Below are 55,741 nucleotides of genomic sequence, written 5' to 3' on the forward strand. Positions count from 1 at the left end.
GCCGCTCCGGCACCACGCCCATCGCGGGCGCGCCCACCAGTACCAGTTGGCGCGCGAGCCGGGGCTCGGCCGCGAGCAGCAGCCCCGCCGTCAGTCCGCCGAACGAAAAGCCGACCAGATCGCACGGCGCATCGCCCCACAGGGCGCGCATGCCCTCGGCGAGCGGTTCCACCAGCGCGTCGGCATCGGCGCCGCCCGGCGGCACGGCGGAATCGCCGAAGCCCGGCAGGTCCGGCACCCAGACCGTGCGGCCCCAGGACCGCAGAGTGCCGATGTTGCGCACCCAGTGCGTCCAGCTGCCGCTGCCGCCGTGCAGGAGCACGAGCGGCGGCTCTGCACCGCCCGCGCCCGTGGGCTGCCACACGTGCCATACCAGCGAGCCAGCGCCGCAGGGCGTCATGCGTACCTGCGCCTGTGCCTCCAGCGCCAGGACCTCGGGCGGATGGGCGGGTGCCGGCACGCCTGCGGCGCCCTGGTCGAATGATGCCGCCGTCACCAGCCGGCCACCGCGTCGATCGCCAGCGCGTAGCCGGGCACGCCGAAGCCGCACATCACGGCCCGGGCCGCACTGGCGATGTAGGAATGGTGCCGGAAGCTCTCGCGCGCATGCACGTTGCTGATGTGCAGTTCCACCAGCGGCACGCCCGTGCCCTTCACGGCGTCGAGCAGCGCCACGCTGGTATGGGTATAGGCGGCGGCGTTGAGCACCACGCCGGCGAGTTCGCCCGCCGCATGCAGCCGGCCCGCCTCGTGGATCCAGTCCACCAGGTCGCCCTCGTGGTTGCTCTGGCGGAACTGCAGCGCCAGGCCATGGCGCGCGCAGGCCTCGGCGCAAAGGCGCTCGACGTCGGCCAGCGTCTGCGGGCCGTAGACGGCCGGCTCGCGCGTGCCGAGCAAATTCAGGTTCGGGCCGTTGAGAACGAAAACGGAACGGGGCGTGGTCACGGGGGCGGTACTCCAGGAACTCCAGCAGCGGCACGGGCCACCCTGCCGCAACCCGGCACGGCCCACCGCGCGAAAAATCACCACGGGATTATGCGGCCACCCAAAAAAGAAGGGCCCCGCGGACGGGGCCCAAGAGGGCGGCGGCAGGCGGTTCGCACGCCGCCCCGGGGAGGATCGGTCAGAAATGAACAGCCTTGCCGGCTATATGCCCCGCGAAGCGGACTCTGCAGGCCTCAGCGCCAGTGGCCGCCGCCGCGGTGCCAGTGGGGCGGGCGGTTGTAGTAGCCGTACCCGTAGCCGCCATACACGGCGGGCGGCGGCGCGTAATACACCGGCCGGGGCGGCACGTACGCCACGGGCGGCGGGCCGTAATAGACGGGTGCGGGCGGGGTGTAGTACACGGGCGGGGGCGGCGGCACCACGAAGGTCGGCGGCGGCGCGTAGACCACGCCCGGGCCGGCACCCACGCCGACCGACACGCCGGGTGAATTCACGCCGACGGACCAGTACACGTCGCGCGCCTGCGCGGTGCCCGAGGCGGCCAGCAGCGCCAAACCCATGCCGGTGGCAGCGGCGAGGGCTGCGAAAGAACGGCTCTTGGTCATGAGAATCTCCTTGGAAAGTGGGCCGGCAACGCCGGAAGGTCGGATTCCGGGCCCCGTGCGCCATACAACGCACCACATGCCCTGCAGGATGGCACAAACCGGCAACAATCTTGTTTCCGGACGTAGCGACCCTTGTTGCAGAGCGTTACCGCCAGGGGCGGCGCCCTAGAATGTGCCCATGAGTTCGCAAGCCCCCTCCCCGACGGCGCCCGAGGCCGCCAAGCCCAGCAATTTCCTGCGCCAGATCATCGAATCCGACCTCGACCAGGGCACCTATGCCCAGGCCCGCTGGGCCGGCACGCCGGGCGACGCAGCCCACCATGCCGCCGGCGAGCCCGACCCGGCGAAGATCCGCACGCGCTTCCCGCCCGAGCCCAACGGCTACCTGCACATCGGCCACGCCAAGAGCATCTGCCTGAACTTCGGCCTCGCGCGCGACTACGGCGGCGTGTGCCACCTGCGCTTCGACGACACCAACCCCGAGAAGGAAGACCAGGAATACGTCGATGGCATCATCGACGCCGTGCGCTGGCTCGGTTTCGACTGGACGCAGATCGGCCAGGCGCCCGGCAGCGCCGCGCCCTACCAGGCGAGCGACTATTTCGACTTCATGTACCGCGCGGCCGAGTACCTGATCGAAACCGGCCATGCCTACGTCGACGAACAGACGCCCGAAGAAATGCGCGCCAACCGCGGCGACTTCGGCAAGCCCGGCGTGGACAGCCCGTTCCGCACCCGCACGCCCGCCGAGAACCTGGCGCGCTTCCGCGAGATGCGTGACGGCCGGCTGCCCGACGGCGCCGCCGTGCTGCGCGCGAAGATCGACATGGCCTCGCCCAACATCAACCTGCGCGACCCGGCCATCTACCGCATCAAGCACGCCGAGCACCACCACACCGGCGACCGTTGGTGCATCTACCCGATGTACACCTTCGCGCACCCGATCGAGGACGCGCTGGAGCGCATCACCCACAGCATCTGCACGCTGGAGTTCGAAGACCAGCGTCCGTTCTACGACTGGCTGCTCGACCGCCTCGCCGAAGGCGGCCTGATCGCCACGCCGCAGCCGCGCCAGTACGAATTCGCGCGACTGAACCTCACCTACGTGGTCACCAGCAAGCGCAAGCTCAAGCACCTGGTGGACAACGGCATCGTGAGCGGCTGGGACGACCCGCGCATGCCCACCCTCGTCGGCCTGCGCCGCCGCGGCTACACGCCCGAGGCCCTGCAGCTGTTCTGCGAGCGCATCGGCGTGACCAAGGACTACTCCTGGATCGACTACGCCACGCTGGAAGGCTGCCTGCGCGAAGACCTGGAGAACCAGGCCCACCGCGGCATGGCCGTGCTCGACCCGGTGAAGCTCGAGCTCACCAACTGGGACGAACTGTTCGGCGCCGGCCACCTCGAGCCCTGCCAGCTTCCCGCCCTGCCCCACCCACCCGAAGGCCAGGAGGCGCCCGTGCGCCACTTCACGCTCGGCAAGGACGTCTGGATCGAGCGCGAAGACTTCGAGGAAACCCCGCCCAAGGGCTACAAGCGCCTCTTTCCCGGCAACAAGGTGCGCCTGAAGGGCGGCTACGTCATCGAATGCACCGGCTGCGAGAAGGATGCCGATGGCCGCGTGACCAAGGTGCTCGCCGCCGTCGTGCCCGACACCAAGAGCGGCACCCCGGGCGCGGACAGCGTGAAGGTGAAGGCCGCCATCACCTGGGTCGGCGCCGCCGACGGCGTGCCCGCCGAAGTGCGCCTCTATGACCGCCTGTTCACCGATGCCCAGCCCGACGCGGGCGGCAAGGATTTCCTGGCGCTGCTCAACCCGGACAGCCTGAAGGTGGTGACGGGCTACGTGGAGCCCTCGCTGGCGCAGGCGCAGCCGGACGACAAGTTCCAGTTCGAACGGTTCGGCTATTTCGTGGCGGACCGCAAGGACCATGCGCCGGGCAAGCCGGTGTTCAACCGGGTGACCGGTTTGAAGGACAGCTGGGGCAAGTAGCCCCGGCACTGCCCGGCGGCCGCAGGGTTCTCCGCCCTGCCGGCCGATGGCGCGTGCCTCCTGGCGGCGTGCGGCCGAGCGGACCGTGCGCCGGCCGCATATCGATCCTCGGAAACCTTTGTTGCCGCGGCCCGTACGGAACCAGAAGATCGAGACCTGTCCGCTCCCCTGTGGGCGCTCTCTCGATCCTTCTCCGTCAGCCACCGATGCTCCATCCCGTTTCCGCCGCCCCCCGTTTCCACGTCCCGCTCCTGGCCGGCATCGCTGCCGTCCTGGCCTTGACGGCCGCCACCGCCCACGCCGACGCCACGCTCGACAAGGTCCGTCAGCGCGGAAAAGTCTCTATCGGCGTGCTGGTCAACGGAGGCCCCTTCGGCTCCATCGACCCGGCCAGCCAGCAGCTCGTGGGCTGGAATCCCGAGCTGGCCCGTGCACTGGCCAAGGGCCTGGGCGTGGAGGCCGAGCTGGTGCAGGTGCAGACGGCCACGCGCGTGCAGTTCCTGCAGGCCGGCAAGGTCGATCTGCTGATCGCATCGATGGAACTGAACCCCGACCGCGCCGCCATACTGGGCTACGCGCCTACGCCGTTCTACCGGGTGGGCGGTACGGCCGCCGTGCGCAAGGACAGCGGCATCCAGACATGGGAAGACCTGCGCGGCAAGCCGGTCTGCCTGTCGCAGGGCAGCAGCTACGCCAAGCCGCTCACCGCCGACTACGGCGCGCAGGTGCAGGGCTTCAAGACCGCGTCCGATTCGCTGCTGGCGCTCCGCGGCGGCAACTGCGTCGCGGCCGTGCACGACAGCACGCTCATCCATCCGCTGCTGCGCACCAATGCCGAGTGGAGCCAGTACGCCGCCCCGATCACCACCGAACTGCTGCCCGCGCCGTCGGTGGTCTGGACCCGCAAGGGAGAGGCCGACACCATCGCCGCGGTGGACAAGGTGGTGCAGGACTGGCACCGCACCGGCTGGCTGATCGCCACCGAGAAGCGCCTGGGCATCGAGCCGGCCAATCCGCTGCTTCCCGAGCTGCAGACGAAGTTCCAGGCCGCGGCCCACTGAGCCCGGCATGCACGACAACGGCCTGCTCGTCCAGGGCGTGGACGCGCTCCGGGACATCGGATTGAACTACGCCTTCGTACTGGACGCCGCCGAACGCCAGGCCTTCGTGCGCGGCATGGGGGTCACGGTGCAGCTGGCCCTGCTCACCATCCCGTGCAGCCTGGCGGCGGGCGTGGTGCTGGCGGCCTGCATGGCCTCCGGGCGTGCCTGGCTGGCCGGCCCGGCGCGCGCCTTCGTCGAGGTGACCCGCAACACGCCGACGCTAGTGCAGCTGTACTGCGCGTTCCTGGTGCTCAACATGCTCATCACGCAGCAGCTGCGCGACTGGGGTGCGGGCCAGAACCCGCTCACGCCGTTCGTGTGGGTGGTGACCGTCGTCTCGCTGCACAAGGGCGCGTTCCATGCCGAGGCGCTGCGCGCCGGCATCGAGGCCGTGCCCGCCACCACGCTGGAGGCCGCGCGCTCGCTGGGCTTTTCGCAGCGCCAGCTGCTGGCGCGCGTGCAACTCCCGTTGGCCGCGCGTTTCGCTCTGCCCTCGCTCGTGAACAACCTCGTCGACCTCGTGAAGATGACCGCCGTGGCCTCGGCGATCGCCGTGGGCGACGTGACCTACGAGTCCATCATGATCTGGTCGCAGCGCGACAACGTGCTCGAATTGCTGCTGCTCATCCTGCTCTGGTTCGGGCTGCTCACCTGGCTGGTGAGCCGCGCCGGCCGCTGGCTGGAACACCACTGGAGGATGCCCGGCTATGGCCAATGACGCCGTCCTCGGCCGCGCGCCGGCCCGCCGCGCCGCGCCGGGCGCCGCCCCCGGCCTGCCGGCCGCCTGGCGCCTGGCGCGCAACCCCTGGCTGATCGCGCTCGCGGCGGCGCTGGCTGTGGTCGCCGCATGGCAGGCCACCGGTACCACGCCGCGTGCCGTCGCCTATCTGTGGCAATGGCTGCCCGCGCTCTTGCGGGGCCTGTGGGTGAACATCGAGATCAGCGTGCTGGCGGTGGCCCTGGGCACGGCCGTGGGCCTGGTGTTCGGTGCGCTGTCGCTCTCGCCGGTGCATGCCGTGCGCGTGGCGGTGCGCTGCTACGTGCAGGCGTTCCGCAATGCGCCCATCCTGGTGCTCATCTACTTCACCACCTACGTGTTCCCCTTCGAGATGCATCTGGTGCAGTGGACCTTTCCCTTCCCCGACTGGGTGAAGGTGGTGCTGGGCCTGGCCCTGCCCACCAGCGCCAACGTGGCGGAGATCTTCCGCGGCGCGATCCAGTCGATTCCCGCCGCGCAGTGGGAGGCCGCGCAGTCGCTCGCCTTCCGGCGCGGCCAGATCTTCCGGTGGGTGGTGCTGCCGCAGTGCGTCCGCCGCATGCTGCCGCCCTGGATGAACCTGTACGCCAGCATCACCATGAGCACTTCGCTGGCCTCGCTGGTGGGCGTGCACGACGTGGTGGATACGGCGCAGATCGCCAGCAACACGGTGGCGCGCACGGATTTCACCATCCTCGTGTATTTCACGCTGCTGGCTCTGTTCTTCGCGTACTGCTACCCGATCGCCCGCGCCACGCGCGCCCTGGAACGCCGCCAGGCCACGACAGGACCGACCCCATGAAACGAGACGACATCCCCCTGGCCGGCCTGGCGCCCGCCGCCGACACCGTCACTCCCGCAGCCGCACCGCTGGTGCACCTGCAGGACGTGCACCTCTCCTTCGGCGACAACGCGGTGCTGAAAGGCATCGACGTGCAGGTGCGGCGCGGCGAGGCCGTGTCCATCATCGGGCCCTCGGGCTCTGGCAAGTCGACCGTCCTGCGGTGCATCACCGGCCTGCTGCGGCCGCAGCGCGGCGAGATCGTGGTGGGCGACACACTTGTCCATACCCTGCGCACCGAGGCCGCGCTGATCGCGCTGCGCAAGCGCGTGGGTTTCGTGTTCCAGCAGTACAACCTGTTCCCGCACCTCACCGTGCTGGAGAACCTGGTGATCGCGCCCACCCGCGTCGTGGGCCGCGACCGGGCCGAGGCCCGGAACGAGGCACGCGCCCTGCTCGACAAGGTGCGCCTGTCGCACAAGGAGAACGCCTACCCCGGCGAACTCTCGGGCGGCCAGCAGCAGCGCGTCGCCATCGCCCGCGCGCTCGCCATGCGGCCCGAGCTGATCCTGTTCGACGAGGTCACTTCCGCGCTCGACCCGGAAACCGTCGGCGAGGTGCTCACGGTGATCCGCGACCTGGTGAAGGACGGCATGACCTGCGTACTCGTCACGCACGAGATGCGGTTCGCCGAAGAAGTCAGCGACCGCGTGTACTTCACCGAAGCCGGCCGCATCGTCGAACACGGCCCTGCCGCGCAGATCTTCGGCGACCCGCGCAGCCTGCGCACCCGCGAGTTCCTGCAGCGCGCGCTGGGCGAGGGCCCGCACAAGCGCGAGACGCCCGCGAGCCCTCCGCTCGCGTTCAACCAGTTGCGCTTCGCACTCTGACCGCCCCCACATCATCCGGAAAGAAGACCATGACAACGACAACCGCCCATTCCTTCACCCCGACCGTCCTCGCCGAGCGCCGCCGCCAGGCCGTCGATGCCGTACTGGCAGACGTGCGCCGCCTCACCGCGCAAGGCACGCCCGACCGCGCCGCGCTCTCGGCCATCACCGCACGGCTGGAGCAGCTGGCAGCGCACAAGGACCTGTTCAGTCGCACGGATTTCCCGCCTCCTGACGAGACGGCCGGCGTGGGCGCCTCCACGCGTTACCGGCTCAACCCCGAGGACGGCGACGGCGGCCTGGCGCTCTATTTGAACTCGATCAACCCCGGCAAGACCACCGCGCCGCACGACCACACCACCTGGGCCGTGATCGTGGCCGTGGAAGGCCAGGAGGTGAACCGCCTCTACGAACGCACCGACGACCGCAGCGACCCCGCCCGCGCCCGCATCCACCTGGCGCAGGAATTCACCGTACGGCCCGGCGCCTCCATCGCCTTCCTGCCCGACGACATCCACAGCATCGCGGTGGTGGGCACCGAGCCCACGCTGCACTTCCACCTGTACGGCCAGCCGCTGGAAACCCTTACGGGCCGCGTCGCGATCGACCCCGACACCGGCGAAGTGAAGAACTACAACGCAGCCTACTTCCGCCCCAGCGTGGCCGTGGCATGAGCGGCGGCCACAGCCATGGCAACGGCGGCCACCACGCTCCGATCGGCGCCGCCACCCGGCTGCTGCATGCCGGGGCACCCGCGCTGCGGGGCGGCTCCGGCCCCGTGAACGTGCCCGTGGTGCGCACCAGCACCGTGCGCTTCGGCAGCACCGCGGACTATGCGGACCACCACCACCGCCGCACCGCGGGCGAGCGCGTGGCCTCGTACGGCCGCCACGGGCTGGACACGCACCGCGCGCTGGAGGACGCCGTCACCGCGCTGGAAGGCGGCCACCGCGCATTCCTGGCGCCCTCGGGCCTGGCCGCCATCACGCTGGTGTTGGTAGCCCTGCTCTCCCCCGGCGACCACGCCCTGGTGGCCGACAGCGTGTATTCGCCCGTGCGGCGCGTGGACGCGACGCTGCTGCAGCGCCTGGGCATCACGCTCGAATACTTCTCGCCCTCGCAGGACGACCTGGCCGCGAAGATCCGGCCGAACACCCGGCTGATCTACGTCGAATCGCCCAGTTCGCTGCTCTACGAGGTGCTGGATTTGCCCGCCATCGCCTCCGTGGCACGCGCCCGCGGCATTCCCCTGGCCACGGACAACACCTGGAGCGGTGGCTGGTTCTGCCAGCCCCTGCGGCTGGGCGCGAACATCTCGATCCAGGCGGCCACCAAGTACATCGCCGGCCACTCGGACGTCATGCAGGGCACCGTGGTCACCGATTCAAAAGAGCTCACCGAGAAGATCGCCACCGCCTACGAAGCGCTCGGCCTCACCGTGGGCGCCGACGACGCCTACCTGGCCCTGCGCGGCGTGCGCACCCTGCCCGTGCGCCTGGCCCAGCACCAGCGCCACGCCACGCGGGTGGCGGAGTGGCTGCAGGAGCAGCCGCAGGTCGGTCGCGTGTTCTACCCGGCCCTGCCCTCCGACCCGGGACATGCGCTGTGGAAGCGGGATTTCAGCGGGGCGAGCGGGCTGGTGTCGTTCGCGTTCGCGGACGGCAACGGCGGGAATGGCCACGGCGGCGTGGATGCGCGCGGCGCGAATGCGTTCGTGGATGCCCTGCGGTTCTTCGGCATCGGAGCATCGTGGGGCGGGTACGAGAGCCTGGCGCTGGTGGCGCAGCCGGAGCGGCTGCGGGAGCACAGTGCGTGGACGGGGACTGCGCCGGTGGTGCGGCTGCATGTGGGGTTGGAGGATCCGGAGGATTTGATCGCGGATCTGGGGCAGGCGCTGGGCAGGGTCTCGGCAAGGGAGGCGCTGCTGGCGGCGTGAGGATCGGCGGGGCCCGCAGCGCCGTCGCCGGACAGCCCCGCGCGCGCACTGCCCGTCGAGACGCTCACGGGCATGCGGGGCCCGGGTAGGGATGGGCCGGATCGCCGTCGGCCGTGGAAACCACCGGCTTCTCGGCGGCGGTGGACCATCTCGCCCGGGGCCACCAGCGCTGCGCCTCCGCAGGGGTCCGCGCTTCGGGTTCGACGGGTTGGCCGGGCCGGGGCGTGATCACGGCCACGGTGCTGCAGCCCGCCGCGGCCAGCACCCGCTCCACCGGCTCGGTCCACCCGTGCGGGGCCAGCCTGAACAGGCCCCAGTGCACCGGCAGCAGCGCCCGCGCACCGACCCGCTCGGCCGTCAGCACAGCCTGCTCCGGGCCCAGATGGGCGTCGGGCCAGGCGTCGTCGTACTGCCCCGCCTCGACGAGCGCGAGGTCGAATGGACCGTACTGCGAACCGATCGCCCGCATGTCTTCCTGCAGCCCCGTATCGCCGGAGAAATACAGCCGGTGCCGCGGGCCCACCAGAACGAAGCCGCCCCACAGCGTCCGGTCGCCGCGCGGATCGATGCGGCCCGAGGAATGCCGGGCCGGCACCAGCGAGACCTCGACGGTTCCGACGCGGGTCGCCTGCCACCAGTCCAGCTCGACGATGCGGTCCCGCGGAATGCCCCAGCGCTCCAGGTGCGCGCCCACGCCCAGCGGCACGATGAACGTGTTCGTCCACTCCCGCATCGCGAGGACAGTGGGCCGGTCCAGGTGGTCGTAGTGATCGTGCGAGATGAGCACCGCGTCCACCCGCGGCAATTGGGCCAGGGCGATCGGGGGCGGATACCAGCGGCGCGGGCCGGCCCACTCGACGGGCGAAGCGCGGTCGCTCCAGAGGGGATCGGTCAGCACCCGCAGGCCGTCGATGTCCAGCAACGTGGACGAATGGCCGAACCATGTGACCCGCAGGCCGGTGGGCGGCGGGACGGCCAGCGCGGCCGGATCGGTGGCCACGGCGGGCACCGGCGTCCCGGGTTCGTCGTCCGGGGCTCTGGAGAGCCCGTGCAGCAGGGCCCGGGGCAGGTCGGTGTACGCGCGCCGGGGGTTCCGGAAACGGTCGCCGCGCCACTGGGGAGAGCGCTGCATCGCTGCAAGGCTTTCTTCGTCGGCGGACGCTCCCAGCGCCTGGCATCCCGCCAGCGCCACCCCGGAAGCCAGGACGGCCGCCAGGAATCCCGGCGCGCGGCGCGGAATCATGCGGCCTCGGTGCGCGGGCGGCGCAGACACCATTCCACCCCCACCAGGTTGGGCACCCAGCACATCCAGGCAATGACGCGGTAGGCCAGCAGAAAGTCCACCCCGGCGACGCTCGCCAAGGGCAGATAGAGGCGCAGCGTGACGGCGGAGAAGGTCAGCGCGAAAGACCGGACCATCCAGCGCCGGTGCGAGGCCACATCGCCCGCCACGATCCTGCGGACCGCCGTGCCGGTGGCCGCCAGCCACGCCGCGCCGAGCGCGCCGAAGCCCATGCCAGCGATCGGCCCGGCCGATACCCCCGCGGCCAGCACCAGGGCCGACACGCCGCCCACCAGGCAGCCTGCCCAGTAGAGGCACCCGACGATGCGGTGCAGCGCCGGCATCCGCTTTCGCAGCGACGCGACGAACTGCACCGGCCCCAGCAGCAGGGCCGTCGCGGCGCCCGCCGCGTGCAGCACGATCCAGGGCTGAAAGTGCCGGTTGGTGGCCACCCCGTCCGGAACGGGCCCCTGGCCGAACAGGTAGCGATACGACACCAGCGCGATCGCGGCGCTGGAGAGGGCCATCACGCCCCATCCGATCCGGCGGCGCGCCGACATGCTGGAGGGGTTGGCCGAGACGGGGACAGTGACCACCCCCACCTGCGCTGCGGTGTCGCCGGCACGCGGTGGGGCATTCGGAACCGGGCCTGCGACGAGCCGGGCGCGCTTTCCGGGCAGCGAAAGGGCGGGATGTGAATCGGGTGCCATGGTGTCGGTCTCGATAGGAAGTGACCTCCACTGTAGAAAGACCGGGCTGGATCGACCATACTGCGCGGTCTCAGAATCTATCGCGATCGTCCAAAGCCATGGATCCCTTGTCCGACATCCTCACGCTGCTGCGGCCCGCCGGCTACGGCTTCCGGGGCCTGGATGCCGCGGGCGACTGGGCGCTGTCGTTCGCGCGCGCCGAGGGCGTGCTGTGCTTCGCGATCGAGAAAGGCAGTTGCTGGCTGCGCGTAGTGGACGCCGGCGAGCCCGTGCACCTGCAGCCCGGCGACGTGGTGCTGATGACGAGGGGGTACGAGGTCCGCCTCTACTCGTCGGACGGTGCCGAATCGCGGGATGCGGCCGGCTTTCTGTCGGGCGTTCCCGCGGGGCACGTGGCCACGATCAACGGCGGCGGCGAGTGCAGCGGCATCGGCGGATTCTTCGGCCTGCAGGGATGGCGTGCGATGGACCTGCTGGCCGCCGTGCCGGCTGTCGTGCATGTCCGTTCGGACGCCAGCAGGACCGCGCTGTACGTGGGGGTGCAGCGGCTGATGGGCGAGTTGCGGGAGCCCCGTGCCGGCAGCGACCTGATCGCCGGCCACCTCGCGCAGGCCCTGCTGGTGGAAGCGTTCCGCGCGCACCTGGAACATGCGCAGGCGGGCGAGGGCTGGCTCGCGGCCCTCGCCGTTCCCACGCTGCGGCGCGCGCTGACGGCGATGCACGCCGACGTCGCCCGCCGCTGGACCCTGCGCGACCTGGCGGCCGCGGCAGGCATGTCGAGGTCGGGCTTCGCCGCGCATTTCGAGCGGGTCACGGGCGAGACCCCGATCGCCTACCTCACCCGCTGGCGCATGTTCATCGCCGCCGACCGGCTGGCCGCATCCCGGCTGCCCCTGGGCACCGTGGCGGCGTCGGTCGGCTACGAGTCCGAAAGCGCCTTCGGCGCCGCGTTCAAACGCGTCATGCACGTGTCTCCCCTTCGGTACCGGACGGGAGCGTCGAGGACGCCGGGCCTCATGCCGCCCGCGTCACCCCGCCATCCACCCGCAGGCTTTGCCCCGTGATATAGCCCGCGCCTTCCGACGCGAGGAACGCCACCGTCGCCGCCACCTCGTCCACCCGGCCGTACCGCCGGAGCGGACTCGCCGCGGCGCTCCAGCCATTCGGGCAGGCTGTCGATCCAGCCCGGCAGGACGTTGTTCAAGCGGATGTTGTCGTGGTGGGCGTGCGCCGCGCGTTCGACCTGGTCGCGGAGGCCACCCGGAGCCTGCGGCACGAGCCCGGGCATCTGACGGTGAGCATGACGCCGACCTTCGCCCCCAAGTGGCCCATGCCCCGGCTGAGTGCCCATACGCAGGCCCATCCGGCAACGGAGTTGCGCGTGCTGGCGACCGAACGGATTTCGCACTTCCAGACGGAAGCGATCGATCTCGCCGTGCGGTACGGCCGACCGCCCTTCGGCCCGGGACTGCAGGCCGACTTGCTGTTCGAAGAATGCCTCGTGGCCATGGCGAGCCCGCAGCCGCGGGGGGCAGGCCCGGGCCAGGGCACGCTGCTGCACGACGGGCAGTCGTCGTGGGAGCAGTCTTTCGAGCAGTGCGGACGCGGCCCGTCGGCGGCGGCCGATGCGGGCGGCGGAAGCGCTGCGCCGCCGGCGATCCGGTTCAAGCAGCGCCACCCGGAGTCGGTGGCGCAGGCGAGGCGGTGGTTCCTGCAGCAGGCCGCGCAGTCGCAGTGGTCGCGCGATGATCCCGCGGCCACAGCGCGGTGATCGATAGCACGGCCCGGCAGGCGCAGGCTATGCAGCCGCCCCCACCAGCCGGATGCCCGTCTGCCCTTCCCGCTCCAGCTGCGCCACCAGGCCCAGCTCCCAGTCCAGGTATGCGCGGAAGCCCGCGTCCCGCAGGTGCAGGTCCCGGTGCGCATACGGGCTGTACCAATGATCGTCGTCGCCGGTGAGCACGCCGGCATCGCCTGCTTCCACCGGCAGGCCGGCCGCAGCCCAGGCGGCGGTGCCGCCGGCGATGGCGCGCACGTCGCGGCCGGTGCGGGCGGCCAGCTCTGGCGCCACGGTGCGGGGCAGCAGGCCGTCGGGCGAGGTGAGCAGCACGGCCTGGCCAGCGGGCAGGTCGGCCACGAAGGCGGCGAGGCGATCGGGCACGGCGAAGCGCGCGCCGGCGATGTGCTGGCGCTCGAAGGCGGCGCGCCGGTCCACGTCGAAGACGGCGGCGCGGCCCTGCTCCAGCAGGGCCCGGGCCTGCTGCGGCGAAACCAGCGGCACGGGCCCGGCATGCGATGCGAGCACGCGCACCGGCTCGGGGCCGGTTTCCAGCGTGGCCAGGGGCGGCGGCGCGAACACGAACACTTCGTGGCCGCCCAACTGCGCGAGCCAGGCGCCGGTGGTGAGGGCCCGAACGCCGTCCCAGTCGGCGAGCACGATGCGCGCGCCGCGCGTGGCGGCGTATTCATCGGTGGCCTGCACCAGCTGGCCGCCAGGGGCCCAGCGCCAGCCCTCCAGGTGGCCAGCCTCGTATTCCTCGCGCGTGCGCACGTCGAATCGGTAGAGCGTGCGCTCCTGCGACTGCGCTGCGGCCTCCAGCCGCGCCAGGCCGGCGGCGTCGATGCGCTGCACCCCGGCGCCCTGCGCCACCGCGGCAGCGCGCTCCCGGGCGGCGGCCAGGGTGCCAGGCGAGGGCTCGGGCAGTGGCGTGGAACGGCCGTGGGCGAGCGTGCGCCCGGTGAGCAGCCAGTCCATGGTGCCGTTGCGCAGCGAGGCCACGCGGTTGGGGATGCCGGCATCGATCAGCGTCTGCGCGCCGACGATGCTGCGCGTGCGGCCCGCGCAGTTCACCACCACGAAGGTCCCGGGGTCGGGCGCCAGCTCGCCGATGCGGTAGACCAGCTCGGCGCCCGGCACGCTGTGCGCGAACGGCAGGCTGAAGGCGGCGAATTCCTCGGGCGTGCGGCTGTCCACCACCACGATGTCGTCGCCGCGCGCGATGCGTTCGTGCAGCTCGCCCGCGTCGATCCAGGGCGTGTGCTTCTCATGCTCGATGACTTCGCCGAAGGCCTTGCCGGGCACGTTGGTGCCGCTGAAGATCTCGTAGCCCGCGGCGGCCCAGCCATCGGTGCCGCCCGCGAGCACGGAGACGTTGCGCCAGCCCAGGCGCACCAGCTTGGCGGCGGCCTCGTGGGCCAGTGTTTCGTCGCCGTCGACCAGCACGGTGCGCGTGCCGCGGCACGGCACCAGCCGGTCGATCAGCAACTCCAGCCGCCACGCCGGGGCGGAGGCCGCGAACAGGATGTGGCGGTGCGCGAACACGCCGGTCTCGCGCACGTCGAGCACGGCGATCTCCTCGCCGTCGTGCAGCGCGGCCTTGAGCGCCTGGGACGTGACGAGCGCATGGCGGATGGATTTCGGGGGACCGAAGGTGCGGTAGGTGCCGCCCTCGCGGGTCTCGAACACCACGCGGCCGGGCATGCGGTCCAGAGCGCGGCCGTAGAAGTGCAGGTGCAGGCCGGGCTCGTCGCCCACGAGTTCGATGGTGTGCACGTCGGTGGGCGAGAGCTGCACCGAAACGCCCGGGACCACGTCCACGGTTTTCTCCGCCGCGAGCGCGTCGCGCGCCGGGTCTGCCGTGGGGCTGCGCTCGTAGAACACGTTGCGCTCGTTGCCCGAGATGCCGGCGATGATCGCCCAGGTGGTGTGGTCGTGCGGCGGCTGGGCCTTGCCCGGCAGGCCGGCCGATACGTAGAGCGCGTGGCGCCCGCCCGGCTCTTCGCTCAGGCGGTAGACCTGCGCGGGGTTGTCTTCCGAGACGGGAAAGTGCTCCGCGGGGAACAGATCGCGCTGCCGGCCGAGCTGTTCGAGCGCCGCGGCCACGGCGCGCAGTTGGTCGGGCGTGGCGGCTTCGGGATCGGGGATCAGCCGGCGCGCGGTGGCGATGAAGGCCGCCACGGCGGCAGCGCGGCGGCTGGCGACGTCGCTGCCGGAGAAATCGAGGGAGAGGGAGGTCTGGGTCATGGGAGCCTTTGGCAAGAGCGACCCCTACGTTAGGCATCCAGGGCACCGTTCGCCAACGAAGGAAACCGGCTATCGATATGCGGCGTGTGGGCCTGCCGCGGCGGCGAGCGCCCGCACGCCAAGCGCGCTGGCGTCATATCCATAGTCGCAAATCTTCGTTTCCCCGCAGGAAACGCCGGCCTAGGCTGACCGAAGGCTCCCGGCATGTCCGGGCCATTTCGTTTCCCTTGCCATTGCCCAGGTCCGCACCATGCTCCCCTCCCGAAAGACCGTGTTCACGGCCGCCACCGCAGCGCTCGCGCTGGCCGCCTTCGCCGCCACCACCCTCCACGCATCCCGTTCGCACGCCGCCTCGGACGCGGCGGCCGGGTTCCCCTCGAAGCCTGTGCGCATCATCGTTCCCGTGGCCGCCGGCGGCAGCGCGGACAAGCTCACCCGCACGCTGGCCGACCGGCTCGGCGCACTCTGGGGCCAGAGCGTCATCGTGGAGAACGTGGCCGGTGCCAGCGGCACCATCGGCGCGGCCCGGGTGGCCAAGGCGGCGCCGGACGGCTACACGCTGCTGCAGCAGGGCGAGGGGCTCACGCTCAACGGGATCCTATTCCGGGCGCTGCCCTACGACACGAACAAAAGCTTCACGCCCATCATCAAGGCAGTGGTGAATCCGCAGATCCTGGTGGTGCATCCCGGCACCGGCATCACCAGCCTGGCCGACTACGTGGCGCGGGCCCGGGCCAGGCCGGAAAGCATCAGCCTGGGCCTGCCTGGCAACGGCGGCATCGCCCACGTGGCGCACGAGATCCTGTCGCAGGAAACGGGCGCCCGGGTGAACTACATCCCCTACCCCGGCGGCGGCCCGGCCACGGTGGATGTCCTGGCGGGCCACACGGACGCGACGCTGATCACGCTGGCCGCGGTGACCGACCACGTGCGCGCAGGCAAGCTGCGGCCGCTGGCGGTGACCACCAGCTACCGGTCTCCCGCCCTTCCCGCAGTGCCCACCGTGGCCGAAGCCGGAGGGCCGGCGGGGTTTTCGGTGGAGAGCTGGCAGGGCTACTTCGCGCCGGCCGGCACCCCGCCGGCCATCGTGGCGAAGATCAACCGCGACCTCGCCACCGTGCTGCAGGCGCCCGACGTGCGTGCCCAGCTGGAGTCCCAGGGCTTCCAGGTGGCCGGCGGATCGCCCGACGACCTCGCGCAGAGCCTGCGATCGGAACAGCCGCGCTACGCGCAGGCCATCAGGACGGCCGGGCTGGCGCTGCGCTGAGCCATCGCGGCGCGCTGCCCACGGGCGGCGGCGCGATCCGCGACGAATGGCCTGCCGGCAGCCTGCCGAGGATCAATCCGCCGTGATCTTCCGCTCCCGCACGATCCGCCCCCACTTGGCGTATTCGGTCCCGATGAACTTGCCCAGGTCTTCGCGCGTGCCGGGCGCGGCGGTCTGGCCGTGCTTGAGCAGGTTCTCGCGCACGTCCGGAGCGTTGAGCACCTTGACGATCTCGGTGTTCCAGCGGTCCAGCAGGGGCTTGGGCGTCTTGGCGGAGGCGACGAAGGCGTACCAGTTGGTGGCGTCGAAGCCCGGGTACGTCTCGGCCACGGTGGGCACGTTGGGCAGGTAGGCCGGGCGCGCCAGGCCGGTGGTGGCCAGGGGAATCAGCTTGCCGGCCTCGATGTGCGGCAGCGCGGACGGGGGCGCGGCGTAGAAGGCGGCGACGCGGCCGCCGAGCACGTCCTGCAGGGCCGGTGCGCCGCCCTTGTAGGGCACGTGCACGGTATCGATCTTGGCGACGTCGTTCAGCAGTTCGCCGGCCAGGTGGGCCGCGGAGCCGGGGCCGGTGGAGGCGAAGTCCAGCTTGCCGGGTTCACGCTTCGCCTTGGCGACGAATTCGCCGAGCGTCTTCACGCCGGTGCTGGCGGGCACCACGAGCACGTTCGGGAAAGTCACGCCCATGGTGATGGGGGCCAGGTCCTTCAGCGGGTCGTAGCTCACCTTCATCATGTGCGGCGCGATGCTCAGCGGGCCGATGGAGCCGAACAGCAGCACGGAGCCGTCCGCCGGGCCGTTGGCGACCTGGGCGTGGGCGAGGTTGCCGCCCGCGCCGGGCTTGTTCTCGACGATGACGCTCTGGCCGATGTTCTCGCCCAGCTTCTTGGCGATGATGCGGGCCGCGATGTCGGCCGAGCCGCCGGCGGCGAAGCCGACCACGAGGGTCACGGCCTTCTTGGGGGGAAAATCTTGGGCTTGGGCGGCGGTGCCGGCGAAGGACAGGCCGGCAGCCAGGGCGGCGGCCAGCACGAGGGGGCGTCTTTGCATGTTTGCTTGTCTCCGGAATGGGCCGCCATCCTAGGCAGCGCGCAATAATTTGTGAATTGCAATTTATAACGAGACTAGTGCATGCTGCGCATCAAATTCGATCTGGCGGAACTGCAGGCCTTCGTGGTCACCGCGGAGAAGGCGAGTTTCCGCCTTGCGGCGGAGGCGCTGTGCCTTTCGACGCCGGCCCTGAGCCGGCGCGTGGAGCGGCTCGAAGAAGCGGTGGGCGTGCGGCTGCTGGAGCGGACCACGCGGCGCGTGGAACTGACGCAGCTCGGGCAGGAGTTCCTGCGCGAGGCGCGGCAGGCGCTGGTCGGGCTGGACGAAGCCGTGCAGCGGCTGGACGACCACGTGCGCCTGCGCAGCGGCCGCGTGACGATCGCCTGCGTTCCCTCGGTGGCCAACCATCTGCTGCCGCGCGTGCTGAAGGCGTTCGCCGACGCGCAGCCCGAGGTGCAGGTGCACGTGATCGACGAGAACGCCACCGAGGTGCTGGCAGCGGTGGCGCGCGGGACGGCGGATTTCGGCCTGAGCTTCACGGGCAGCCAGGACGCGGCCCTCCGGTTCCAGGCGCTGACGCGCGAGCGCTACGTGCTGGCCATGCCGCGCGACCACGCCTGGGCGCACCGCGCCGAGGTGCCCTGGGCGGACCTGGCCGGGCAGCGGCTGGTGTCCGTCTCCAACCGCAGCAGCAACCGCCTGCTGCTGGACCAGGCGATGGCGGGGCTGCCCGGGCAGCCGGTGGCCTGGTACGAGTGCAACCACGTGACCGGGGCCCTGGCGCTGGTGGAGGCCGGCCTGGGCCTGGCGGCCCTGCCCCAGCTGGCGTTGCCGCCGGACCATCCGCGGCTGCGCGGCGCGGCGCTCATCGATCCGGACCTCTGGCGCACCCTGGGCCTGCTGCAGCGCCGCGACCGGGCGCTGAGCCCCGCGGCGGCGGCGCTGCACGAGCGGCTGGTGCGGACGTACGCCAGCGGCTGAGTGCGACGGCGCGTGGCGCCACCGCGTGCTGCCTGATTCCGCTCCGCCGGGTCTCTAGAATCCAGCCGCACCGCGCTGCCTGCCAGCGCCCGGCCTGGCGACTCCGGCGCCCGCCGGGCACGGGCATGGGCCCGCGGGCGTTTCCTGATTTTTGTCCGTCTGCCTTGCCTTTCCCGAAGACCATGAATTTTTCCGACCGCCTCAAGCAACTGCCCTCCGTCGCCCACCTGTCCGCGCTGCACGTGCTCGGGACCGGCGGCGAGCCCGTCGCCACGCTGGAGAACAAGCCCGGACAGGCCGGCTCGCTGGCCGTGTACCACGCGCTCGCACAGCTCTACGGCGGGCGCATCACGCCCGCGGCGGCCGCGCTGGGCCTGGAGTGGTATGCGGAGCACACGGCGGATGCCGAGGCCCATCCCGGCAAGCATCCCAACATCGACCGGCTGGTGGAGTGGGCCAGGGCCGGAGCGGAATACGCGGTGCGGCTGGTGCCTGCGCCGGCCGCCTGACCACGGGGCTGCGCCGCTCCCGCATCCGGGCTGCAGCAGTGCTGCCGCCGGCGATCCATACGAAGGCTGGCAGCGTCAGACGGGAACGCGAGTGGAAGTGGCTGCCCGGCATTTGACGGATCGCCGCCTGGACAATGGACGCTCGCCCGCTGCCCGACGGCGGCGATTTCCCATGCCCACCGCTGCCGGACCCGTATGGCTTCTTTCTCGCCCTCTTTTTTCCGCAGGTTCTCCCCACGCGCCGCCCGCACGGCCGCAGTGCTTGCGCTCGCCGCCAGCCTGGGCGCGTGCTCCGGCGTGGGCACGCTGAACGCCCTCACGCCGCGCAGCGCAGCAACCGTGGACACGGGCGTGGCCTACGGCCCCCTGCCCCGCCAGCGGCTGGACGTGTACCGGCCCGCGGCCCCTGCCCCGGTGGATGGATGGCCGGTGGTGGTGTTCTTCTACGGCGGCACCTGGAACAGCGGAGAGCGCGGCGACTACCTGTTCCTCGGGCAGGCGCTGGCATCACGCGGCGTGCTGGCGCTGGTGGCGGACTACCGGCTCTACCCGGAAGTACGGTATCCGGACTTTGTGCGCGACAGCGCGCTGGCCGTGGGATACGGGCTGGAGCAGGCCGCACGTTGGGGTGGCGATCCGCGGCGCGTGTTCGTGATGGGGCACAGCGCGGGCGGATACAACGCGGCGATGGTGGCGCTGGACCCGCGCTGGCTGGCGGCCACGGGCCATGCGCCGCGGGAACTGGCGGGCTGGATCGGCCTGGCGGGGCCCTATGACTTCTTCCCGACGGACAACCCGGACGCACAGCCGGTGTTCTTCCATCCGGACTATCCCGCGCACGCGCAGCCGAGCGACTTCATGCCGCCGCCGGCCGCTGGCGCACGGCCCAGCTCCAGCGCCCTGCAAATGCCGCGCGCGTTCCTCGCCGCCCCCGAACGCGACCGGCTCGTGAGCCCCGAACGCAGCACGCTGCAAATCGCGCACCGGCTGCAGGCGGCCGGTGTGCCGGTGGTGTTGAAGACGTACCCGCGCGCAAGCCACACGACGCTGGTGGGCGCGTTCGCGTGGCCGCTGCGGTGGGTGGCGCCGGTGCTGGACGACGTGTCCGGTTTCGTCGCCTCGGCGCCGCCTACAGCTGCGACTCCAGCAGGCCGGTGACCTTCTCGGCCATTTTCTCGGTCCAGGGGCGGTTCAGCCAGTCCGCATGCGTCATGCGGCGGGAGCGGCGGATGTCCTGCTCGAACACTTCGGTCTGCCGGCGCGCGAACGCCTCGTCGTAGACGTTGAGGTTGGCCTCGTCGTTGAGGCGGAAGGAGCGGTTGTCGAAATTGGTGGAGCCCACGGACACCACGCGCCGGTCCACGATCATGACCTTGCAGTGGTACATGGTGGGGCCGTACTCGTAGATCTCGGCACCGGCTTCCAGCAGCGGCCCCCAGGTGCCGCGCGAGGCGGCCTTGACGGTCTCGGTGTCGGTGTGCTCGCCGGGCGTGATGATGCGCAGGCGCACGCCGCGGCGCAGCGCGTCCATGAGCAGGGCGCGCGTGAGTTCGTCGGGCACGAAGTAGGCGGCCGAGAGGTCGATGCTTTCCTCGGCCGCGGTGACGGCCATGTGGTACATGAGCTGCATGCTCTCGCTGCCGCTCGACGGCGAGCTGGAGAACATCTGCGCGCGCTGCGTGCCGACGGGCTCCAGCTTCGGGAAGTAGGCGTCGCCATGGAGCACGCGCCCCGTCACTTTCAGCCAGTTGTCGAGGAAGGTGGCCTGCAGGTGCGCCACCGCAGGGCCCCGCACGAGATAGTGCGAATCCCGCCAGTGCTCCGGGTCCTGCCCGTCGCCGGTCCACTGCGGGGCGATGCCGACGCCGCCCGTGAAGCCGGCCACGCCATCCACGATGAGCAGCTTGCGGTGCGTGCGGTTGTTGAGCCGCGCGAGGTTGTACCAGTGCGGCTTGTGGAATTTCTCGATCTCCACGCCGGCGCCGCGCATCTCGTCGAGGTAGCTGTCTTCCATCTTCGAGCTGCCGACCCAGTCGAGCAGCACGTGCACCCTGACGCCCGCGCGGGCCCGCTCGCTGAGGGCGTCGGCGAACTGCTTGCCGATGTCGCCGGACCAGTAGATGTAGGTCTCGAAGGTGATGGAGCGCTGCGCCGCGCGGATCGCCGCGAGCATGGGCGGGAAGATGCGGTCGCCGTTCTGCAGATCCGTCACCTCGTTGCCGCCGACGATGCCCGGGCCGAGCAGGTGCGACATGGCGCGCTCGAACTGCGGGCTGGAGGTGCCGTAGAGCCGGGGCAGCTGCTGGCGCACCTGGGGTTCGCCCGCCGTGAAATTGAGGACCACCAGCGCGGCGGCGGCGGTGGCGATGAAGGTGAGCACGACGGTGAGCAGCGTGCGGCCGGGTTTCTGCATGGCGGCGATTGTCTCGGCCGGTGCGGGGCCGACCTGTAGGCCGATACCTCCAGCCGCCTACACTGGCGGACGTTCCATTTTCCGGGCCGCACGCGGCCGCGCCCTGCCCCTTCCATGCCCACCATGTTCCGCTCCCTCCGCACGTTCTCCGCCAGCCCTCCGGACGCGCCCGCCGAATCACCGGCATCCACCGCCGGCAGGCGCGTTCCGCCCCGGGCGCCGTCCCGCCGCGCGGTGCTGGCGGCGGGTGCGGCGGTCGGCGCGCTGCATGCCTGGCCGGCCGTGGCAGCCGCTTCGGCCGCGGCGAAACCCACCCCGGCCCCCACGCCCGCCGAGGCCGTCTGGCCGCGTGCGCTGCAGGTGCCGGGCGGCGTGGCGCGGCTGTCGCTGGGCCCGTCGGCGGCGCGGCCGCAGGCCCATGCGGGCGACGTGCCGCTGCTGGTACTGGGCGATCCGATCGAGTGGACGGCGCTGGTCGGCATCGCGCTGTCCGCGCCCACGGGCACGGCGACGATCCGGGTGCAGGCGGCGGACGAGGCGGCACGCGACATCGCCTACCGCGTGGAGCCGAAGCGGTACAGGGAGCAGCGGCTGACGGTGGCGCCCCGCACGGTCGATCTTTCCGCCGAGGACAACGCGCGCTACGAGCGCGAGCGCGCGCACCAGCAGCAGGTGATGGCCACGTTCTCCACGCCGCTGCCGCGCGCCGCGGACCTGGCGATGCGCCAGCCCGTGCCCGGCCGGCGTTCCAGCTCGTTCGGGCTGCGGCGCGTGTTCAACGGGCAGGCGCGCAATCCGCACAGCGGCATGGATATCGCGGCGGCCACCGGCACGCCCGTGGCGGCCCCGCTGCCGGGCAAGGTGATCGACACCGGCGACTATTTCTTCAACGGCGGCACCGTCTGGCTGGACCATGGCGGCGGCCTGCTCACGATGTACTGCCACCTGAGCGCGATCGACGTGCAGGTGGGCGACACGCTCGCCGCCGGCCAGCCGTTCTGCAAGGTGGGCGCCACCGGGCGCGTCACCGGGCCTCATCTGCACTGGGGCGTGATGCTGAACCGCACGATGGTGGACCCGGCACTGTTCCTGCCCGCATGACGCGCCGCGACCATCGCACTCCGCCACCGCTATCGCGGCCCGCAGGCGCGGGGCGCGGGCCGGGCGCGCTCTCCCTGCCACGGGCCGCGCGGGAGCCGGTATCCGCCGCGCCCGCGCGCCTGCTGCGCTTCCACAAACCCTATGGCGTGCTGAGCCAGTTCACGCCCGAGGGCCGCTGGCGCGGGCTGAAGGACTTCATCGATCTGCCCGGCGTGTACGTCGCCGGCCGGCTGGACGCGGACAGCGAGGGGCTGCTGCTGCTCACCGACGACGGCGGGCTGCAGGCGCGCATCGCCGATCCGCGCTTCAAGATGGAGAAGACCTACTGGGTGCAGGTGGAAGGCGTGCCGGACGCGGCGGCGCTGCAGACGCTGGAGCGCGGCGTGCAGTTGAACGACGGCCTGACGCTGCCGGCCCGCGTGCGGCGCCTGGACACCCCGCCGGCCATCGGAGAGCGCGAGCCGCCGATCCGCGTGCGCCAGCACATTCCGGACACCTGGATCGAGCTGGTGATCCGCGAGGGCCGCAACCGCCAGGTGCGCCGCATGACGGCGGCGGTGGGCCACCCGACGCTGCGGCTGGTGCGCGCGGCGATCGGGCCCTATACCCTGGAGGGCCTGGCCCCGGGCACTTGGGAAGCAGTGCCGATACCGGCGTCCCTCGCGGCGCCCCGCCCCTCCGGCAGCGGGCGCGGATAGCGCAGTCGCCCGCCGCCATCCCATCATGTGGGCGGCACGGTACGTGCAGGAGGCCCCCGATGCCGGCACCGGCATGCCGGTCCGCCGTTTCCGAGGCGCCGCGCCCCCGAGGGCGTAGCATGCGCGCTCCCCCTACCTTTTCCGCCCGGGCGGCCTGCGTGGCTCCGGGCTGCCCGCCGTGTCCGCTCTACCGCCCCGCTCGCCTTCCACCCCTGCTCCGGACGCTCCGGCGCCCCGTCCCGCCAGCATCTACTGCGACCCCGGTTTTCTCGCATTCGCCATCGCGCGCGTGGCGGCGATGTTCGCCACGCAGGTGCAGGCCGTCGTGGTGGCCTGGCAGGTGTACGACCTCACGCGCGAGCCCATGGCGCTGGCATTCGTGGGGCTGGCGCAGTTCCTTCCCATGCTGGCGCTGCTGCTGCCGGCCGGCGACCTGATCGACCGCGTGCCGCGCAAGCGCATCCTCTGCGCGAGCTGGGGCGTGGGTGCCGTCTGCAGCGCACTGCTGTGGTGGCTGTCGGGGCACGGGACCGCGGGCGTGGCGGGCATCTACGCGGTGCTGGTGCTGTTCGGCGCCTCGCGGGCGTTCTCGGCGCCGTCGCTGCAGAGCCTGCTGCCGCAGGTGGTGCCGCGCGAACGGCTGGCATCGGCCATCGCCGCCAACTCGATGCTCATGCGCACGGCGGCCATCGGCGGGCCGTTCATCGGCGGGCTGCTGTACGCGGCGGGCGGGGGCGAGATGACCTACGCCGTCTGCTTCGTCTCTTTCGCGGTGGGAGCGCTGCTGATGCTGCGCGTTCCGGTGGCGCACGCCGCACCGCTCGGGCCGGTGCTGGGCACGATGCGCGAGCGCTTCGGCGAGGGCATCCGCTTCATCCGCTCGCGGCCCATCATCCTGGGCACGATCTCGCTGGATCTGTTCGCGGTGCTGCTGGGTGGCGTGATCGCGCTGCTGCCCATCTACGCGCACGAGGTGCTACACGTGGGACCCGAAGGGCTGGGCGCGCTGCGCAGCGCGATGGCCATCGGCGAGGTCGGCACGGGCTTCTACCTGAGCATGCGGCCCTTCAACCGCCGCGTGGGCGCGACGATGTTCACGGCCGTGGCGGTCTTCGGCGCCGCGAACCTGGTGTTCGCGTTCTCGACCGTGTTCGCCCTGTCGTTCGCCGCGCTGATCGTGGCGGGGGCGGCCGACATGGTGAGCGTGTACATCCGCGGCTCGCTCGTGCAGTTCTCCACGCCCGATGCGATGCGCGGCCGGGTGAGCGCGGTCAACATGCTGTTCATCGGGTCGTCCAACGAACTCGGGGAGTTCCGCGCGGGCACCAGCGCGGCCTGGCTGGGGGCGGTGCCGGCGGCCGTGGCGGGCGGGCTGTGCACGCTCGGCGTGGTCGGTGCGTGGGCGTGGATGTTCAAGCCGCTGCGGCGGGTGGACCGCTTCGAGGAGGCATCGCCCCAAGCGGCCCCACTCGCAACGCATTCGCGGAAATGACGTAGTCGCAGGAAGACGGGTGAGACCGTGCCCCGCACAGCGGAATAGTGATCAATATATATTACTGTTGAGTGGCATTTTTATCGATTAAATGGGAAGATTCTCGGCAGCACTGACCCTTTGCTGTGAAATGAATGGTTCAGCCGAAAGTGGATCGTGCAATTTCATAAGAAAGAGAATTCGATGAAAAATGCGAAAGTGCGAACGCAGTTGCTGATGGCTTTCGGCACCATGGCGGGACTGATCTTTTTCATGTCCTTGTTTGGCGTGCTGGCTCTGGGTCATGCCAGGGACCGGTTCGATGGGTATGTGGAAGGCATCGACGCGCGCAACCAATTGGCCGCGCAACTTCGCAGCGCCATCAACGACCGGGCGATCGCTGCCCGCAACACGGTGCTGGCCATCTCGCCGGCCGACATACAGGCCGAGAAGGCGCGTGGCGAGCAGGCCCATGCCCGCGTGCAGAAGGCGCTGGCCGCGCTGAAAGAGCGCATCGCCGCCGCCGACGACACCTCCGAGCAGGCGCGCGCCCTGGTCGCGGAAATGGACCGGATCGAGCAGAGCTACGCGCCCGTCGCCCTGGGCATCATCGACCTGGCGGTGCGCGGCGAGCGCGCCCAGGCGATCGAAAAGCTCAACCGGGAATGCCGCCCGCTGCTCGACCGCTTCTCCGCCACCGCGACCGAGTATGCGCAGCTGTCCGAGCAGACGGCCCACCGGCTGACGCAAGAGGCCGCCGGGCGGCTCGCCAGCGAGCGCTCCGCCATCATTGCGGCGGCGGTGCTGGCGTTCGCCATTGCCACCGTCGCGGGCATCGTCATCACGCGCAGGCTCACCCAGTCCCTGGGCGGAGAGCCGGGCGAGCTGCGGCAGATCGCCGAACAGGTGGCGAGCGGCGATCTCTCGCCGATGCAGCGCCATGGCGACCCCGTGCCCGGCAGCGTGCTGGCCTCGCTCGCGAGCATGCACGCGACCCTCGCGCACCTCGTGGGCGACGTGCGCCTGGCGTCGGACTCCATCGCCACGGGCTCCAGCGAGATCGCCACGGGCAATGCCGATCTGAGCCGGCGCACCGAGATGCAGGCGAGCGCCCTGGAGGAGACCGCCTCGGCCATGGAGCAGCTGGGCGCCACGGTGCGGCACAACGCGGACAACGCCCGCGTGGCCAGCCAGCTCGCCACCGGCGCGACCGACGTGGCCGGCCGCGGCGGCAGGATCGTCGAGCAGGTGGTCAGCACCATGGAGGAGATCAGCGCCAGCTCGCGCGAGATCGCCGAGATCACCGGGGTGATCGACAGCATCGCCTTCCAGACCAACATCCTCGCGCTCAATGCCGCCGTGGAAGCGGCACGCGCGGGTGATCAGGGGCGCGGCTTCGCCGTCGTCGCGGCGGAGGTGCGCACCCTGGCGCAGCGCAGCGCGGAGGCGGCCAAGGAGATCCGCGCACTGATCATCGGCAGCGTCGAGAAGGTGGACAAGGGCGCCGGCCTCGTCACGCAGGCCGGCACCACGATGTCGGAGATCGTCGCCGAGATCCGCCGCGTGAGCGAGATCGTGGGCGAGATCAGCGTCGCGAGTGCCGAGCAGAGCGACGGCGTGCTGCAGGTCGGCCAGGCGGTGTCGCAGATGGACCAGGCCACGCAGCAGAACGCCGCGCTGGTGGAGGAAGGCGCCGCAGCCGCCGCCAGCCTGCGCGAGCAGGCGCGGCGGCTGGAGACCTCCGTGGCCGTGTTCCGCGTGCCGCTGGCCCTCGGCGGCATGGAGGGCGCGGCCCTGTCCCGTCTGCCCGCGTAAGCGGATCCGGCGCCCCGGCCTCGGGACGCCGCCAGCGGCAACCGGCGGCAGCGACCCGTCGCGGCGGCCGGCTCCCTGCGCAGCGACTAAAAAAACGGGGGTGGCTAGAATCCGCGCCACCCTTGTCCACCCCGCCCCGCGCGCCCGCCTTTTGCCCTGCCACGCCTCCACTCCCTACCGCCTGCGCCACCCTGCACTGCAGCCACGCCCATCCGTACCACGCGGCGTGAAACGGCTCGGCGGGCTGCTGCTCGCGGCCTGCGGGCTCGCCTTCTCCGGGATCGCCGCGGCCACGCCGCACGCGAAAGCCGCCAGCGCCCATGCGACCAAGGCCCCGCAGGAGGAGCAGCCGCTGCACGTCTGGCACTGCTGGGCATCGCCCGGCGAGCAGCGGCGCAGCGAGGTGCTGGCCCGGCATCTGGCGCGCCACGGCGTGCGCTGGACCATCGACGAGCCGGTCTGCGTCAACGGCAACAGCGCGCTCTCGGTCTTCACCCAGCGTTTCCAGCACCGCCTGCCGCGCCCCGCCGCCGTGATGACGGCCGGTGAAGGCGCGCCGCCCCTGGCCGCCAAGGGACTGCTGCTGCCGCTGGACGCCGTCGCGCGCGAGCAGGAATGGGAAGAGGTCGTGCCCTACGCGCTGCAGGACTGGGCCCGCTACCGCGGCCACTGGATCGCCGCGCCGCTGTTCGTGCATTCCACCAACCTGCTGTGGTTCAACAAGCCGCTGCTCGACCAGTTGGGCGGCACCGCGCCCGACACCTGGGACGAGCTGATCGCGCTGCTCGAACGCGCCCGGCAGGCCGGCATCGTGCCGGTGGGGATCGGCTCCGACGCCTGGGAATACTCGTTCTGGTTCGAATCGGTGGCGGCCGGCGCGGGCGGTGCCGAGTTCTACCGCCGCTTCTTCCTGGAGCACGACCGGCGCGCCTACGACGAAGCCGTGGTGCGCCGCATCTTCGCGCGCATGGCGCAGTTGCGCCCTTACCTGCGGGCGAACGCCGCGTCGCGGGACTGGAGCGGCGCCAGCAGCCTCGTCGAGCAGGGCAAGGCGCTGCTGCAGATGCAGGGCAGCTGGCTGAACGGCGAGCTGCGCCAGCGCGGCATGGAGGCGGGCCGCGACTACCTCTGCCCGCGCTTTCCCGACACGCAGGGGATGGTGCTCTACATCGGCGACCAGGTCGGCTTCGTGCGCGGCGCCGCGGCGGACCCGGCCACGCAGCGCGCCTTCATGCGCATGGTGATGGACGTGGATTTCCAGCGCGAGATGGGCATCGCCAGCGGCGCCGCGCCCGCGCGCGTGGATGTGCCCGACACCGGCGCCGACCTGTGCGGCCGCCAGGCCATCCGCGACCTGCGCAGCGCGAACATGCGGCGCACGGTGCTCGCGGCGTTCTCGGCGCTGTCGCCGCGCTCGGTACAGCAGCACATCAACGACATCGTCATGCAGCACCTGCAGGGCCGCATCGACGATGCGCGCGCCACCGAACGGCTCAAGGACCTGATCCTGGGCACCGGGCCGGTGGGCCCCGAGCGCTGAGCGCGGATCGTCCGGTGCGGTTCGCGGCGTGCCGGGCACCCGGCGCCCCGGCACCGCGGCCTGCTGTCGTGCTACCGCTTCGATAGCACACCGACGAGCATGGGGGCGCCTCCTGGCGCGTTTCTCCTGATGAGATGGAAGGCACGCGGCAATACATCTGTGTCCGGTGGGTAAAACCTTCCGCGCCCCCTTGCGGGGCCCCGTGCGGCGGCGCACCATGCGCTCCACAGCCACTCCTCCTCCAACACCATGCTGTCCTCCGTGAACCCCGCCGGCCTGGGCGACACGCTCCCGCCCGCCGCCTTGGGACGACGCCAATGGCTCGCCACCGCCGCCATCGGCCTGTGCGGTGCCGCGGGCCTCACCCTGGTGGCGCCCCCGGGCGCATTCGCGGCCGAGGGCCCCGACGCGCAGCCGCTGCGCGACGCACCGCGTTCGCCCGCGGAAAGCGCGCGCCTGCTGGACCGGCTCACCTGGGGCGCGGACACCGCATCGATCGTAGCGCTGCAGCGCGTCGGCCCGGCCGCCACGGTGGCGGCACTGCTGCGGCCCGCGCCCCATGCGCCGCTGCCCGCGCAGGCCCAGGCGCAGATCGACGCGATGGCGATCACGCGCACGCCGATGGAAGCGCTCGCGATCGATCTGCAGGCGCGCCAGCAGGCGATCAAGGCGGAGCCCACGGAAGACGCCCGCAAGGCCGCGCAGGAGGCCTACCAGCGCCAGATGCGCGGCCTGCAGCGCGAGGCCGAGCGGCGCTTCGTGCTGCGCGCCGTGTACTCGCCCGCGCAGCTGCAGGAGAAGATGACCTGGTTCTGGATGAACCACTTCAACGTGTTCGCCGGCAAGGCCGACATCCGCGCCATGGTGGCCGACTACGAGGACCGCGCGATCCGGCCGCATGCCCTGGGGCGCTTCCGCGATCTGCTGGGCGCCACGGTGCGGCACCCGGCGATGCTGCGCTACCTCGACAACGCCCAGAACGCGGCGAACCGCATCAACGAGAACTATGCGCGCGAGCTGATGGAGCTGCACACGCTGGGCGTGGACGGCGGCTACAGCCAGCGCGACGTGCAGGAGATGGCGCGCGTGCTGACCGGGCATGGCGTCTCCCTGCGCCCGCTGGACGAACCGCCCCCGAAGCTCAGGCCCGAATGGGCGCAGCAGTACGTGCGGCGGGGCCTCTACGAGTTCAACCCGCAGCGCCACGACTGGCAGCCCAAGGAGCTGCTCGGCCGGCCGCTGCAGGGCCAGGGCATGGCGGAACTCGACGAAGCGCTCGACCGGCTCGCCCGCGCGCCGGCCACCGCGCGCTTCGTGACGCGCAAGATGGCCGCCTACCTCGTCGGCGACGCGCCGCCGCCCGCGCTGCTGCAGGCGCTGGCCGAGCGCTTCCAGCAAAGCGATGGCCACATCGGAGCGGTGCTGCAGACGCTGGTCGCGAGCGAGGCCTTCCAGGCATCGCTCGGCACGCGGCTGCGCGATCCGGTGCAGTACGTGATGGCCGGCCTGCGCCTGGGCTATGCGGACCGCGTGCTCGCCAATCCGGACCCGGCGATCTCCTGGCTGCAGCGCCTGGCCGAGCCGCTCTACGGGCGCGTGACGCCGGACGGCTACCCGCTGGACTCGGCCGCCTGGACCAGCTCCGGCCAGCTCGCCGTGCGCTTCGAGATCGCGCGCGCCCTGGGCGGCGCCGGCACGGGCGCGCTGTTCCGGGCCGAAGGCGCGCCGCCGCCGAAGGTGCAGCCACCCGCCATCGCGCAGAGCGCCGCCTTCCGCGCGATGGAGCCGCAGCTCGCTCCCGCCACGCGCGTGGCGCTGGCGCGCGCGGGATCACCGGCGGAATGGAACACTTTCTTGCTCTCTTCCCCCGAGTTCATGTACGCCTGAGGTGCGCGCCGGTCGTTGCAACCCAGAGCGCACGCGGGCACCTGCCCCACGCGCCGCCGATGAATTCGTCACCTTCCGTGCCGTCCCCGATGTCCAGGAAAGGCCTGCCATGACGCCTACCGCCTCCCCCCGATATGCCAGTGGAGCCGCCGGCACCACTCCGACGCGCCGCCGCTGCCTGCAGGCGCTCGCCGCCCTCGCGGCGCCCGGCGTGCTGCAGGCCAGCCTGGCGGCCACGCCGCAGGGGAGCGCGGACGCGCGCTTCCTGCTGGTCTTCCTGCGCGGCGGCTACGACTGCGCCAGCCTGCTGGTGCCCACCGCCAGCGATTTCTATTACGAGAGCCGCCCGAACATCGCGATCGCGCGGCCCGGCGGCGACGGCAGCGCCCTGCCCCTCACGTCCGACTGGGGGCTGCACCCGGCGCTCGCCGGCTCGCTGCTGCCGCTCTACGCGAAAAAGCAGGTCGCCTTCGTGCCGTTCTCGGGCACCGACGATCTCACGCGCAGCCACTTCGACACGCAGGACAGCATCGAGCTGGGCCAGCCGGTGGGTGCGCGGCGCGACTACCGCTCCGGCTTCCTGAACCGCCTGGCGCTGGAGCTGGGCGCGCAGCCGCGCTGGCACGATCACCTTGCGCCCATGGCCTTCACCGACACGCTGCCGCTGGTGCTGCGCGGCGGCTACGACGTGCCCAACACGGCGCTGGCCGCGGCCGGCGCGGCCAGGCCCGGCATCGACGAACGGCAGGCCGCGCTCATCGCCTCCATGTACCAGGGCACGCCGCTGGCAGGGCCGGTGGCCGAGGGCTTCCAGACACGCGACGAAGTGGCGCGCACCATGCAGGGCGAAATGGACGCCGCCAGCCGCAACGCGCTCAGCACCAAGGGCTTCGAGGGCACGGCGCGGCGCATGGCGCGCCTCATGCAGTCGCGCTACAACCTGGGCTTCGTGGACGTGGGCGGCTGGGACACGCACGTCGGCCAGGGCAACGCCACGGGCGCGCTCGCCAACCGCTTCGAGGAACTGGGCCGCGGCCTGGCCGCCTTCGCCGACGAAATGGGGCCGGCCTGGGACCGCACCACTGTCGTGGTGGTGAGCGAATTCGGCCGCACCTTCCGCGAGAACGGCAACCGCGGCACCGACCACGGCCACGGCAGCGTGATGTGGGTGCTGGGCGGCGGCATCGCCGGCGGGCGCATCGCGGGCGAGCAGCAGGCGCTCACCGCGACAACGCTGTTCCAGAACCGCGACTACCCGGTGCTCAACGACTACCGCGGCGTGCTCGGCGGGATCTTCGCGCGGATGTATGGGCTGAAAGGGAATGCGCTGGCCCGGGTGTTTCCGGGCGCGAAGCCGGAGGATCTGCGGCTGGCGTGACGGGCCTCAGCCCTGTGCGAGCGAACCCGACTGGAACGTGCCCGTCAGCAGTTCCGGCAACCGGTCCCGCCCCATGCGGAACCCGCAGGCCTGTGCGTGGCCGCCGCCGCCCATGCGGGTGGCGAGCACCGAGCAGTCGTAGCCGCGCTGCGAGCGCAGGCCGACCTTGACCTGCCCGTCCTTGCCGACCGCCCACATCAGCGCGAAGGTGCCGGACTGCTTGGACAGCATCTCGCCGATCAGGCTGTGGAAGGCGCCGGGCGCATTGACCATCAGGCCCTGCTCTCCGTCGAACACCAGCGGCTGCGCACCGCCGGCCACGTCGGCCGCGAGGTGGCGGAACTTCTCGTCCATCGCCTCGCCGCGCGCGACGAAGGCCTGCGTTTCCTCCGGCGTGAAGCGGGCGATGGCATCCCAGCGTGCGAAGTCGAACGGCTCCATGTCGAGCGCGGCGACGTAGCCGGCGGTCTCGGGGTACCTCCAGTTCCAGAGATCGCGGTCTTCGATGAAGCGCACCAGATCGGGCAGCGGGGCATCCGCATGGAAGAAGTCCCAGGCCAGGCGCGCGCCCGACTTGTCCATGTCGAAATGCACCACCCCGCAGCGGCATGAGAAGCCGGTGAGCTGTTCGGCGGCGCTCTTGTGGTGGTCCAGCATCACGAGGCGCGCGGCGCGCTCGTCGATCGCGCGCAGCAGGTCGGGCGGGAACGAAAAATCCAGGACGTAGACGTAGCGGCCCTCGAGCGGCGGCAGGTCCTCCACCGACTGCGCCTGGCCGTGCGAGAGGCCCACGCACTCCACCTGCCCGCCGTAGTAGCGCCATGCGGCCAGCGCGGCGCCGAAACCGTCGGCGCAGCGGCCATGGTAGAGCACCAGGGGCGAGGGATCGGTGGGCGACGGCGCCATGAGCAACGTCTGGGGCAGCAGGCTGCGGGCGGGGGCGGACGGGGCCGGCGCGGCCGAAGCGGCGCCGCCGGGAGCGGAATTCAGCGTGGTCATAGGTGCCGGATTGTCGGGCACGCGGCCTCCTCGTGGCCGGCGGGGCTGGCGCGCGCGGCTGCGGCGCGGAACAATGGCGCCGTGCGCAAGGCCGCCGGGCACGGCCCTGCACGGCGGCTTTCGCCGCATTGCCGCCCCGCCGAGGAGTTCCCATGCGCCTGTTCCGAAATACCCGCCATCCCGCCACCGCGCGCCGATCCACGGCCCGATGGCCTGCACTGTCGCCAGCGGCGGCGGCGTGCCCGATCGCGCTGGCGCTGGTGCTCGGCGGCTGCGCTGCCACCGCGCCGCAGGCTCCCAACGCCGCGGTCGGTCCCGCCGATGCGGCACGCCAGGCGACCGACCTCGCGGAGTGCCAGCGCTACGCGCAGCAGATCGGCGTGGCCCAGGAGACGCTGGACGGCATGTTGACCGGCGCGCTGGTGCTGGCCTCGCTGGTCTGGTCCGCCGGCGGCGGCCATGGATCGGTGCGCGACGGAGCCCTGGTCGGCGGCGCGCTGGGCGCCACGCAGGGCCTGAAGCCGCTCGAGCGCCGCCGGCACGCCGTGGAATCCTGCATGCAGGCGCACGGGTATGCGGCAGGCCCCTACGCGGTGGCGCCCGTGCCGCCGCCTGCCGAGCCTTCCGCAGGCCCCTTCCCGGCAGGCCCCGCACGCCCCACCATCGCGGTCGGTGCCGATGGCTTCAGCGCGCAGCAACTGGCCCGCACCCAGTCCTGCAGCGCCCAGCCCATCGCCGCGCTGGCGACCAAGGGTCCGGGCTTCGAGACGTACACCGTGGCCTGCGACAGCGGCGACGCGCTGGCGATACGCTGCGAATTCGGCAACTGCCGCGTGCTGCGCTGAGGGCGGGCCCAAGCACCTTCCGGCATCGCTGCTGCCACGCGCCACGGCCGGCAGCCGGTATGCTGCGCGCCCGATGATGCCCCTCCTGCCCGATACCCACCCGCCGCGCCCGGCCCATCCGCCCCTGCAGATCCTCTGGCGCGACGACGACCTGGTCGCCGTCTACAAACCGGCCGGCTGGCTGGTGCACCGCACGGGCCTGGATGCGGGCGAGACCCGATTCGTCATGCAGGCGCTGCGCGACCAGCTGGGGCAGCGCGTCTACCCCGTGCACCGGCTCGACAAGGGCACCTGCGGGGTGCTGGTGATGGGGCTGCACCCAGATGCCGCCCGCGCGCTGTCGCAGGCTTTCGAGCACCACCGCGTGGAGAAGCGCTACCTGGCCCTGGTGCGTGGCCACGCACCCGCCGGCATCCGCGTGGACCATGCCCTGCGGCCGGACGACGCACCGCCCCATGCCCCGGTGCAGCCTGCCCGTACGGAACTGCGATGCCTGGCGCGCCTGGAGCTGGCCGAAGCGAGCGACACGCGTTTCCCCACCACGCGCGCCGCCCTGGTGGAGGCGCTGCCCGAAACCGGCCGCCGGCACCAGATCCGCCGGCACCTCAAGCACATCGCCCATCCGATCCTCGGCGACGCCACGCACGGCAAGGGGCCCCTCAACCGCTGGTGGGCGGAGCGGCTGGGCCTGCAGCGGCTCTGGCTCCATGCATGGCAACTCACGCTGCCGCATCCGGCGACCGGGCAGCGGCTGGTGCTGCCGAGCGGTCTCCGCCATCCGCTGCTGGACGGCACCCCAAGGCAGACGGTACCGGCGCCCACCGCCCCGCCGGAACCGGCAGGCCCCGGCGCAGCGGATGGCGCCGTGGCCGCGGACCTGCGCGACTGGCAGCTCCGGGTGCTGTCGCTGCCGTGGGTGCATTGCCCGGGGATCGACGGTGTGAAGGACTGAGGGCCAAAGCACGTCGGACACGTCCTACCTCGGTTCGCGCCTGGCGCCGCCCTGCCTTGGCGGGCGGGCGCGGCACAGTCGTCGCGATTCCGGAAACCGACGCCCCGCCATGCCACGCTGCCCGCCCTGTTCTCTTTGCCACGCGGCATCCGCGGGATGCTTGCGCCACCCGGCCGCAAAGGCGCGGCCATGACGGAATGGTGGGAAATCATCACCGCCACCGCGGCCGGTGAGTTCTCCGACCTGCCCGATCTGGAGCAGGCCACGCGCATCGCCGTGCGGCTGGGCATGGCCGCCCTGCTGGGCGGCCTGCTGGGCTGGGAGCGCGAATACCGCGGCAAGGCGGCGGGCGTGCGCACCCACATGCTGGTGTCCATGGGCGCCGCGATGTTCGTGCTCGTCGCGGAACAGGAAGGCATCGCCCCGGCGGACAACAGCCGCGTGCTGCAGGGCATCATCGCCGGCGTGGGTTTTCTCGGGGCCGGTACCATCCTCAAGAGCGACGGTGCGCACCAGATCCGCGGCCTCACCACCGCGGCCGGCATCTGGCTCACCGCCGCCATCGGGGTGGCCGCGGGCCTGGGGCGCGAAGCGACCGCGCTGCTGAGCACCATGCTGGCCCTGCTGGTGCTGGGCGCCGAGCCGGTCCTGCAGCGGCTGCTGCACGGCAAGCAGCCGGCACAGCCCGCGTCCGCCCCGGAAGCATCCGGGGAACGCGCGGCCCAGGCCCGATCGCGCCCGCCGTCCTCCGGCTCGGACAACGGCAGCGAGACCGGCTCCACGGGGGGTGGACCGCCGCCGCTGTCCTGATCTCTCCTCTGCCAGGCGCGCCTGCGCAGCGCGGGCCCATGCTCCCGGGCCGGTGCGTCGGCAGAGGTGCCACACGCCGCCCGTCGCGATGCCTTCAGTCGCCGGCCCCGGACTCCACTTCCGAGAAATGCGGCCCCGCACCCGCGGCGCCCAGGCTGTCGTCCGGATTGCGCAGCGGGCAGGCCTTCAGCGACAGGCAGCCGCAGCCGATGCAGCCGTCGAGCTGATCGCGCAGGCGCGTGAGCGTCGCGATCCGCTGATCGAGTTCTTCACGCCATGCGGCGGAGAGCCGGCGCCAGTCGGCCACTGTCGGCGTGCGGCCTTCGGGCAGGGCCTGCAGCGCATCCGCGATGGTGGCGAGCGGCAGGCCCATGCGCTGCGCGATCTTGATGACGGCCACGCGCCGCAGCACCGAGCGCGGGTAGCGGCGCTGGTTGCCGCCGCTGCGCACGCTGGCGATCAGGCCCTTGGCTTCGTAGAAATGCAGCGCGGACACGGCCAGGCCGCTGCGCGCGGCGACCTCGCCCACGGTGAGGGAGGGCACGGCGGCACCGGCCAAGCCGCGGGACGGCGCACCGGATGGGAAGGCGGCGGCGCCTCGGGAAGAGGAGGAAGGCATGGTCCTGTCGCGCCATCGAGGCGGCAAAAAAGCGGTTGACCTCAAGTCTAGTTGAGGTTCGATACTGCGGACATGACGCACGCAACCCCCTCCCCGGCCGCTTCCGCCGCTTCCGCAATTTCCGCCACCTCCGCCACCGCTCCCGTTCTCACGCTGCGCAATCCGGCAGGGCTCTACGATCCCGCGCCCAACGGCTATTCGCACATCGCCATCGTGGAAGCGGGCGCCCGCACCCTCCACATCGCCGGCCAGGGCGGCGAAGACGCCTCCGGACGGCTCGCCGAGGGTTTCGAGGCGCAGGTCCGGCAGGCCTTCGACAACCTGCGCACCGCGCTGCATGCGGCCGGCGCGGCACCCCGCGACGTGGCCCGGCTCACGGTGCTCATCGTCGACCATTCGGAAGAGCGGCTGCGCACGCTGGGCGCCGCACTGCGCGAGGGCTGGGCCGGAGCACCGCTGCCCGTGTGCACGCTGATCCCCGTGCCGCGCCTGGCGCTCGACGGCATGCTGTTCGAGGTCGATGCCACGGCCGTGCTGCGGCCGGCATGAGTGTCCGCGGTTTTCCTCCACACTGTCCCTCCGAACGACACACCGTGACATCATCGATTCCCATGCCGTCAGGCCCTTCCACGCCGCCCTCCCACGACGCCTCCGCGCCCGCCGCCGGGCTGTCCCTGCCCGTCCTGCTGCTCATGGCCACCGCCTGCGGCCTGTGCGCGGGCGCGAACTATTTCAACCAGCCACTGCTGCATTCGATCGCGGTGCACCTCGGCGTGGGCGAGGCGACCGCCGCGCTCACCGTGACGATCGCGCAGGTGTCGTACGCCGCGGGCCTGCTGCTGCTCGTGCCGCTGGGCGACAAGCTGGAGCGGCGCCGGCTGATCGTCGGCCTGATGGTGCTCGCGGCCTGCGGCCTGTTCCTGAGCGGCTTCGCGGACAGCTTCGGCGCGCTGGCGGCCGGCACGCTGATGACCGGGCTTTTCTCGGTCGCGGCGCAGGTGCTGGTGCCCATGGCGGCCACGCTCGCGGCCCCGGGCCGCAGCGGCCGCGCGGTGGGGCTGGTGATGAGCGGGCTGCTGGTGGGCATCCTGGCCGCGCGCAGCGTGGCGGGGCTGCTGTCGGGCATCGGCGGCTGGAGCCTCGTCTACCGGGTGGGCGGCATCGCCATCCTCATCGTGGCGTTGGCGCTGTGGTTCGTGCTGCCCACGCTGCGCACGCCGCACCCGCCCAGCTACCTGCAGGTGCTGCGCTCGCTGGGAACCCTGGCGCGCCGGCATCCGCGGCTGCGCAGCCGGGCGCTGCTGGGCGGCCTCTCGTTCGGATCGGTGAGCGTGCTGTTCTCGACCATGGCGCTGATGCTCGCAGGCCCCGCGCACCGGCTGGGTGATGCGCAGATCGGGCTCGTGGGGCTGGCGGGCGTGGCCGGCGCGCTCATGGCCAACTGGGCGGGCCGCATGGCGGACCGCGGGCACGAGCAGTGGACGACGCGCGCCTCGGTCGCCCTGCTGCTCGCGAGTTGGGCCGCGCTGTGGCTCGGCGGCGCCAGCCTGGTCTGGTTCATCGTCGGCGTGCTGGCGATCGATCTCGCGCTGCAGGGCGTGCACATCAGCAACCAGAACGTGATCTATGCACTGGCCCCCGAGGCCCGATCGCGCCTGAACGCGGTGTACATGACGTCGTATTTCGCCGGGGCCGCGCTCGGCTCGGCCCTGGGTTCCGCCGCGTGGCAGCACGGCGGCTGGGGCGCCACCTGCGCCGTGGGGACGGCCGTGGCGCTGGCGAACGGTGCCGCGCTGTGGCACGACGCGCGGCTGGCAGGCCGTGGCGGGGTGCGGCCCGGGGCGGTGTGACCCTGCCGGAGGGTGGAAGACAACCGGAGGCCCGGGGGGCTCGCCAAGGTGACGCATCGAAAGCGCATGCTTCCACCGACTGGCGGCGTGGTCCGACACGCCCCACCACGGTCGAGCCGGTGTAATGGCATCTCCAGGAGGCCCCGCACGCCGCGCGGCCGGCCCACCAACCCATGCATTGCGAGGAGGACCGACCCATGCACGCAGAAAACGCGACCATCCACGGCGAAGTGACCTACCGCGAGGGCGACGGCATGCCCATCGCCATTCCCGAAGGACCAGTGGAACTCACCCACGCGGACGACAGCGTCACGCTGAGCTGGAAGGAACACGAAGAGAACGCCGCCGGCGTGGCAGCCATCCCTCGCCACGAATTCGACCGCTATGTGAAGGAAGGCGGAATCGTTCCGGAAGGCGGCAGCGGCGGCGGCGACGGTGACGGCCACGCCGACGGCAGCGACGGCTCGGGCGCCCCGGACGGTGGCGGCGACGGCGGCGACTGACCGTCCCCGCGCACGCGCTCCCGCCGGTCAGCGGATCGAGAGCGCGGCCGCCGCCTGCGCGAGCTGATCGCGTGCCGCCTGCAGATCGGTCTCCAGCGACCGGTCCGGGCGCCGGATGAACGGGCAGGTCAGGACCGCCAGTGCCTGGCCCTGCGGCCCGCGCACCGGCATCGAAATATCGATCACGCCGAAGGCCTGCTGGCTGTCGCCCTGCCACCAGCCCTGTGCCCGGACCTGCTCCAGGATGCCGTGCAGTTCCGCCGGCTGCATGGGTGCCTCGTCCCGCGCCTCCTGCAGGGCCTGGTGCTCGGCCAGCATCTCGGCGCGGCGCTGTTCGGTCTGGAACGCCAGCATCACGTGGCCCGAGCCCGTGTCGATCAGGCTCACCCGCACGCCCAGCCGGATCGACAGGCCCCAGTGGCCCGGTCCGTTGACCTGGGCCACCACCGTGATGTCCCCCCTGTTGTAGACGCCCAGATGGCAGGACTGCTGCGCCGCCATGGCGAAGCCTTCCATGACCGGCAGCGCCTGCGACACCATGCGCTCCATCGGCGGATGGGTGTGCCCCAGCACGAAGAGTTTCAGGCTGAGCGCATAGCGGTCGCCCTGCGGTGAGCGGGTGACGTAATCCCGCGCCACCAGCCGTTCGAGCATGCGGTAGATCTCCCCGGCACTGCGGTCCATGGCCTTGACGATTTCGGCGCGCGTCAGGCCATGGGGCTGGCCGGCCAGCAGCTCGAGGATGTCCAGCCCCTTGTCCAGGGCGGGAGCACGGTAGCGATCGGTTTCTTCTGTCATGGCGGGCTGGAAGTGGAATGGAGCGGCCTGCGCCGGACGTCCGGGCGGCACGGTGGTGCGGATGCTCTGGCCATCGCGCGGGAACGATCCGGCCGTGCCGCCGTCGTGCGGGCACCACGACAGCAGGGTATCCCCTCATTGGCGCAGCAGGGGGCCGGTTTCTACATTATTCACCAGTGAACTAAAAATTCATATATGCATCAGCGGGGCCTTACCGGGCCGCGCGTGGGACTGCCGTGACCCCAGGTCGGCGGTCGCAAGGCTTTCCGGCGCGACGCCCCGTGCCCGGAGCGGCCGGCGCTCATGCGCGCCACAGGTGGGGTGGACGCCGGGCCCGGCCCGGTTCTTTTCTCGACAAGCAAAGTTACTACAACGGAGATAAGTCATATGCATACGCCTTTCAAAAAAACCCTGGCGGCCGGGGCTGTCCTGCTGGCTGCGGCCGGCGCGCTGCCCGGCGCCGCGCACGCGCAGTCCAACGTCACGCTCTACGGCCGGGTGGTCGCGGGTGTGGAACACATCGACAAGATCGCCGACCCCGTCACCGGCCAGACGAACTCGCTCACGCGCGCTGCCGACAACCAGTGGGGCACGAGCATGATCGGCTTCCGCGGCAAGGAAGACCTGGGCGGCGGCCTGAGCGCGGTCTTCAACCTCGAAGGCGGCTTCAGCGCCACCAAGGGAACCACCGGCTCCGCGTTCTTCAACCGCCGGTCGCTGGTGGGCCTGAGCAGCACCAGCTGGGGCACGCTGATGTTCGGCAAGAACCTCTTCAACAGCAACGACGTCTGGAACATCGACCCGACGGGCCAGCAGTTCATGAGCAGCTCCACGCTGGTGCGCGGCCGCAACTGGCCCGGCGTGAACAACCTGATCGAATACACCACGCCGAGCTTCGGCGGCTTCACCGCCAATGTGCAGGTGGGCATGGGCGAGCAGACGGGCTCGAACAAGCAGTTGCGCAATGAAGGCCTGTCGCTCGCCTACGTCGCGGACAACCTGGAACTGCGCGCCATGCTCAACAGCCGGCGCGACGCCAACGGCAACCACAGCGACGCCTACGTCTATTCGAAGGACGCGATCCTGGGCGGCACCTACCGCATCGGTGCGGCCAAGCTGTTCGCCGCCTACGAGAGCATCTCCGCGCCCGACGCCGCGGCTGGCGCGCCCAGCAAGCTCAAGCACGGCTGGCTGGGCGTGCGCTACGACGTGACGCCTGCGCTGACCCTGATCGGCGCGGGCTACCGCGTCAGCGCCAACCGCGGCAACGGCAACGCGACGCTGCTGATGGTGGGGGCGGACTACTACCTGTCCAAGCGCACCTTCCTGTACGCGTCGCTGGGCGGCGTGAACAACAGTTCCAGCGCCAACTACGCGGCCGACGTCACCGTCAACGGCCCGGGCGCGGGCGCATCGCAGCGCGCCGTGTACTTCGGCATGGGCCACTCGTTCTGAGGAGGGCCCGGGTTTCCACTTTTCATTGCGAGCCGATAAAACGGCATTGGGGCTGCCATGCGGGACGTGGCAGCCCTTTTTTCCGTGGGGGTTCCCGCCGAGCCCGCCAAAGCGAGTACCTCGCAGGCCGCAGCGCCAGGCCCGCAGGGCCGATGGCGACCGCCGTCAGCTGCCTTCGCCGTCGCCGTCGCCGGATACGCCCCCGGCGGCAGACCGCCCGCCCTTGCGGCGCGACTCGCGCTCCGCTTTCCTCGCCGCACGCGCGGCTTCCTGGACCTCGGCCGCAGCGCTCCAGGCCTCGAACTCGGGCGGTGTCTCCAGGGTGATGCGGCCGAGGACGGCGCCGCGGAAATCCGTCATCACCAGCTCCGCCGCCTTCTGCAGGTTGACGCGTCCTCCGGACATGACCGCGCCGCGCTTGCGCGCGATGGCGGTGAGCAGTTCGTCGTCGTGCAGCGCGGCGATCGCGTCCGCGTCGAGGCCCAGCCGGTAGCGCGCGTCCAGCAGCGGCGCATAGTGGCGCTGCAGGTAGGCCAGCAGCTCCAGCGCCACCTCTTCCTCGTCGTAGGCGTTCCTCCCGACGGCGCCGCTGGCCGCGAGCTTGTAGCCGCTCTCCGGAATGGTGATGCGCGGCCAGAGCATGCCGGGGGTGTCCCACAGATAGAAATCGTCGTCCAGGACGATGCGCTGCTCCAGCTTGGTGATGCCGGCCTCGTCGCCCGTCTTCGCCTGCGTCTTGCCGGTGATCGTGTTGATCAGCGTGGATTTGCCGACGTTGGGAATGCCGCAGATCAGCACGCGCATCGGCTTGGCCATGCCGCCGCGCTGGGGGGCGAGCTGGCGGCAGGCGTCGATCAGGCGCCGCGCCGGGGCCGTCTCGGAGGCGTCCAGCGCGATGGCGCGCGTGTCGGGCCGGGCGTTGTACCAGTCGAGCCAGAGCGGCGTGCGGGCCGCATCGGCGGTGTCCTGCTTGTTCAGCACCTTGAGGGTGGGACGGTGGCCCGTCAGCTCGGCCAGCAGCGGGTTGGCGCTGGAGCCGGGCAGGCGCGCGTCCAGCAGCTCGATCACGACGTCGATGTCCTTGATGCGCTCGCCGATCGCCTTGCGCGTCGAATGCATGTGACCGGGAAACCATTGGATGGCCATGGAAGGGAAACTCTCTATCTATCTGTCCGTCGTCTTGCGTTGCGGGAGGTCGGCAAGGCGCGCGGGCCGCGGGCGGCAGGGGTACGGGATCGCCACAGGCGGATGCGGCGGGCGCGCAAGGATAATCCATCGATCCCGCGCGCCGCCCGTGCGCGCCTTCCAGAAAAAAGCCCGCAGGCCCGACGCCCCGGGCCGATTGTCCCAGACCGCCATGCCCCCTGCTCCCTCCCGGCCGCCGCAGGCGCCCGCCCCTTCCGCCGCCGACCGCAGGCAGGCGTCCGAACTGCTCTTCAAGGGCGTCACCTGCGCGCTCATCGGCATGGTGATCCTGCTCGCGCCCTACTACGCGCGCTCGCTGAGCGTGCGCGACCTGATGGGCCAGATCCACGTGGTGGGCTGGTTCGCGCTGGTGCTGGGCCTGGCTTTCATCGGCCGCTGGGGCTGGCAGCGCTGGCGCAGCGGGGTGCGGTGACCGCATCCGGCGATGGCCCCCTGCGCACGGCCGAGGACGCCGCGCGGGCGTTCGCGGCCCTGGCGGCGGCCGCGCAGGTGCGCGGTGTGGCGCTGCGCGCGCCGCCCCGCGCGCCCGACACCTGCTGCGGGCGCGGCTGCAATGGCTGCGTGTGGGAGGGTTTCTACGCCGCCGCGCAGTGGTGGTGCGACGATGCGAGCGAAGCCCTCGCGGCCGGGCCGATGGACCGGCAGGCCCCGCTGGCGGCGTGAGCCGCGCCCCGCGGGGCTTGCCGGCTCGGCAGAAATATTCCCTGCGGGACAGTACGCGATGCACTGCCGCGTTATTCTCCGTGGATGCACCACCCCGCAACACCTTCACCCGCGCAGGCCGCACCCGGCGCCCCGACGGCGCTTGCGCACGCACCCGGCTCCAGGGCCGGCCAGGCACCCTCGCGGCGCCTGCAGGCGGTGCGGGACAGCGGGCTGCTCGACTCCCCGGCGGAGCCCGGCTTCGACAGCCTGACGGCGACGGCCGCGCGCCTGCTCGGCGCGGCCGCCTGCTTCATCTCCATCGTGGACGAGCAGCGCGACTTCTACAAGAGCCAGTCCGGCTTTCCCGAGCCGCTGGCCACCGCCCGGGAGATGGCGGGTGCCACCTTCTGCCACTTCACGCTCGACCGTGACGACGTGCTCGCCATCGACGACACGCACTCCGATCCGAAATGGCGCGCCGTGCCCACCGTCGGCAGCCTGGGGGTGCGGGCCTATGCCGGCGTGCCTCTGCGCTGGGCCGGCCAGAACATCGGCAGCTTCTGCGTGATCGATACGGTGCCCCGGGCCTGGACGCCCGACGAACTCGAAACGATCCGCCAGCTCGCCGCGTCGGCCGCGCGCGAGCTGGACCTGCGCGCCGCCGTGGCCGAAGCCCGGGAGGCCGCCGCCATGGCGCGCGCCCAGGCGCTGTCGCGCGAGAGCGTGCTCGCCGTGGTGGCTCACGACCTGCGCACGCCGCTGCAGGTGCTGCAGCTGAGCGCTGCGCGGCTGCAGCGCGGCCGAGATCCCCAGGAGAACGCGGTCCTGCAGCGCATGCTCTCGGCCGTCGGGATCATGACGGCCATGGTGGAGGGGCTGCTGAAGCCGTCGGAATCCCCGTCCACCGTGCAGGCGATCGCGGTCGCGCAGCTCTCGGCCGACGCGGTGCACATGATGGCGCCGCTGGCCGAGAAATGCCGCACCGCGCTGTCGCTCGGCGACCTGCCCGACGCGGTGGTGCGCGTGGACTATGGCCAGATGGTGCGGGTGCTCGGCAACCTGATCGGCAACTCCCTCAAATACTCGCCCGAGGGCAGCTGCGTGCGGCTGTCGGGCGCACGGGCCGACGCCCCCGGTGCGCCGTGGGTGGAGCTGACCGTGGCGGACAACGGCGTGGGCATGACGCCGGAAGAAGTCGCGCAGGCCTTCGACCCGGGCTGGCAGAGCGAGCGGGCACGGGCCCGCAACGATGGCGTCGGGCTGGGGCTGGCCATCGTGAAATCCCTCGTCGAGTCGAACGGCGGCCGGGTCCGCATGGAAAGCCGGCCGGGCGAAGGCACGTCCGTCACCATCGCGCTGCCCTGCGCCTGAAGCCGATTCAGCGGCCGGCCACCATCTTCAGGCCGAGCGCCACGAACACCGTGCCGGCGATGCGGTCCAGCCAGAGGCCCGCGCGCGGCCGGCGCTGCAGCCAGCCGCCGATCGCTCCGGCGAAATAGCCCAGCAGGCCGAACAGCACCGCCGCCTGCAGCGTGAAGACCAGCCCGAGCACGCCCAGCTGCCAGGCCACGGCGCCCTGCGAAGGCACCACGAACTGCGGCAGGAACGACAGGAAGAACAGCACCACCTTCGGATTGACGGCATTCGCCACCAGGCCCCGGGCGAACAGCGCGCGCAGCGGCCGGGGCGGCTGCCCGGCCACGTCCATGCGCGCGCCGCCTGCGCTGCGCAGCGCCTGCACTCCGAGCCAGACCAGGTACGCACCGCCTACCCAGCGCAGCACGGTGAACGCGGTGGGCGACGCCGCGATCATCGCGCTCACGCCCACCACGGCCAGCAGCGTATGGCTCAGGCAGCCGAGCGCGCAGCCCAGCCCGAACGCGATGCCCTGCGCGCGCCCGCGCGACATGCCCATGCCCAGCACCAAGAGGTTGTCGGGGCCCGGCGTGGCGGTGATGAGGACGGCGGCGAGGAGGAACGCGAAGACCTGGGCGGCGGTGAGCATCGCGCGATGATAGGACACCGCCCGTGCCAGGCTGTCGCAGCCCGCGATGCCGCCCACCGGAACGTGTCCTGTACAGGACGCCGCCCCGCAGGATGGCAGGGCCCCTTCCGTGACAATGTCCTCCCTATGACGCCCACGCCACACCCCGCTTCCGCCCAGCCGCCTGCCGCCGCCGTGCTCCGCACCGGTGGCCGGATCCTCGTCGACCAGCTCATCCTGCACGGGGTGCGCCAGTTGTTCTGCGTGCCCGGCGAGAGCTACCTGGCGGTGCTGGACGCGCTGCACGATGCCGAGATCGCCGTCACGGTCTGCCGCCAGGAGGGCGGCGCCGCGATGATGGCCGAGGCGCAGGGCAAGCTCACCGGCCGGCCGGGCATCTGCTTCGTCACGCGCGGGCCGGGCGCCACCAATGCCGCCGCCGGCATCCACATCGCGCACCAGGATTCGACGCCGCTCATCGTCTTCGTCGGCCAGGTGGCGCGCGGCGCGCTGGGGCGTGAGGCCTTCCAGGAGCTGGATTACTCCGCCGTGTTCGGCACCATGGCCAAGTGGGTGGTGCAGATCGACGATGCGCGCCGCGTGCCGGAGCTGGTATCGCGGGCCTTCCACGTCGCGACGTCGGGCCGCCCCGGGCCGGTGGTGATCGCGCTGCCCGAGGACATGCTGACCGACGCCGTGCAGGCCGCCGACGCCCTGCCCTACGCCGTCGCCGAAACGCACCCGGGCGCCGATGCGATGCGGGCGCTGGCCGAACGGCTGGCGGCGGCGGAGCGGCCCGTGGCCATCCTGGGCGGCAGCCGCTGGTCCGACGCGGCGGTGCGCGACTTCCGCGCGTTCGCCGAGGCGTGGAGCCTGCCGGTGTACTGCTCGTTCCGCCGCCAGATGCTGTTCCCCGCGAGCGATGCCCGCTACGGCGGCGACCTGGGCCTGGGCGCGAACCCGAAGCTGCTGGCGCGCATCCGCGCGAGCGATTTGGTGCTGCTCGTGGGAGGGCGGCTGTCCGAAGTGCCCTCGCAGGGCTACGAGCTGCTGGACATTCCCGTGCCCGCGCAGCCGCTGGTGCACGTGCATGCGGACGCCGACGAACTCGGGCGGCTTTACCGGCCCGTGCAGGCCATCCACGCCACGCCGCAGGCTTTCGCCGCCGCGCTGGGCGCGCTGCGCCCGCAGGCCCCGGTGCGCTGGGCCGCGCATGCCGCCGAGGCCCGTGCCGAATACCTGGCCTGGAGCGATCCGGCACCGATCCGCATTCCGGGCCCGCTGCAGATGGGCGAGGTCATGCAGCACCTGCGCGCGGTGCTGCCTGCCGACACCATCTTCTGCAACGGCGCCGGCAACTTCGCCACCTGGGTGCACCGCTTCTGGCCGTTCACCACCTACGCCAGCCAGCTTGCGCCCACCAGCGGCTCCATGGGCTACGGCCTGCCGGCCGGCGTGGGCGCCAAGCGGCTGTGGCCGCAGCGCGAGGTGGTGGTGTTCTCGGGCGACGGCGACTTCCTGATGCACGGCCAGGAATTCGCCACCGCGGTGCAGTACGGCCTGCCGCTGATCGTCGTGCTGCTGGACAACGGCATGTACGGCACCATCCGCATGCACCAGGAGCGTGAATACCCCGGGCGCGTGAGCGCCACGCAGCTGAAGAACCCGGATTTCAAGGCCTATGCGCAGGCCTTCGGCGGCCACGGCGAACGCGTGGAGCGCACGGAGGATTTCGCGCCGGCCCTGGCCCGGGCGCGCGCCAGCGGCCTGCCCTCGGTGCTGCACTGCCTGCTGGATGCGGAAGCGATCACGCCGACGGGCACGCTCGCGGGCATCCGCGGCGCGGCGCAGGCCGCGGGGCGCTGACGGCGCAGGGCCCGCCGGCGCGACCTACACCGTCTGCGCCACGGGCGCCTCGCCCGGCACGGGCAGCGCGTCGATTTCCATGTAGTGCTGGCGCCAGGTCTCGAAGTCCAGCGTGTCGGCCGACTCGATCGCCTTCTGCTCCTCGATCGACTGCGCGGCCATGCCCTCGTAGCGGGCCTGCTGCGCATCGGTCCAGGGCAGGCCCGCGAGGGCATCGCGCGCAGCCACCGACTGGGCGCGCGCAAAGCGGATGAAGCTGTTGCCATGCGCCTCGGCCATGCGCGCCAGCACGCGCGCGGAGGGCGTGGCATCCGGATCGCGCAGCAGCGCCTCGGCCGACCGCAGCGCGGCGGCGTGCGCATCCGTTCCCTGCCCGGCATCCAGCGCCGCGGCGATCGGCCGGCATTCCGCGAGGATCTCGGCACCCCATTCCACGAGCGGCACGCTGCGCCCCTGCCGCTCCAGGCACAGCCCGGGTTCGCGGCCGCGTTCGGCCGTGAGGTGCTGGTTGCGCTTGAGGACCGCGATCTCGGCGGGCGTGTCGGGCGGGCTGTCGGCGAGCAGGCAGTGCAGCAGGAACACGTCCAAGAGCCGCATGGTGGAGGCCTCGATGCCCACGGGTGCGAACGGGTCCAGGTCCATGAGCCGCACTTCCACGTACTCCACGCCGCGGTCCCGCAGCGCATGCAGCGGGCGCTCGCCGGGGCGCACGGTGCGCTTGGGCCGGATGGTGCCGTAGAACTCGTTCTCGATCTGCAGCAGGCTGGTGCCCAGCTGGTTGTACTCGCCGCCCGGGTTGCGCACGCCCAGCGACTCGTAGGCAGGATAGGGGCGCGTCAGTGCGTCGTGCAGCGAATCGGCATAGCCCGCCAGGCCGTTGTAGCTCACGGCGAGCGTGGCCTGCGCATCGCTCTGGTAGCCCAGGCGGCCCATGCGCAGCGACGTGGCGTGCGGCAGGTAGAGCGCATCGGCGCCCAGGCGCTGCAGGCCATGCTCGCGGCCCTGCACGAAGCAGTCGCACAGCGCGGGCGACGCGCCGAAGAGATAGAGCAGCAGGAAGGCCTGCCGGCGGAAATTGCGGATGAGGGCGAAGTATTCCTCGCTCTCGATGCCGGGCATCGACCAGTTGTAGTGGATGCCGGAGATCGTCTGCATGCGGCGGCCGTAACGGTGGCCCAGGCCCATGCGGTAGATGCTCTTGGCACGCCCGACGTTGGACGAGCCGAAGCGGGCCAGCGGAATGGTCTCGTCCGTCGGCAGGCCGCATGGCATGCTCGAGGCCCAGAGCATCTCGCCGCCCTGCGCGAGCGTGCGCAGCACGAACTGGTGGATCTCCGTGAGTTCGCCCTCGCACTCCCGCACCGACGAACGCGCGCCGGTGATGAGTTCGATCTGCGACTCGCTGTAGTCGGTGGTGATGTGCGGATGCGTGAGCGCGGAGCCCAGGGCCAGCGGATGCGGCGTGAGCGCCAGCCCGCCTTCGGCCAGCACGCGCAGGCCTTCCTTCTCGATGCCGCGGCGCATGCCCGCCAGCCGGTTACCGGGCAGCGCGCGGATTCTCTCCTGCAGGTGGCTCGTCATGATGGATCTAGTTGTATTACCGGTTGGTCTGTCTGTTCCGGCACGGAACTTAGCACGGCCGACAGACTCGCGCTCGCGGACGGGTTCTAGCCCGTCGCTTCGCCCCGCCGTGCGCGCCTTCGCCCGGCGGGGACGGCGGCGCGGCACCGGCCCCACCATCGGAACCGTCGTGGCCAGCCAACGGCACGCCGCGCACCGCTGCGCGCACCGTCCAGCCACCCCCTTCCCGCGCATCCCCGCCGGGAGCGCGCACGACACCGATGATCCCACGGACCCCATGTCGAAGTTCTCCCTGCGCCCCCGGACCACCAGCCTGGCCGTTCCCGGCAATGCCCGCCAGACCGCCCATGCGGGCGCACCCGCGCCCGGCAAGCAGGCCCACCACCGCCTCCACCAGCTCGACGGACCGGCCGCGCAGCGCGAAGCACTGGCGCCGCACTTCGGCCTGGCGGCGCGCGTGCGCAGCTACCTGGCGGAGCCGCTGCCGACCGAAGCGAACGCACCCGGGGCCGAGGGCGCGGCACCCTCCGCCCCTCCGGCCCGCGCGCCACGCGGCGCGGCCCAGGCGCTGCGCCGCTTCATGGGCAAGGCCGGCACGGCGCTCGGCCTGCGTGCCGGCAAGCCCGTGGGGCACGACACGCTGACACGCTACCAGGGCAGCACCGCCGCCGGCGCGCGCCCGATCGCCCAGGACGATCCGGAGGACCGCGGCACCTGGCGCAGCGTCAGCGCCGCCCAGGCCCGCGCATTCGCCGCAGGCGAGGGCCTGCGCCGCGCGGACATCGCCGTGCGCAAGGCACAGGCGCTGGAACGGCTCGTGGAACTGCACATCGAGAGACTGGAGGCGGAGGTGCAGCGCGCCGGCCGGCGCATGGCCCACGCGGCCGACAGCTCAGGCCCGCTGCGCCGGCAGCAGGCGGCCATCGCGGTGCAGCGGCAGGCCCTGGATGCCGGCATCGCCCGGCTGGAGGACGAGGCCGGCGCCATCCGCCGCCGCATCGAGCGCGCCGAAGCGGCCCTCGCGTCCGCGCCCTCACGCGGCCGGCTCGGGGCGCTGATGCAGGCGCGCACCGCCGCGGACCGCAGCGGGGACCCGGCCGGGCTGCGGCAGCACCTGAGCGAGCTGCGCACGCTGCATGCCATCCGGTCGGCGCGCCGCGACGCGCTGGAGCGGCGCAAGGCCGAGGCCCAGGGGGAGCTGGAGCGGCTGGAACGCGGCGCGGTGGCGATCGCCCGGGAGCTGTTCGAGGCCGACGACGAGGCGGCCGACCTGCGCACCCTGCTCGGCCGCCTGCGCAGCCGCCGCGGCACGCTCGAAGCCACCCGCGACGCGCAACGCCGGGAGAACGGGATGGCCGAGGCCGCCCTGGCGGCGCGGGGCCAGGCACTGATCGCCCGGCAGATCGACACGCTGCCCGGGCTGCGCGCCGAGGCCGATCCGGCGGCCTCCGCCACCTTGCGCGAGGCGCTGCAGCGGTGGGCGGACGGGCTGGACACCTCGCCCTTCGCCGAGCGGGCCATTCCCCCGGCCGGCGTGGTGGCGGTGGCGCTCCAGGCACTGGCCGTGGCGGCCGGCGGCGATCCCGCGCAGGCGCTGCAGTCGCTGCAGGCCTTGCGCGGCCTGCACTGGACCGCGCTGGTGCCCGCGCCGGGGGCGGGCCGCACCCGGGCGCCCCTCGCCGATCTGCCGCCGGCGGCACAGCGGGCGCTGGACCACCTCGCCCACGTTCCCCGCGGCCTGCAGGTGATCGCCCACCTGCTGCGCCGCGAGAGCAGCCCTGCCGCGGACCCGGAGCGGCTGGCGGCGGCGCGCCTCGCCCTGCGCGCGGATGCGCTGCTGCGTGCAGCCGCGCCGGACGACGCCGCACTGCGCCAATGGCTGGGCCACGCACGCCACGCGGCGCGCACGGCGGTGCATGCCCCGGACCCCGCCAAAGCGCTCGCGGCCTGCACCGTGGATGAGCGCGCGGCCTACCATGCCCTGCGCAACGGCTACGACAGCAATGCCCCCGGCTCGCCCTACGCACGGGCGAACGGGCACCTGCAGACGATCGCGGATGCGCTGCACGACGTCGCACGGAACGGCGCCGCGCCGCGGATGTTCGGCGGCCGCCCCAATCCGTTGCGAGCCATGCCGGAGGCGCTGGAAGTGGGCGCCGCCACCGCCCTGCCCACGCCGCGCCGCCGGGCCGATGCGGCGCTCGAGGCGGCCGCGGGGCAGCTCATCGACCTGCTCGGCGGCCTGCGCGCGGACGGCCCGCCCGGCCGCGTCCCGTCCGGCGCGGAATGCGCCTGGCAGGCGCTCGCGGAAACCGTGCAGTGGGCGCCGGAGGGAACGGACCGGACCGCGATGGTGATCGACGCGGACGCGCTCGCACGCATCACGGCCCGCGCGAACGCATTGCGTGGCGGTGCCGAAAGCACCGCGCCAGGGCAGGCCGTGGCCCCCCGGATCCCGGCGCGGCCCCTGCACCGCAGGCTGCAGGACGCCTGGGCCCGGCTGCAGCACCGCGCGCACACCGTGCCCGAGGCCCTGGCCCTGCTGGCCGAGGGCCTGCCCGAAGACGCCGGTGGGCCCTCCCGCCCCCCGCCGCCGCCACCGCCCGGGGGAGTACCGGTGTCGTGGAGCGCCTATGCGCTGCAGCGGGGCGCGCAGTTCCGCGCCACCGTGCAGGAGGCGACCCGGTTGCTGCGCGAGGGCGATCCCGCCAACGTCACGCAGGCCCAGGCACTGTTCGACCTGACGCGCGACATGGTGGGCCACCTTGCATGGCGGGACCGGCTGCGGCTGATCGGGCAGCAGACCTGGGGCGTGAATGCCGGCCCGGTGTCCGCGGCCGCGGCCCTGGGCTCTGCGGCACTCGGCCTGGGCGTGCGGCTGATCGCGGGAGTGCAGCGCAACCGCGATGCCGTCATGGAGTTCTATATGGGCCGCACCGGCATGGCCCTGCAGATCGGCGCGCAGCGCACGGACCAGGTGCAGCTGGGCGCGGGCGCCAGCACCGGCTACGGCGTGCCCCTGGGCACCGGCCACGCGACGTTCGGCGCCACCCTGGCGGCCGACTGGCGCTGGCGCGGCGAGCGCGGCGTGGAAACCGGCGTGCAGCTGCGGCTGCCCCGGCTCGGCAAGGGCCGCGAGCCGGAACTGAACGTGGAATTCCTGGACGCCTACGAACACCTGCTGCGCCTGGCGACCCCGGGCTCCGACGGCGCGCCGGCGCGCTGCGACTGGCTGCGCGAGCTGCTCGCACACCATCCGGAATTGAGCGCAGGCCTGATCGACGCCGCCGGGCGCTCCGCCACCGGCACCGAGGCCAACGTCCACGCCAGCGCCGGGCTGCGCGCGGGTGCGGTGGCCGGCCGGGGCCGGCGCGCGGGCGCGGCCGCCACGCTGGGCCTCAAGGCGCGGCAGGACCAGGGACGCACGGCCACCACGATGGCGGGCTACATGACCACCATCTACCGCGATGCGACGGCGTCGGCGCGCGTCGAGGCCACGGCACGCGCCGGAGCCGGCGTCCAGTTCGCCGAGCTGCTGCAGAACGACGGGGACCGCATCCGCCAGCGCGCCGGCGGCGCACTGGGGCTGCTCGACGCGGGCCGCACGGTGGAACTGCGCAACCGGGCCATCACCCATTTCTGCACGCTGTTCCTGTTCGGCGACGAGATCGATCCGGGGCGCAGCGACCGCGCGACGGACTACTCGCGCTTCGAGGATTTCGAGCGCCACGTGCGTGCGGAATGGGACCTCTGGGCCCAGTACGGCACGGCCAAACTCGGCGACGACGTGGAAGCGCCCCTGCACCACCTCCTGGCCGACATCCAGCTCTCCCATTTCATGGAGCAGAGCCGGACGTTCTCGGGCGGCAACGGCTTTGCCGCGATGTTCGCCGACAAGGTGATGCGCGCACCCGCCGCACCGCTGCTGGACGTGCACCGGGCACTGGCCGCGCTCGCCCGCGCGGCGGGCGACGAGGACGGCGCACGGCGGGAGGACGCGGCCTTCGACGCGTTCCTTCAGGACGAATCCGTGTGGGAGCCCACGCTGCTGCTGCTGCGGGAGAAGGCGCGGCTGCAGAACGAGCGGGGCCTGGATTTCTTCATCAAGCACCAGAACAACCGCGGCGCCGAGGCCGCCCGCACGGTGGGCCAGTGGGTGCTCTACGAGCCGGTGCCGCGCCGGGAGCCCGGCCAGGACATCCCGGCGTCGAGAACATGGGACACGGGCGCCGCCGGTGCCCCCCCGCCCTGGGAGCACCCGCCGTCCCGGCCCTCCGCAACCCAAGGGGCCGCCAGGGGCGGCGGCGACGGCAACGACAGCAGCCGTTACGCCACCGCGTCGGAGGACGGGTCCGATTCGTTCCGCACGGCACCCGGATCGCCGAGGGGGCCGTAGCGCCACTGCACGCGCAGCGACAGCGTCTCCCCCTGCTCCAGCGTCCGCAGGCCCGGCTGTCCAGGCTGGTGGAAGGCGTCGATGGGCTGCGTGATGGGCTCGAAGCAGAAGGCCGGACCCTGGGGCGCCCGGTACACCAGGCAGAAGTGCCGATCGGCACCGCCGTCCTGCGCGAAGTCCGGCATGTGCGCCGTGAGCTGCAGCCCGCGTTCGGGCCAGGTGATGGAGGCCGTGCCGCCCCATCCGGTGTAGGCGTTGTCGATCAGGTCGCCGTGCGCCGGTATGCCGGCGTTGAGGTCCCAGCTTTCGGGGAACCGGTCCGTGTGCCGCGTGGGCAGCGGATCATTGCCGCAGAGCCAGACGCCCTGCACCGGGGCGGAGATGCACGTGCCCGGCGTGCGCGGGAACCACGGATGCAGCCCCAGGCCGTACGGCATCGGCCCGGGGCCGAGGTGGCGCACCCGCACGCTCTGGTCCAGCCCGCCCGGCACGAGGCGGAAGTGCTGCACGCATTCGTAGTGGTAGGGGTTGCCCTGGAAACGGTCCGAACGCAGGGCCATCTCCAGGGTGTCGGGCGCCGGCTGGCTCAGGGTCCAGGGCTGCAGCCACCCGTCGCCATGGATGGGGTACGGCTCGCCGGCGCGGTTGGGCTGCATCGGGTGGAACGTCCCCGCATGCGAGAACCCGCCGCCGCTGATGCGGTTCGACCAGGGCACCATCGCGAACGACGCCGTGCGGTAGAGGTCCGCCGTGCGGCCGTCCCAGGAGCGCCACAGGTCGGTGCGGCGGCCGTCCGGACCCTCGATCTGCCAGGCCGCCACGCTGCCGCCGAGGGAAGGAACGAGGCCCAGGTGCTGGTCCGCATGGTGCAGCCAGGCGATGGGATGGAGCGTGGGATCGGAGGTGTCGGTCATGGGGGATTCCAGGGAGGTCATCCGCCGAAGCGGTGCGCCGGCAGGCCGGGAGCGTCCACGGAGACGGCGAAGAGCGACCCGGCCAGGGGCTCGGCCGCCAGCCGGTCATCCGACAGGCCGACGCGGGCGGAGGTGATGAAGAGCGTGCGCAGGTCGGCGCCGCCGAACGCGCAGTTGGTGACCTGGCTCACCGGCAGCGGCACGCGGGCCAGTTCGGCCGAGGTCACGGGATCGTGGCAGGTCACGCACGCGCCGCCCCAGTGCGCGATCCACAGCCGCCCCGCCGCATCGGTGGTCATGCCGTCGGGCAGCCCGTCCCCGGCGGACCAGCGCTTCCACAGCGTGCGGTTCGACAGCGCCCCGGTATCGGGATCGCAGTCGTAGCGGTAGGTGCAGCCCTCGGCGGTGGCGTTGAAGAACAGGGCCGGCGCGCGCAGGCCGTCCGGCGCGCCGGCGTGCGACCACGCGGGGCCGTTGGTCACCGCGAAGCCGTCGTCGTGCCGCGAGCAGCGGCCATCGGGATCGAAGCGGTAGAGCGCGCCGGTGGGTGCTTCGCAGCCGAAATCCATCGATCCGGCCCAGAAGCGCCCCTGGGCATCGCACTTGCCGTCGTTGAATCGGTTGGCGGCGCGCTCCGGTTCGGGCTGGTGCAGGTAGCGCGGCGCGGGGTCCGTGGCCGGGTCGAACAGCGCGAAGCCGCGGCGCAGCGTGACGATCAGGCCGGGCGCCCCGGCGCGCTCGGCCAGCGCGGAGATTTCCTCCTCGAAAGTCCAGCAGCGGTGCGCACCGCCTTCGGGCTCCCAGCGGTGCAGTTCGCACTCCAGGATGTCCACCCAGTACAGCGCCTGCTCGCGCCCCGACCACATCAGGCCCTCGCCCAGCGCGCAGTCCATGCGCCGAACGCAATGCACCTTGCCGGCCTTGGGAGCGGGCCACGGCACGGCCGGCGGACCGACGGAAGCCATCTCGGGAACGTTCATGCGCGTCTCCATGCGTTGTTTCGGAGCCCGTCTGTCGCGGGCCTCTTGACGCGGCGGATCTTATCAATCCAAACTGATACGTGTAATCTATATTTTTTCTATCAATCCATACCGATATTAGTATGTCGCAAAATTCAACGCCTCCCTCGTCCGGCGCGGCCGTGTCTTCCTCTGGCGCCCTGTCGGTGTTCCCCAGCCTGCGCGGACGCGTGGTGTTCGTCACGGGCGGGGGCAGCGGAATCGGTGCCGCCATCGTCACGGCGTTCGCCGAACAGGGCGCCCGCGTGGCGTTCGTGGACGTGGCCCGCGAAGCCAGTGCGCAACTGGCGGCCGGCATCGAGGCCTCGGGCCTGCCGGGCCCCTGGTGGCGGGAATGCGACGTGCGCGACATCGACGCGCTGCGCGCCGCGCTGCGGGACGCAGCGGCCGAGCTGGGCGACGTCTCCGTGCTGGTGAACAACGTGGCCAGCGACGACCGCCACACCCTCGAATCCGTCACGCCGGAGTACTACGACGAGCGCATGGCGATCAACGAGCGCCCGGCCTTCTTCGCGATCCAGTCGGTGGTGCCCGGCATGCGCCGGCTCGGCGGCGGCTCCATCGTCAACCTCGGCTCCACCGGCTGGCAGGGCAAGGGGTCCGGCTATCCGTGCTATGCGATCGCCAAGTCGTCGGTGAACGGGCTCACCCGGGGCCTGGCGCGCACGCTCGGCCAGGACCGCATCCGCATCAACACCGTGTCCCCCGGCTGGGTGATGACCGAGCGCCAGATCCGGCTCTGGCTCGATGCCGAGGGCGAGAAGGAACTCGCGCGCAACCAGTGCCTGCCCGACAGGCTGCAGCCGCACGACATCGCGCGCATGGTGCTCTTCCTCGGCTCCGACGACGCCGCGATGTGCACCGCGCAGGAGTTCAAGGTGGACGCGGGCTGGGTCTAGGAACGAACCCCTGAGGCGCTTGCGGGGCCGTGGAGGTGCCAGGGCCGTGGCGCGGCGAGCATCCGTACGGGCACTGGTCGCAGGGGCGCCCCTACTCGTCCACCTCCAGCTTGCAGCCGTACTGCACCATGCTGGCCTGCTTGAGCGCCTTCATCATGACCTTCGCGGCGGGGGACAGCAGGCGGTCGGTGCGGGTGACGATGCCGAAGGCGTCCATGTGGCAGGGCATGGCGAGCGGCAGCACCGTGACGATGCCGTGGGCCGCGTAGTAGTGGGCCACGTCCGCGCCGACCACCCCGATCATCTCGCTCTGCTGCAGCATGCGGGTGGTGAACAGCAGCGCGGAGGTCTCCACGATGTCCGTCGGCGGGGCGAGCCCGTCCTGCTGGAACATCAGGTCGAAGCGGTGCCGCAGCACGCTGCCCGCCGGCGGCACGATCCAGCTCGCCGAGAGCACGTCCCGCAGCGTGAGGCCGCTCATGCCCGAGAGCGGATGGCCGGGGCGCGTGACGGCGCAGACCGGCTCGTCCGTGAGCGGCTCGTAGCGCAGGTGGGCGGTCTCGGGCCCGGCGAGCACCCGCCCCACCATGATGTCGATCCGGCCCTGGTTCAGGCGCTCCAGCAGCACCGGGCTGGTCTCGATCTCCAGCGAGATCCGCAGGCTCGGGTGCTGCTGCTTCACCAGCGCCACCGCCGCCGGCAGCAGGCTCAGCCCCGGCGAGGTGATGGCGCCCACGCCCACCTGGCCGTAGTGCCCCGTCTTCAGCGCGCCGATCTCGTCGTGCGCCTGGTTGAGGCTGGCCAGCGCCATGCGCGCGTGCCGGATCATGGTTTCGCCATACCAGGTGGGCCGCATGCCGCGGGGCAGGCGCTCGAACAGCGGCACCTCCAGCACGTCCTCCAGGTCCTTGAGCAGCTTCGAGGCGGCGGGCTGCGTCATGCTCAGCACCTGGGCCGCGCGGTGGATGTTGCCTTCCTCCGCCAGGGCGACGAGCAGCAGCAGTTGCCGCGTCTTCAGACGCGCACGGATGAACCAGTGGTTGTAGGTGCTCATGGGGTTTTCGTGAATGCCGGGATCGATATGTATTTTGACCAAAAAACTATTGGATTGATATAAAAAACCGCCATAGACTTCAGCCCAACCGTAGCAGAGGGGTTTCATGAAGCTTGGCGACATGCAGCAGACGCCCCGGCACCTGATCAATGGGCGCTGGGAGATCGGCACCACCACCGGAGTGAGCGTCAATCCGTCCGACACCCGCGAGGT

51 protein-coding genes and 1 pseudogene (2 of these 52 cut by a window edge) are annotated in these 55,741 nt (G+C 71.9%); 34 read left to right on the top strand and 18 right to left on the bottom strand.

Annotated elements, in window-relative coordinates; translation table 11 throughout:
- The 3 genes from Q9R47_RS09045 to Q9R47_RS09055 form a co-directional block, all read right to left on the bottom strand.
- On the bottom strand, positions 1 to 400 hold the beginning of the coding sequence (locus Q9R47_RS09045) for an alpha/beta fold hydrolase (protein WP_311232970.1). It extends 428 nt beyond the left edge of the window; only the first 400 of its 828 coding nucleotides appear in the window; its start codon is at positions 398 to 400; its stop codon lies beyond the left edge, outside the window.
- Between the two features lie 92 nt (positions 401 to 492).
- Complete coding sequence (gene aroQ / locus Q9R47_RS09050) at positions 493 to 945, bottom strand: type II 3-dehydroquinate dehydratase (protein ID WP_311232874.1); 453 nt, start codon at positions 943 to 945, stop codon at positions 493 to 495.
- A gap of 233 nt (positions 946 to 1,178) precedes the next feature.
- Complete coding sequence (locus Q9R47_RS09055) at positions 1,179 to 1,550, bottom strand: hypothetical protein (RefSeq protein WP_311232875.1); 372 nt, start codon at positions 1,548 to 1,550, stop codon at positions 1,179 to 1,181.
- Between the two features lie 178 nt (positions 1,551 to 1,728).
- Here Q9R47_RS09055 and Q9R47_RS09060 point away from each other — a divergent pair, with 178 nt between their 5' ends.
- The 7 genes from Q9R47_RS09060 to metC all read left to right on the top strand — a co-directional run bounded on the left by Q9R47_RS09060 (position 1,729) and on the right by metC (position 9,010).
- Positions 1,729 to 3,543, top strand: a complete 1,815-nt coding sequence (locus tag Q9R47_RS09060; RefSeq protein WP_311232876.1) for a glutamine--tRNA ligase/YqeY domain fusion protein — start codon at positions 1,729 to 1,731, stop codon at positions 3,541 to 3,543.
- A 206-nt stretch (positions 3,544 to 3,749) separates the two neighbouring features.
- Positions 3,750 to 4,604 (top strand): transporter substrate-binding domain-containing protein, encoded by an 855-nt coding sequence (locus Q9R47_RS09065; RefSeq protein ID WP_311232877.1) that lies wholly within the window; start codon positions 3,750 to 3,752, stop codon positions 4,602 to 4,604.
- A 7-nt stretch (positions 4,605 to 4,611) separates the two neighbouring features.
- Entirely contained in the window at positions 4,612 to 5,364 is a 753-nt protein-coding gene (locus Q9R47_RS09070) for an amino acid ABC transporter permease (protein ID WP_311232878.1), read from the top strand.
- Positions 5,354 to 6,205 (top strand): amino acid ABC transporter permease, encoded by an 852-nt coding sequence (locus Q9R47_RS09075; protein WP_311232879.1) that lies wholly within the window; start codon positions 5,354 to 5,356, stop codon positions 6,203 to 6,205. Before Q9R47_RS09070 ends, Q9R47_RS09075 begins: the two co-directional genes overlap by 11 nt.
- The gene (locus tag Q9R47_RS09080) at positions 6,202 to 7,074 is read left to right on the top strand and encodes an amino acid ABC transporter ATP-binding protein (protein ID WP_311232880.1); all 873 of its coding nucleotides are present in this window, start codon (positions 6,202 to 6,204) and stop codon (positions 7,072 to 7,074) included. The genes Q9R47_RS09075 and Q9R47_RS09080 overlap by 4 nt, the downstream gene beginning before the upstream one ends.
- Before the next feature lie 29 nt (positions 7,075 to 7,103).
- Positions 7,104 to 7,748, top strand: coding sequence for a cysteine dioxygenase family protein (locus Q9R47_RS09085; protein ID WP_311232881.1), 645 nt, complete (start codon positions 7,104 to 7,106; stop codon positions 7,746 to 7,748).
- On the top strand, positions 7,745 to 9,010 hold the full coding sequence (gene metC, locus Q9R47_RS09090) for a cystathionine beta-lyase (RefSeq protein WP_311232882.1): 1,266 nt from the start codon (positions 7,745 to 7,747) through the stop codon (positions 9,008 to 9,010). The genes Q9R47_RS09085 and metC overlap by 4 nt, the downstream gene beginning before the upstream one ends.
- A gap of 64 nt (positions 9,011 to 9,074) precedes the next feature.
- Here the strand turns inward: metC and Q9R47_RS09095 are convergent, their stop codons facing one another.
- Both Q9R47_RS09095 and Q9R47_RS09100 read right to left on the bottom strand, forming a co-directional pair.
- Entirely contained in the window at positions 9,075 to 10,253 is a 1,179-nt protein-coding gene (locus tag Q9R47_RS09095) for an MBL fold metallo-hydrolase (RefSeq protein WP_311232883.1), read from the bottom strand.
- Positions 10,250 to 11,002: a DUF2306 domain-containing protein gene (locus tag Q9R47_RS09100; RefSeq protein ID WP_311232884.1), complete on the bottom strand. Its 753-nt coding sequence runs from the start codon at positions 11,000 to 11,002 to the stop codon at positions 10,250 to 10,252. Before Q9R47_RS09100 ends, Q9R47_RS09095 begins: the two co-directional genes overlap by 4 nt.
- 98 nt (positions 11,003 to 11,100) lie before the next feature.
- Between Q9R47_RS09100 and Q9R47_RS09105 the strand changes: the two genes are divergently transcribed.
- A complete protein-coding gene (locus Q9R47_RS09105; RefSeq protein ID WP_311232885.1) occupies positions 11,101 to 12,066 on the top strand; it encodes an AraC family transcriptional regulator in 966 nt (321 codons plus the stop codon).
- Here the strand turns inward: Q9R47_RS09105 and Q9R47_RS09110 are convergent.
- Positions 12,017 to 12,218 (bottom strand): annotated as a pseudogene (locus Q9R47_RS09110) (SDR family oxidoreductase); the annotation flags it as partial. The gene Q9R47_RS09105 and the pseudogene Q9R47_RS09110 sit on opposite strands and share 50 nt — an antisense overlap.
- Here Q9R47_RS09110 and Q9R47_RS09115 point away from each other — a divergent pair.
- Positions 12,219 to 12,773, top strand: coding sequence for a LysR substrate-binding domain-containing protein (locus Q9R47_RS09115; RefSeq protein WP_311232886.1), 555 nt, complete (start codon positions 12,219 to 12,221; stop codon positions 12,771 to 12,773).
- 27 nt (positions 12,774 to 12,800) lie between these two features.
- Here the strand turns inward: Q9R47_RS09115 and Q9R47_RS09120 are convergent, their stop codons facing one another.
- On the bottom strand, positions 12,801 to 15,026 hold the full coding sequence (locus Q9R47_RS09120) for a rhodanese-like domain-containing protein (RefSeq protein ID WP_311232887.1): 2,226 nt from the start codon (positions 15,024 to 15,026) through the stop codon (positions 12,801 to 12,803).
- Between the two features lie 250 nt (positions 15,027 to 15,276).
- On the opposite strand from Q9R47_RS09120, the gene Q9R47_RS09125 reads away from it, so the two are divergent.
- Entirely contained in the window at positions 15,277 to 16,293 is a 1,017-nt protein-coding gene (locus Q9R47_RS09125; protein WP_311232888.1) for a tripartite tricarboxylate transporter substrate binding protein, read from the top strand.
- 72 nt (positions 16,294 to 16,365) lie between these two features.
- On the opposite strand, the gene Q9R47_RS09130 is transcribed toward Q9R47_RS09125, so the two are convergent.
- Positions 16,366 to 17,340, bottom strand: a complete 975-nt coding sequence (locus Q9R47_RS09130; protein ID WP_311232889.1) for a tripartite tricarboxylate transporter substrate binding protein — start codon at positions 17,338 to 17,340, stop codon at positions 16,366 to 16,368.
- An 81-nt stretch (positions 17,341 to 17,421) separates the two neighbouring features.
- Here Q9R47_RS09130 and Q9R47_RS09135 point away from each other — a divergent pair, with 81 nt between their 5' ends.
- The 3 genes from Q9R47_RS09135 (at position 17,422) to Q9R47_RS09145 (ending at position 19,988) form a co-directional block, all read left to right on the top strand.
- Entirely contained in the window at positions 17,422 to 18,321 is a 900-nt protein-coding gene (locus tag Q9R47_RS09135) for a LysR substrate-binding domain-containing protein (protein WP_311232890.1), read from the top strand.
- Positions 18,322 to 18,503: 182 nt separating this feature from the next.
- Positions 18,504 to 18,830, top strand: coding sequence for a DUF2322 family protein (locus Q9R47_RS09140; protein WP_311232891.1), 327 nt, complete (start codon positions 18,504 to 18,506; stop codon positions 18,828 to 18,830).
- Between the two features lie 195 nt (positions 18,831 to 19,025).
- The gene (locus Q9R47_RS09145; protein ID WP_311232892.1) at positions 19,026 to 19,988 is read left to right on the top strand and encodes an alpha/beta hydrolase; all 963 of its coding nucleotides are present in this window, start codon (positions 19,026 to 19,028) and stop codon (positions 19,986 to 19,988) included.
- Here the strand turns inward: Q9R47_RS09145 and Q9R47_RS09150 are convergent.
- Entirely contained in the window at positions 19,960 to 21,243 is a 1,284-nt protein-coding gene (locus Q9R47_RS09150; protein WP_311232893.1) for a phospholipase D-like domain-containing protein, read from the bottom strand. The genes Q9R47_RS09145 and Q9R47_RS09150 overlap by 29 nt on opposite strands.
- A gap of 123 nt (positions 21,244 to 21,366) precedes the next feature.
- Between Q9R47_RS09150 and Q9R47_RS09155 the strand changes: the two genes are divergently transcribed.
- The 7 genes from Q9R47_RS09155 to Q9R47_RS09185 all read left to right on the top strand — a co-directional run bounded on the left by Q9R47_RS09155 (position 21,367) and on the right by Q9R47_RS09185 (position 31,133).
- Entirely contained in the window at positions 21,367 to 22,344 is a 978-nt protein-coding gene (locus tag Q9R47_RS09155) for a peptidoglycan DD-metalloendopeptidase family protein (protein ID WP_311232894.1), read from the top strand.
- The gene (locus Q9R47_RS09160) at positions 22,341 to 23,042 is read left to right on the top strand and encodes a pseudouridine synthase (protein ID WP_311232895.1); all 702 of its coding nucleotides are present in this window, start codon (positions 22,341 to 22,343) and stop codon (positions 23,040 to 23,042) included. The genes Q9R47_RS09155 and Q9R47_RS09160 overlap by 4 nt, the downstream gene beginning before the upstream one ends.
- A gap of 178 nt (positions 23,043 to 23,220) precedes the next feature.
- On the top strand, positions 23,221 to 24,534 hold the full coding sequence (locus Q9R47_RS09165) for an MFS transporter (protein WP_311232896.1): 1,314 nt from the start codon (positions 23,221 to 23,223) through the stop codon (positions 24,532 to 24,534).
- A 183-nt stretch (positions 24,535 to 24,717) separates the two neighbouring features.
- On the top strand, positions 24,718 to 26,328 hold the full coding sequence (locus Q9R47_RS09170; RefSeq protein ID WP_311232897.1) for a methyl-accepting chemotaxis protein: 1,611 nt from the start codon (positions 24,718 to 24,720) through the stop codon (positions 26,326 to 26,328).
- Between the two features lie 226 nt (positions 26,329 to 26,554).
- On the top strand, positions 26,555 to 27,868 hold the full coding sequence (locus Q9R47_RS09175; protein ID WP_311232898.1) for an ABC transporter substrate-binding protein: 1,314 nt from the start codon (positions 26,555 to 26,557) through the stop codon (positions 27,866 to 27,868).
- A 249-nt stretch (positions 27,869 to 28,117) separates the two neighbouring features.
- Positions 28,118 to 29,755, top strand: coding sequence for a DUF1800 domain-containing protein (locus Q9R47_RS09180; RefSeq protein WP_311232899.1), 1,638 nt, complete (start codon positions 28,118 to 28,120; stop codon positions 29,753 to 29,755).
- Positions 29,756 to 29,864: 109 nt separating this feature from the next.
- Positions 29,865 to 31,133, top strand: coding sequence for a DUF1501 domain-containing protein (locus Q9R47_RS09185; RefSeq protein WP_311232900.1), 1,269 nt, complete (start codon positions 29,865 to 29,867; stop codon positions 31,131 to 31,133).
- Positions 31,134 to 31,139: 6 nt separating this feature from the next.
- Here the strand turns inward: Q9R47_RS09185 and Q9R47_RS09190 are convergent, their stop codons facing one another.
- Positions 31,140 to 32,039 (bottom strand): DHHA1 domain-containing protein, encoded by a 900-nt coding sequence (locus tag Q9R47_RS09190; protein ID WP_311232971.1) that lies wholly within the window; start codon positions 32,037 to 32,039, stop codon positions 31,140 to 31,142.
- 245 nt (positions 32,040 to 32,284) lie between these two features.
- On the opposite strand from Q9R47_RS09190, the gene Q9R47_RS09195 reads away from it, so the two are divergent.
- The 3 genes from Q9R47_RS09195 to Q9R47_RS09205 all read left to right on the top strand — a co-directional run bounded on the left by Q9R47_RS09195 (position 32,285) and on the right by Q9R47_RS09205 (position 34,739).
- On the top strand, positions 32,285 to 32,977 hold the full coding sequence (locus Q9R47_RS09195) for a glycine zipper family protein (protein ID WP_311232901.1): 693 nt from the start codon (positions 32,285 to 32,287) through the stop codon (positions 32,975 to 32,977).
- 76 nt (positions 32,978 to 33,053) lie between these two features.
- Positions 33,054 to 33,929, top strand: coding sequence for a pseudouridine synthase (locus Q9R47_RS09200; RefSeq protein WP_404977123.1), 876 nt, complete (start codon positions 33,054 to 33,056; stop codon positions 33,927 to 33,929).
- 189 nt (positions 33,930 to 34,118) lie between these two features.
- Entirely contained in the window at positions 34,119 to 34,739 is a 621-nt protein-coding gene (locus Q9R47_RS09205) for an MgtC/SapB family protein (RefSeq protein WP_311232903.1), read from the top strand.
- Positions 34,740 to 34,833: 94 nt separating this feature from the next.
- Here the strand turns inward: Q9R47_RS09205 and soxR are convergent, their stop codons facing one another.
- Positions 34,834 to 35,283: a redox-sensitive transcriptional activator SoxR gene (soxR, locus tag Q9R47_RS09210; RefSeq protein ID WP_311232972.1), complete on the bottom strand. Its 450-nt coding sequence runs from the start codon at positions 35,281 to 35,283 to the stop codon at positions 34,834 to 34,836.
- Positions 35,284 to 35,430: 147 nt separating this feature from the next.
- On the opposite strand from soxR, the gene Q9R47_RS09215 reads away from it, so the two are divergent.
- From Q9R47_RS09215 to Q9R47_RS09225, 3 genes are all read left to right on the top strand, one after another.
- Positions 35,431 to 35,907 (top strand): RidA family protein, encoded by a 477-nt coding sequence (locus Q9R47_RS09215; protein ID WP_311232904.1) that lies wholly within the window; start codon positions 35,431 to 35,433, stop codon positions 35,905 to 35,907.
- A 62-nt stretch (positions 35,908 to 35,969) separates the two neighbouring features.
- Positions 35,970 to 37,208: an MFS transporter gene (locus tag Q9R47_RS09220; RefSeq protein ID WP_311232905.1), complete on the top strand. Its 1,239-nt coding sequence runs from the start codon at positions 35,970 to 35,972 to the stop codon at positions 37,206 to 37,208.
- 197 nt (positions 37,209 to 37,405) lie between these two features.
- Entirely contained in the window at positions 37,406 to 37,711 is a 306-nt protein-coding gene (locus Q9R47_RS09225) for a hypothetical protein (RefSeq protein ID WP_311232906.1), read from the top strand.
- Between the two features lie 27 nt (positions 37,712 to 37,738).
- Here the strand turns inward: Q9R47_RS09225 and Q9R47_RS09230 are convergent, their stop codons facing one another.
- Complete coding sequence (locus Q9R47_RS09230; RefSeq protein WP_311232907.1) at positions 37,739 to 38,509, bottom strand: IclR family transcriptional regulator; 771 nt, start codon at positions 38,507 to 38,509, stop codon at positions 37,739 to 37,741.
- Between the two features lie 387 nt (positions 38,510 to 38,896).
- Between Q9R47_RS09230 and Q9R47_RS09235 the strand changes: the two genes are divergently transcribed.
- On the top strand, positions 38,897 to 39,964 hold the full coding sequence (locus Q9R47_RS09235) for a porin (RefSeq protein ID WP_311232908.1): 1,068 nt from the start codon (positions 38,897 to 38,899) through the stop codon (positions 39,962 to 39,964).
- A 165-nt stretch (positions 39,965 to 40,129) separates the two neighbouring features.
- On the opposite strand, the gene ylqF is transcribed toward Q9R47_RS09235, so the two are convergent.
- On the bottom strand, positions 40,130 to 41,110 hold the full coding sequence (gene ylqF, locus Q9R47_RS09240) for a ribosome biogenesis GTPase YlqF (protein WP_311232909.1): 981 nt from the start codon (positions 41,108 to 41,110) through the stop codon (positions 40,130 to 40,132).
- A 211-nt stretch (positions 41,111 to 41,321) separates the two neighbouring features.
- Here ylqF and Q9R47_RS09245 point away from each other — a divergent pair, with 211 nt between their 5' ends.
- From Q9R47_RS09245 to Q9R47_RS09255, 3 genes are all read left to right on the top strand, one after another.
- A complete protein-coding gene (locus Q9R47_RS09245) occupies positions 41,322 to 41,582 on the top strand; it encodes a hypothetical protein (protein WP_311232910.1) in 261 nt (86 codons plus the stop codon).
- Positions 41,579 to 41,833 carry an oxidoreductase-like domain-containing protein gene (locus tag Q9R47_RS09250; RefSeq protein WP_404977120.1) on the top strand — a complete coding sequence of 85 codons (255 nt, stop codon included), beginning with the start codon at positions 41,579 to 41,581 and terminating at the stop codon, positions 41,831 to 41,833. Before Q9R47_RS09245 ends, Q9R47_RS09250 begins: the two co-directional genes overlap by 4 nt.
- Before the next feature lie 84 nt (positions 41,834 to 41,917).
- Complete coding sequence (locus Q9R47_RS09255; protein ID WP_311232911.1) at positions 41,918 to 43,186, top strand: GAF domain-containing sensor histidine kinase; 1,269 nt, start codon at positions 41,918 to 41,920, stop codon at positions 43,184 to 43,186.
- A 7-nt stretch (positions 43,187 to 43,193) separates the two neighbouring features.
- Here the strand turns inward: Q9R47_RS09255 and Q9R47_RS09260 are convergent, their stop codons facing one another.
- Entirely contained in the window at positions 43,194 to 43,820 is a 627-nt protein-coding gene (locus Q9R47_RS09260; protein WP_311232912.1) for a LysE family translocator, read from the bottom strand.
- Positions 43,821 to 43,946: 126 nt separating this feature from the next.
- Here Q9R47_RS09260 and Q9R47_RS09265 point away from each other — a divergent pair, with 126 nt between their 5' ends.
- Positions 43,947 to 45,665, top strand: a complete 1,719-nt coding sequence (locus tag Q9R47_RS09265; protein ID WP_311232913.1) for a thiamine pyrophosphate-binding protein — start codon at positions 43,947 to 43,949, stop codon at positions 45,663 to 45,665.
- Positions 45,666 to 45,689: 24 nt separating this feature from the next.
- Here Q9R47_RS09265 and gshA read toward each other — a convergent pair whose 3' ends face one another.
- Positions 45,690 to 47,246 carry a glutamate--cysteine ligase gene (gene gshA, locus Q9R47_RS09270; RefSeq protein ID WP_311232914.1) on the bottom strand — a complete coding sequence of 519 codons (1,557 nt, stop codon included), beginning with the start codon at positions 47,244 to 47,246 and terminating at the stop codon, positions 45,690 to 45,692.
- A gap of 277 nt (positions 47,247 to 47,523) precedes the next feature.
- On the opposite strand from gshA, the gene xopZ reads away from it, so the two are divergent.
- The gene (gene xopZ, locus Q9R47_RS09275) at positions 47,524 to 51,642 is read left to right on the top strand and encodes a XopZ family type III secretion system effector (RefSeq protein WP_311232915.1); all 4,119 of its coding nucleotides are present in this window, start codon (positions 47,524 to 47,526) and stop codon (positions 51,640 to 51,642) included.
- Here xopZ and Q9R47_RS09280 read toward each other — a convergent pair.
- Positions 51,573 to 52,556 carry an aldose 1-epimerase gene (locus Q9R47_RS09280; RefSeq protein ID WP_311232916.1) on the bottom strand — a complete coding sequence of 328 codons (984 nt, stop codon included), beginning with the start codon at positions 52,554 to 52,556 and terminating at the stop codon, positions 51,573 to 51,575. The genes xopZ and Q9R47_RS09280 overlap by 70 nt on opposite strands.
- A gap of 17 nt (positions 52,557 to 52,573) precedes the next feature.
- A complete protein-coding gene (locus tag Q9R47_RS09285; protein WP_311232917.1) occupies positions 52,574 to 53,536 on the bottom strand; it encodes an SMP-30/gluconolactonase/LRE family protein in 963 nt (320 codons plus the stop codon).
- 122 nt (positions 53,537 to 53,658) lie between these two features.
- Between Q9R47_RS09285 and Q9R47_RS09290 the strand changes: the two genes are divergently transcribed.
- Complete coding sequence (locus Q9R47_RS09290; protein WP_311232918.1) at positions 53,659 to 54,474, top strand: SDR family oxidoreductase; 816 nt, start codon at positions 53,659 to 53,661, stop codon at positions 54,472 to 54,474.
- A gap of 91 nt (positions 54,475 to 54,565) precedes the next feature.
- On the opposite strand, the gene Q9R47_RS09295 is transcribed toward Q9R47_RS09290, so the two are convergent.
- Complete coding sequence (locus tag Q9R47_RS09295; protein WP_311232919.1) at positions 54,566 to 55,528, bottom strand: LysR family transcriptional regulator; 963 nt, start codon at positions 55,526 to 55,528, stop codon at positions 54,566 to 54,568.
- A 106-nt stretch (positions 55,529 to 55,634) separates the two neighbouring features.
- On the opposite strand from Q9R47_RS09295, the gene Q9R47_RS09300 reads away from it, so the two are divergent.
- A protein-coding gene (locus Q9R47_RS09300) for an aldehyde dehydrogenase family protein (RefSeq protein ID WP_311232920.1) crosses the window boundary here: on the top strand, positions 55,635 to 55,741 show its start. Its footprint extends 1,336 nt past the window's final position; only the first 107 of its 1,443 coding nucleotides appear in the window; its start codon is at positions 55,635 to 55,637; its stop codon lies off the right edge, out of view.

This window comes from Acidovorax sp. PRC11 (assembly GCF_031844105.1).
In the GTDB taxonomy this organism is placed as follows: domain Bacteria; phylum Pseudomonadota; class Gammaproteobacteria; order Burkholderiales; family Burkholderiaceae_C; genus Paracidovorax.

Coding starts and splice junctions, on each gene's coding strand:
- Q9R47_RS09230 (WP_311232907.1), bottom strand. CDS start 38,509: ATGACAGAAGAAACCGATCGCTACCGTGCTCCCGCCCTGGACAAGGGG.
- Q9R47_RS09235 (WP_311232908.1), top strand. CDS start 38,897: ATGCATACGCCTTTCAAAAAAACCCTGGCGGCCGGGGCTGTCCTGCTG.
- Q9R47_RS09080 (WP_311232880.1), top strand. CDS start 6,202: ATGAAACGAGACGACATCCCCCTGGCCGGCCTGGCGCCCGCCGCCGAC.
- Q9R47_RS09105 (WP_311232885.1), top strand. CDS start 11,101: ATGGATCCCTTGTCCGACATCCTCACGCTGCTGCGGCCCGCCGGCTAC.
- xopZ (WP_311232915.1), top strand. CDS start 47,524: ATGTCGAAGTTCTCCCTGCGCCCCCGGACCACCAGCCTGGCCGTTCCC.
- Q9R47_RS09220 (WP_311232905.1), top strand. CDS start 35,970: ATGCCGTCAGGCCCTTCCACGCCGCCCTCCCACGACGCCTCCGCGCCC.
- Q9R47_RS09295 (WP_311232919.1), bottom strand. CDS start 55,528: ATGAGCACCTACAACCACTGGTTCATCCGTGCGCGTCTGAAGACGCGG.
- Q9R47_RS09285 (WP_311232917.1), bottom strand. CDS start 53,536: ATGAACGTTCCCGAGATGGCTTCCGTCGGTCCGCCGGCCGTGCCGTGG.
- Q9R47_RS09170 (WP_311232897.1), top strand. CDS start 24,718: ATGAAAAATGCGAAAGTGCGAACGCAGTTGCTGATGGCTTTCGGCACC.
- Q9R47_RS09265 (WP_311232913.1), top strand. CDS start 43,947: ATGACGCCCACGCCACACCCCGCTTCCGCCCAGCCGCCTGCCGCCGCC.
- Q9R47_RS09190 (WP_311232971.1), bottom strand. CDS start 32,039: ATGGCGCCGTCGCCCACCGATCCCTCGCCCCTGGTGCTCTACCATGGC.
- Q9R47_RS09195 (WP_311232901.1), top strand. CDS start 32,285: ATGCGCCTGTTCCGAAATACCCGCCATCCCGCCACCGCGCGCCGATCC.
- Q9R47_RS09245 (WP_311232910.1), top strand. CDS start 41,322: ATGCCCCCTGCTCCCTCCCGGCCGCCGCAGGCGCCCGCCCCTTCCGCC.
- Q9R47_RS09135 (WP_311232890.1), top strand. CDS start 17,422: ATGCTGCGCATCAAATTCGATCTGGCGGAACTGCAGGCCTTCGTGGTC.
- Q9R47_RS09155 (WP_311232894.1), top strand. CDS start 21,367: ATGTTCCGCTCCCTCCGCACGTTCTCCGCCAGCCCTCCGGACGCGCCC.
- Q9R47_RS09255 (WP_311232911.1), top strand. CDS start 41,918: ATGCACCACCCCGCAACACCTTCACCCGCGCAGGCCGCACCCGGCGCC.
- Q9R47_RS09205 (WP_311232903.1), top strand. CDS start 34,119: ATGACGGAATGGTGGGAAATCATCACCGCCACCGCGGCCGGTGAGTTC.
- Q9R47_RS09260 (WP_311232912.1), bottom strand. CDS start 43,820: ATGCTCACCGCCGCCCAGGTCTTCGCGTTCCTCCTCGCCGCCGTCCTC.
- Q9R47_RS09095 (WP_311232883.1), bottom strand. CDS start 10,253: ATGATTCCGCGCCGCGCGCCGGGATTCCTGGCGGCCGTCCTGGCTTCC.
- Q9R47_RS09055 (WP_311232875.1), bottom strand. CDS start 1,550: ATGACCAAGAGCCGTTCTTTCGCAGCCCTCGCCGCTGCCACCGGCATG.
- Q9R47_RS09085 (WP_311232881.1), top strand. CDS start 7,104: ATGACAACGACAACCGCCCATTCCTTCACCCCGACCGTCCTCGCCGAG.
- gshA (WP_311232914.1), bottom strand. CDS start 47,246: ATGACGAGCCACCTGCAGGAGAGAATCCGCGCGCTGCCCGGTAACCGG.
- Q9R47_RS09060 (WP_311232876.1), top strand. CDS start 1,729: ATGAGTTCGCAAGCCCCCTCCCCGACGGCGCCCGAGGCCGCCAAGCCC.
- Q9R47_RS09280 (WP_311232916.1), bottom strand. CDS start 52,556: ATGACCGACACCTCCGATCCCACGCTCCATCCCATCGCCTGGCTGCAC.
- Q9R47_RS09140 (WP_311232891.1), top strand. CDS start 18,504: ATGAATTTTTCCGACCGCCTCAAGCAACTGCCCTCCGTCGCCCACCTG.
- Q9R47_RS09215 (WP_311232904.1), top strand. CDS start 35,431: ATGACGCACGCAACCCCCTCCCCGGCCGCTTCCGCCGCTTCCGCAATT.
- metC (WP_311232882.1), top strand. CDS start 7,745: ATGAGCGGCGGCCACAGCCATGGCAACGGCGGCCACCACGCTCCGATC.
- Q9R47_RS09160 (WP_311232895.1), top strand. CDS start 22,341: ATGACGCGCCGCGACCATCGCACTCCGCCACCGCTATCGCGGCCCGCA.
- Q9R47_RS09100 (WP_311232884.1), bottom strand. CDS start 11,002: ATGGCACCCGATTCACATCCCGCCCTTTCGCTGCCCGGAAAGCGCGCC.
- Q9R47_RS09130 (WP_311232889.1), bottom strand. CDS start 17,340: ATGCAAAGACGCCCCCTCGTGCTGGCCGCCGCCCTGGCTGCCGGCCTG.
- Q9R47_RS09225 (WP_311232906.1), top strand. CDS start 37,406: ATGCACGCAGAAAACGCGACCATCCACGGCGAAGTGACCTACCGCGAG.
- Q9R47_RS09125 (WP_311232888.1), top strand. CDS start 15,277: ATGCTCCCCTCCCGAAAGACCGTGTTCACGGCCGCCACCGCAGCGCTC.
- Q9R47_RS09145 (WP_311232892.1), top strand. CDS start 19,026: ATGGCTTCTTTCTCGCCCTCTTTTTTCCGCAGGTTCTCCCCACGCGCC.
- Q9R47_RS09120 (WP_311232887.1), bottom strand. CDS start 15,026: ATGACCCAGACCTCCCTCTCCCTCGATTTCTCCGGCAGCGACGTCGCC.
- Q9R47_RS09180 (WP_311232899.1), top strand. CDS start 28,118: ATGCTGTCCTCCGTGAACCCCGCCGGCCTGGGCGACACGCTCCCGCCC.
- Q9R47_RS09075 (WP_311232879.1), top strand. CDS start 5,354: ATGGCCAATGACGCCGTCCTCGGCCGCGCGCCGGCCCGCCGCGCCGCG.
- Q9R47_RS09070 (WP_311232878.1), top strand. CDS start 4,612: ATGCACGACAACGGCCTGCTCGTCCAGGGCGTGGACGCGCTCCGGGAC.
- Q9R47_RS09200 (WP_404977123.1), top strand. CDS start 33,054: ATGCCCCTCCTGCCCGATACCCACCCGCCGCGCCCGGCCCATCCGCCC.
- Q9R47_RS09290 (WP_311232918.1), top strand. CDS start 53,659: ATGTCGCAAAATTCAACGCCTCCCTCGTCCGGCGCGGCCGTGTCTTCC.
- Q9R47_RS09150 (WP_311232893.1), bottom strand. CDS start 21,243: ATGCAGAAACCCGGCCGCACGCTGCTCACCGTCGTGCTCACCTTCATC.
- Q9R47_RS09065 (WP_311232877.1), top strand. CDS start 3,750: ATGCTCCATCCCGTTTCCGCCGCCCCCCGTTTCCACGTCCCGCTCCTG.
- ylqF (WP_311232909.1), bottom strand. CDS start 41,110: ATGGCCATCCAATGGTTTCCCGGTCACATGCATTCGACGCGCAAGGCG.
- Q9R47_RS09185 (WP_311232900.1), top strand. CDS start 29,865: ATGACGCCTACCGCCTCCCCCCGATATGCCAGTGGAGCCGCCGGCACC.